At 66.8% G+C, this 56,629-nt stretch carries 48 protein-coding genes and 2 tRNA genes (1 of these 50 cut by a window edge); 26 read left to right on the top strand and 24 right to left on the bottom strand.

The annotated features are described in order from the left end of the window. Window positions 1-1,818, bottom strand: the 5' portion of a protein-coding gene (locus tag ACFFJK_RS19395; RefSeq protein WP_379681313.1) for a TOL_0244 family TonB-dependent receptor. The gene continues 135 nt to the left of window position 1, outside the view; 1,818 of the gene's 1,953 nt are visible here — the first part of the coding sequence; its start codon is at window positions 1,816-1,818; the stop codon falls past the left edge of the window. A gap of 342 nt (window positions 1,819-2,160) precedes the next feature. Here ACFFJK_RS19395 and ACFFJK_RS19390 point away from each other — a divergent pair, with 342 nt between their 5' ends. From ACFFJK_RS19390 to ACFFJK_RS19375, 4 genes are all read left to right on the top strand, one after another. Further along, window positions 2,161-3,003: a response regulator gene (locus ACFFJK_RS19390; RefSeq protein WP_379681311.1), complete on the top strand. Its 843-nt coding sequence runs from the start codon at window positions 2,161-2,163 to the stop codon at window positions 3,001-3,003. Window positions 3,004-3,134: 131 nt separating this feature from the next. Next, window positions 3,135-4,214 (top strand): uroporphyrinogen decarboxylase/cobalamine-independent methonine synthase family protein, encoded by a 1,080-nt coding sequence (locus ACFFJK_RS19385; RefSeq protein ID WP_379681310.1) that lies wholly within the window; start codon window positions 3,135-3,137, stop codon window positions 4,212-4,214. Further along, window positions 4,211-7,306: a hybrid sensor histidine kinase/response regulator gene (locus tag ACFFJK_RS19380; RefSeq protein WP_379681309.1), complete on the top strand. Its 3,096-nt coding sequence runs from the start codon at window positions 4,211-4,213 to the stop codon at window positions 7,304-7,306. Before ACFFJK_RS19385 ends, ACFFJK_RS19380 begins: the two co-directional genes overlap by 4 nt. Before the next feature lie 130 nt (window positions 7,307-7,436). Beyond that, the gene (locus ACFFJK_RS19375) at window positions 7,437-8,432 is read left to right on the top strand and encodes a GGDEF domain-containing response regulator (RefSeq protein ID WP_379681308.1); all 996 of its coding nucleotides are present in this window, start codon (window positions 7,437-7,439) and stop codon (window positions 8,430-8,432) included. Window positions 8,433-8,706: 274 nt separating this feature from the next. Here ACFFJK_RS19375 and ACFFJK_RS19370 read toward each other — a convergent pair whose 3' ends face one another. Further along, on the bottom strand, window positions 8,707-9,156 hold the full coding sequence (locus ACFFJK_RS19370) for a hypothetical protein (RefSeq protein WP_379681306.1): 450 nt from the start codon (window positions 9,154-9,156) through the stop codon (window positions 8,707-8,709). Between the two features lie 260 nt (window positions 9,157-9,416). Here ACFFJK_RS19370 and ACFFJK_RS19365 point away from each other — a divergent pair, with 260 nt between their 5' ends. After that, the gene (locus ACFFJK_RS19365) at window positions 9,417-11,042 is read left to right on the top strand and encodes an ATP-binding response regulator (RefSeq protein WP_379681304.1); all 1,626 of its coding nucleotides are present in this window, start codon (window positions 9,417-9,419) and stop codon (window positions 11,040-11,042) included. Between the two features lie 56 nt (window positions 11,043-11,098). Here the strand turns inward: ACFFJK_RS19365 and ACFFJK_RS19360 are convergent, their stop codons facing one another. Further along, on the bottom strand, window positions 11,099-11,554 hold the full coding sequence (locus tag ACFFJK_RS19360) for a hemerythrin domain-containing protein (RefSeq protein ID WP_379681303.1): 456 nt from the start codon (window positions 11,552-11,554) through the stop codon (window positions 11,099-11,101). A 187-nt stretch (window positions 11,555-11,741) separates the two neighbouring features. Between ACFFJK_RS19360 and ACFFJK_RS19355 the strand changes: the two genes are divergently transcribed. Further along, on the top strand, window positions 11,742-12,479 hold the full coding sequence (locus ACFFJK_RS19355) for a sensor histidine kinase (protein WP_379681302.1): 738 nt from the start codon (window positions 11,742-11,744) through the stop codon (window positions 12,477-12,479). Between the two features lie 31 nt (window positions 12,480-12,510). Here ACFFJK_RS19355 and ACFFJK_RS19350 read toward each other — a convergent pair whose 3' ends face one another. Further along, on the bottom strand, window positions 12,511-13,821 hold the full coding sequence (locus ACFFJK_RS19350; protein WP_379681300.1) for an NAD(P)/FAD-dependent oxidoreductase: 1,311 nt from the start codon (window positions 13,819-13,821) through the stop codon (window positions 12,511-12,513). A 174-nt stretch (window positions 13,822-13,995) separates the two neighbouring features. On the opposite strand from ACFFJK_RS19350, the gene ACFFJK_RS19345 reads away from it, so the two are divergent. After that, the gene (locus ACFFJK_RS19345) at window positions 13,996-14,340 is read left to right on the top strand and encodes a hypothetical protein (protein WP_379681299.1); all 345 of its coding nucleotides are present in this window, start codon (window positions 13,996-13,998) and stop codon (window positions 14,338-14,340) included. A gap of 111 nt (window positions 14,341-14,451) precedes the next feature. Then, complete coding sequence (locus ACFFJK_RS19340) at window positions 14,452-15,435, top strand: aldo/keto reductase (RefSeq protein ID WP_379681298.1); 984 nt, start codon at window positions 14,452-14,454, stop codon at window positions 15,433-15,435. A 35-nt stretch (window positions 15,436-15,470) separates the two neighbouring features. On the opposite strand, the gene ACFFJK_RS19335 is transcribed toward ACFFJK_RS19340, so the two are convergent. From ACFFJK_RS19335 to ACFFJK_RS19325, 3 genes are all read right to left on the bottom strand, one after another. Further along, window positions 15,471-15,944: a hypothetical protein gene (locus ACFFJK_RS19335; protein WP_379681297.1), complete on the bottom strand. Its 474-nt coding sequence runs from the start codon at window positions 15,942-15,944 to the stop codon at window positions 15,471-15,473. A gap of 105 nt (window positions 15,945-16,049) precedes the next feature. Then, a complete protein-coding gene (locus ACFFJK_RS19330; RefSeq protein WP_379681296.1) occupies window positions 16,050-16,841 on the bottom strand; it encodes a LytR/AlgR family response regulator transcription factor in 792 nt (263 codons plus the stop codon). Then, entirely contained in the window at window positions 16,834-18,126 is a 1,293-nt protein-coding gene (locus tag ACFFJK_RS19325; RefSeq protein ID WP_379681294.1) for a sensor histidine kinase, read from the bottom strand. Before ACFFJK_RS19325 ends, ACFFJK_RS19330 begins: the two co-directional genes overlap by 8 nt. A 233-nt stretch (window positions 18,127-18,359) precedes the next feature. Between ACFFJK_RS19325 and ACFFJK_RS19320 the strand changes: the two genes are divergently transcribed. The 3 genes from ACFFJK_RS19320 (at window position 18,360) to ACFFJK_RS19310 (ending at window position 20,643) form a co-directional block, all read left to right on the top strand. Next, the gene (locus ACFFJK_RS19320; RefSeq protein ID WP_379681292.1) at window positions 18,360-19,061 is read left to right on the top strand and encodes a hypothetical protein; all 702 of its coding nucleotides are present in this window, start codon (window positions 18,360-18,362) and stop codon (window positions 19,059-19,061) included. Between the two features lie 84 nt (window positions 19,062-19,145). Continuing rightward, complete coding sequence (locus tag ACFFJK_RS19315; protein WP_379681291.1) at window positions 19,146-19,271, top strand: hypothetical protein; 126 nt, start codon at window positions 19,146-19,148, stop codon at window positions 19,269-19,271. A gap of 124 nt (window positions 19,272-19,395) precedes the next feature. Further along, a complete protein-coding gene (locus tag ACFFJK_RS19310) occupies window positions 19,396-20,643 on the top strand; it encodes a DEAD/DEAH box helicase (protein ID WP_379681290.1) in 1,248 nt (415 codons plus the stop codon). A 142-nt stretch (window positions 20,644-20,785) separates the two neighbouring features. Here the strand turns inward: ACFFJK_RS19310 and ACFFJK_RS19305 are convergent, their stop codons facing one another. Further along, window positions 20,786-23,464: a bifunctional acetate--CoA ligase family protein/GNAT family N-acetyltransferase gene (locus tag ACFFJK_RS19305; protein WP_379681289.1), complete on the bottom strand. Its 2,679-nt coding sequence runs from the start codon at window positions 23,462-23,464 to the stop codon at window positions 20,786-20,788. A 251-nt stretch (window positions 23,465-23,715) separates the two neighbouring features. Between ACFFJK_RS19305 and ACFFJK_RS19300 the strand changes: the two genes are divergently transcribed. From ACFFJK_RS19300 to ACFFJK_RS19285, 4 genes are read left to right on the top strand one after another with little or no spacing between them, the layout of a single operon-like run. Then, window positions 23,716-24,168, top strand: a complete 453-nt coding sequence (locus tag ACFFJK_RS19300) for a hypothetical protein (protein WP_379681288.1) — start codon at window positions 23,716-23,718, stop codon at window positions 24,166-24,168. A gap of 59 nt (window positions 24,169-24,227) precedes the next feature. After that, on the top strand, window positions 24,228-24,641 hold the full coding sequence (locus ACFFJK_RS19295; protein ID WP_379681286.1) for a hypothetical protein: 414 nt from the start codon (window positions 24,228-24,230) through the stop codon (window positions 24,639-24,641). Further along, window positions 24,641-26,110, top strand: a complete 1,470-nt coding sequence (locus tag ACFFJK_RS19290) for a TolC family protein (RefSeq protein WP_379681285.1) — start codon at window positions 24,641-24,643, stop codon at window positions 26,108-26,110. Before ACFFJK_RS19295 ends, ACFFJK_RS19290 begins: the two co-directional genes overlap by 1 nt. Further along, complete coding sequence (locus tag ACFFJK_RS19285; RefSeq protein WP_379681283.1) at window positions 26,107-27,477, top strand: multicopper oxidase family protein; 1,371 nt, start codon at window positions 26,107-26,109, stop codon at window positions 27,475-27,477. The genes ACFFJK_RS19290 and ACFFJK_RS19285 overlap by 4 nt, the downstream gene beginning before the upstream one ends. A gap of 18 nt (window positions 27,478-27,495) precedes the next feature. Here the strand turns inward: ACFFJK_RS19285 and ACFFJK_RS19280 are convergent, their stop codons facing one another. From ACFFJK_RS19280 to ACFFJK_RS19260, 5 genes are all read right to left on the bottom strand, one after another. Further along, the gene (locus ACFFJK_RS19280) at window positions 27,496-30,234 is read right to left on the bottom strand and encodes an ATP-binding protein (protein WP_379681282.1); all 2,739 of its coding nucleotides are present in this window, start codon (window positions 30,232-30,234) and stop codon (window positions 27,496-27,498) included. Between the two features lie 185 nt (window positions 30,235-30,419). Further along, complete coding sequence (locus ACFFJK_RS19275) at window positions 30,420-32,912, bottom strand: heavy metal translocating P-type ATPase (RefSeq protein ID WP_379681280.1); 2,493 nt, start codon at window positions 32,910-32,912, stop codon at window positions 30,420-30,422. Between the two features lie 164 nt (window positions 32,913-33,076). Then, on the bottom strand, window positions 33,077-34,096 hold the full coding sequence (locus tag ACFFJK_RS19270; RefSeq protein ID WP_379681279.1) for a diguanylate cyclase domain-containing protein: 1,020 nt from the start codon (window positions 34,094-34,096) through the stop codon (window positions 33,077-33,079). Between the two features lie 293 nt (window positions 34,097-34,389). Continuing rightward, complete coding sequence (locus ACFFJK_RS19265) at window positions 34,390-34,980, bottom strand: flavin reductase family protein (RefSeq protein ID WP_379681278.1); 591 nt, start codon at window positions 34,978-34,980, stop codon at window positions 34,390-34,392. Between the two features lie 219 nt (window positions 34,981-35,199). Then, window positions 35,200-36,000 carry a hypothetical protein gene (locus ACFFJK_RS19260; protein ID WP_379681277.1) on the bottom strand — a complete coding sequence of 267 codons (801 nt, stop codon included), beginning with the start codon at window positions 35,998-36,000 and terminating at the stop codon, window positions 35,200-35,202. Between the two features lie 214 nt (window positions 36,001-36,214). Here ACFFJK_RS19260 and ACFFJK_RS19255 point away from each other — a divergent pair, with 214 nt between their 5' ends. The 3 genes from ACFFJK_RS19255 to ACFFJK_RS19245 are packed head-to-tail and all read left to right on the top strand — an operon-like array spanning window position 36,215 to window position 38,728. After that, window positions 36,215-37,678 (top strand): pilus assembly protein TadG-related protein, encoded by a 1,464-nt coding sequence (locus ACFFJK_RS19255; protein ID WP_379681276.1) that lies wholly within the window; start codon window positions 36,215-36,217, stop codon window positions 37,676-37,678. Beyond that, complete coding sequence (locus ACFFJK_RS19250) at window positions 37,675-38,157, top strand: TadE/TadG family type IV pilus assembly protein (protein WP_379681275.1); 483 nt, start codon at window positions 37,675-37,677, stop codon at window positions 38,155-38,157. Before ACFFJK_RS19255 ends, ACFFJK_RS19250 begins: the two co-directional genes overlap by 4 nt. Further along, the gene (locus ACFFJK_RS19245; protein ID WP_379681274.1) at window positions 38,090-38,728 is read left to right on the top strand and encodes a TadE/TadG family type IV pilus assembly protein; all 639 of its coding nucleotides are present in this window, start codon (window positions 38,090-38,092) and stop codon (window positions 38,726-38,728) included. The genes ACFFJK_RS19250 and ACFFJK_RS19245 overlap by 68 nt, the downstream gene beginning before the upstream one ends. Before the next feature lie 195 nt (window positions 38,729-38,923). Here ACFFJK_RS19245 and ACFFJK_RS19240 read toward each other — a convergent pair. The 6 genes from ACFFJK_RS19240 to cysS all read right to left on the bottom strand — a co-directional run bounded on the left by ACFFJK_RS19240 (window position 38,924) and on the right by cysS (window position 45,082). Further along, window positions 38,924-39,016: transfer RNA gene (locus ACFFJK_RS19240), tRNA-Ser, on the bottom strand. A 104-nt stretch (window positions 39,017-39,120) separates the two neighbouring features. Continuing rightward, window positions 39,121-40,368: an aspartate kinase gene (locus ACFFJK_RS19235; RefSeq protein WP_379681273.1), complete on the bottom strand. Its 1,248-nt coding sequence runs from the start codon at window positions 40,366-40,368 to the stop codon at window positions 39,121-39,123. A gap of 149 nt (window positions 40,369-40,517) precedes the next feature. After that, window positions 40,518-41,891: a tRNA lysidine(34) synthetase TilS gene (tilS, locus tag ACFFJK_RS19230; protein WP_379681337.1), complete on the bottom strand. Its 1,374-nt coding sequence runs from the start codon at window positions 41,889-41,891 to the stop codon at window positions 40,518-40,520. A 73-nt stretch (window positions 41,892-41,964) separates the two neighbouring features. Then, window positions 41,965-42,942 carry an acetyl-CoA carboxylase carboxyltransferase subunit alpha gene (locus ACFFJK_RS19225; protein WP_379681272.1) on the bottom strand — a complete coding sequence of 326 codons (978 nt, stop codon included), beginning with the start codon at window positions 42,940-42,942 and terminating at the stop codon, window positions 41,965-41,967. Between the two features lie 68 nt (window positions 42,943-43,010). After that, complete coding sequence (locus ACFFJK_RS19220) at window positions 43,011-43,691, bottom strand: DNA-3-methyladenine glycosylase family protein (RefSeq protein WP_379681271.1); 681 nt, start codon at window positions 43,689-43,691, stop codon at window positions 43,011-43,013. Further along, window positions 43,691-45,082: a cysteine--tRNA ligase gene (gene cysS, locus ACFFJK_RS19215; RefSeq protein WP_379681270.1), complete on the bottom strand. Its 1,392-nt coding sequence runs from the start codon at window positions 45,080-45,082 to the stop codon at window positions 43,691-43,693. Before cysS ends, ACFFJK_RS19220 begins: the two co-directional genes overlap by 1 nt. A 238-nt stretch (window positions 45,083-45,320) precedes the next feature. Here cysS and ACFFJK_RS19210 point away from each other — a divergent pair, with 238 nt between their 5' ends. The 3 genes from ACFFJK_RS19210 to ACFFJK_RS19200 are packed head-to-tail and all read left to right on the top strand — an operon-like array spanning window position 45,321 to window position 47,340. Then, window positions 45,321-45,977 (top strand): peptidylprolyl isomerase, encoded by a 657-nt coding sequence (locus ACFFJK_RS19210; RefSeq protein WP_379681269.1) that lies wholly within the window; start codon window positions 45,321-45,323, stop codon window positions 45,975-45,977. Between the two features lie 60 nt (window positions 45,978-46,037). Further along, complete coding sequence (locus tag ACFFJK_RS19205; RefSeq protein ID WP_379681267.1) at window positions 46,038-46,529, top strand: peptidylprolyl isomerase; 492 nt, start codon at window positions 46,038-46,040, stop codon at window positions 46,527-46,529. A 52-nt stretch (window positions 46,530-46,581) separates the two neighbouring features. After that, window positions 46,582-47,340: a UDP-2,3-diacylglucosamine diphosphatase gene (locus ACFFJK_RS19200; RefSeq protein ID WP_379681336.1), complete on the top strand. Its 759-nt coding sequence runs from the start codon at window positions 46,582-46,584 to the stop codon at window positions 47,338-47,340. A gap of 120 nt (window positions 47,341-47,460) precedes the next feature. Here the strand turns inward: ACFFJK_RS19200 and ACFFJK_RS19195 are convergent, their stop codons facing one another. Continuing rightward, window positions 47,461-47,853, bottom strand: coding sequence for a type II TA system antitoxin MqsA family protein (locus ACFFJK_RS19195; RefSeq protein WP_379681265.1), 393 nt, complete (start codon window positions 47,851-47,853; stop codon window positions 47,461-47,463). Window positions 47,854-48,061: 208 nt separating this feature from the next. On the opposite strand from ACFFJK_RS19195, the gene ACFFJK_RS19190 reads away from it, so the two are divergent. From ACFFJK_RS19190 to ACFFJK_RS19175, 4 genes are read left to right on the top strand one after another with little or no spacing between them, the layout of a single operon-like run. Then, the gene (locus ACFFJK_RS19190) at window positions 48,062-48,451 is read left to right on the top strand and encodes a GntR family transcriptional regulator (RefSeq protein WP_379681263.1); all 390 of its coding nucleotides are present in this window, start codon (window positions 48,062-48,064) and stop codon (window positions 48,449-48,451) included. Beyond that, entirely contained in the window at window positions 48,448-49,320 is an 873-nt protein-coding gene (locus tag ACFFJK_RS19185) for an ABC transporter ATP-binding protein (RefSeq protein ID WP_379681262.1), read from the top strand. Before ACFFJK_RS19190 ends, ACFFJK_RS19185 begins: the two co-directional genes overlap by 4 nt. Beyond that, entirely contained in the window at window positions 49,317-50,282 is a 966-nt protein-coding gene (locus ACFFJK_RS19180) for a hypothetical protein (protein ID WP_379681261.1), read from the top strand. Before ACFFJK_RS19185 ends, ACFFJK_RS19180 begins: the two co-directional genes overlap by 4 nt. Before the next feature lie 5 nt (window positions 50,283-50,287). After that, the gene (locus tag ACFFJK_RS19175) at window positions 50,288-51,094 is read left to right on the top strand and encodes a hypothetical protein (RefSeq protein WP_379681260.1); all 807 of its coding nucleotides are present in this window, start codon (window positions 50,288-50,290) and stop codon (window positions 51,092-51,094) included. On the opposite strand, the gene ACFFJK_RS19170 is transcribed toward ACFFJK_RS19175, so the two are convergent. The 4 genes from ACFFJK_RS19170 to rnr all read right to left on the bottom strand — a co-directional run bounded on the left by ACFFJK_RS19170 (window position 51,054) and on the right by rnr (window position 56,099). Further along, entirely contained in the window at window positions 51,054-51,749 is a 696-nt protein-coding gene (locus ACFFJK_RS19170) for a YceH family protein (protein ID WP_379681258.1), read from the bottom strand. The genes ACFFJK_RS19175 and ACFFJK_RS19170 overlap by 41 nt on opposite strands. A gap of 8 nt (window positions 51,750-51,757) precedes the next feature. Further along, on the bottom strand, window positions 51,758-52,507 hold the full coding sequence (cysE, locus tag ACFFJK_RS19165; RefSeq protein WP_379681257.1) for a serine O-acetyltransferase: 750 nt from the start codon (window positions 52,505-52,507) through the stop codon (window positions 51,758-51,760). Window positions 52,508-52,748: 241 nt separating this feature from the next. Beyond that, the gene (gene rlmB, locus ACFFJK_RS19160; RefSeq protein WP_379681256.1) at window positions 52,749-53,492 is read right to left on the bottom strand and encodes a 23S rRNA (guanosine(2251)-2'-O)-methyltransferase RlmB; all 744 of its coding nucleotides are present in this window, start codon (window positions 53,490-53,492) and stop codon (window positions 52,749-52,751) included. Between the two features lie 3 nt (window positions 53,493-53,495). Continuing rightward, complete coding sequence (gene rnr / locus ACFFJK_RS19155; protein WP_379681254.1) at window positions 53,496-56,099, bottom strand: ribonuclease R; 2,604 nt, start codon at window positions 56,097-56,099, stop codon at window positions 53,496-53,498. A 368-nt stretch (window positions 56,100-56,467) separates the two neighbouring features. On the opposite strand from rnr, the gene ACFFJK_RS19150 reads away from it, so the two are divergent. Then, window positions 56,468-56,552: transfer RNA gene (locus tag ACFFJK_RS19150), tRNA-Leu, on the top strand. The last annotated feature ends 77 nt before the right edge of the window (window positions 56,553-56,629 follow it).

Here is a 56,629-nt window from a genome sequence, read left to right as displayed (position 1 = left end):
CCACGCGATCCGCGCGTCAAGCTCATGATAGCCCGGTACCGCCGGCTGCGGCAGCCGGGCGACGCGCCGCAGCAGCAGGTCGGCGTTCAGGCCGGGCAGGATGTCATGCGAAGAGCGCAGCGTCCAGTAGCTGCGCGGATCGTTGGTCGCCAGGCCGGTGCGGGCCGAGAGGTCGGTGCTGGATGGCTCGCTGCCGGTCTCGATATCCTGGACGACCGCCCCGGCCGAGAGGCGCCAGCCGCGCGTGGCCTGCCAGCTGCCCCACAGTTCGACCCCGCGCACGCGGCCCGTGCCCAGGTTGCCGAACGCTGGCGCCCCGGCGGGCTGCAGCTCGAGCGTGCGCAGCCGGGCGTAGTCGCTGTAGAACAAGGTGGCCGAATACGACAGGCCGGCGGCGGCCTGCGCGCGCCAGCCCAGCTCCAGCACGCGCGCGGTCTCCGACTGCATGTCGGGCCCGCCGGCGATCAGCACGCGCCGGCCTGCCTGGCCCGGGCCGGACGCAGGATCGACCAGCAGCAGATCGCGGTCGATGCGTGCCGGGGCACGCACGGTGCGCGACGCGGCGGCCCAGAGCATCGCGCCGGGCGCGGCATCCCAGGCCATGCGCAGGCTGGGCAGCAGTTCCAGCCCGGTGTAGTCGTTGTGCTCCAGGCGCAGGCCGGCGGTCGCGCGCAGCGAAGGCAGGATGCTGAATTCGTCCTGTGCGAACACATTCGTCCAGCGCAGCGTGCGACGGCTCGGCGCGAACTGCAGCACCGGCCCGTTGACGAAGCGGTCGCGCCCATGGCGGTAGCCGCCGCCCCAGGTGAGGTTGTGGCGTTCGCCCAGGCGCTGGCCGACCTGCGCTTCGAGATCGACCGTGTCCAGGGAGTATTTGCCGACGCCGTGCTGCTCGCGCCCGGTATGGTCGACATAGGCCTGCAGGCGCAGGTCGGCGCCGCCGGCGAGTCGTGCGTCGAACCGCGCCAGCAGGTTGCCGCCGGAGAAATCGGTGCGCGGCTCCCGGGAAGCGCGCAAGGCGCCGTCGAGCACGTCGCCGCTGACGGTCAGCGCCCGGTCCCCACCCTCCCAGTCGAGCCGGAAACCGAGCTGGCGCCGGCCGACGCCGCCGCCGCGGCTCTGCGGGCGCTCGCCGGGCGCGCCGTCGGCATCGTCGCGCTTGCCATGGACGCGCAGGTGGGCGCCGTTGGGCAGCCGCGTGCCGTAGCGGACGGTCGCGCCGGCATAGCGGTTGCCGGCATGGACGAGCGCCAGGCCGCCCTGCGTGTCGGCAGCGCTGCGCGTGATGATGTTGATGACGCCGTTGACGGCATTGGTGCCCCAGATCGTGCCGCCGGGGCCGCTGATCACCTCGATGCGCTCGATGTCGGCCAGCGCCACGTCCTGCGCTTCCCAGTACACACCGGAAAACAGCGGAGAGTACACACTGCGGCCGTCGACCAGCACCAGTAGCTTGTTGGCCAGCTGCGAGGAAAATCCGCGCGCGCTCACCGCGTACTCCTGGGCGCCGGCCAGGGCTACCTGGAGGTTGGGCGCCAGCCGCAGGGCTTCGGGGATCGTGGTGGCGCCGGCGCGCACGATCTCGGCGCCGCTGATCACATACAGCGATGCCGGCGCGCTGCCGAGGCGGCCCGGCTGGCGCGATACGGAAGTGACCACGATATCGGACAACTGCTCGAGCGAATAATCCGCGAGCGAAGGATCCGCCACTGCCGCTTCGGCGGACGAAGCGGCGGCGCGCACGGCGGCCTGCCCCGGACCGGCTGGCAGCAAACTCAGTGCCGCACAGACGCAGGCAAGCAGGGAAGGTTTTGACATAGTTGCCATCCTAGAACATTTCCTGCGCAGCACCAAGCGTGCGCGAGTCGCGTGCGCTTCTCGTCGCGGGAATGCGACGCCGACTTGACAAGGCGCGCCATTAATATTCTTGATAACGGACATTGGAAATATAAATTGGACGAATTTGACGCGTTGCAGCATCATGCTTCCTGTCTCCTCTATTCTCCTCCAAGGAAATAGATTCAGCCCGCTTCCCACGAAGCGGGCTTTTTTTTGCCTGCGCTCCACTGTGGCATGGCCGGGCGCACGGATCGAAATACCGAAAGAACGCCGTTTGGTGTAGGATTGCCGGCATGTTTTCGTTCCTACAACACTTCGCCCATGCCTGACCACGTCTTGTCCCCGCGCTCCGTCGCCGCCTATGATTGGTCCACCAGCGCACTGGGCGAGCCGGCGCGCTGGCCTGCCCCGCTGCGCACGGCCGCCGACCTGCTGCTCAATTCTCCCCTGCCCGGACTGCTGGTCTGGGGGCGCGAAACCATCCTCGTCTTTAACGAAGCCTACGCCGGCATGGCCGGCCTCGGCGCCGGCCGCGTGCCCGGCGGCTCGGTGCCGTCGGTGCTGCCGCCGCCGCTGTCGGCGGCCGGCGCCGCGCTGCAGCAGGCCTGGGCCGGGCAGCCGGGCCGGGTCGCGGAAGCAGCGCTCACGTTCCGCCGCGCCGACGGGCCGCTGGAACACCGTTGCGACCTCTGGCTCACCCCGGTGACAGACGGGGGCGGTGGCGTGGGCGGCGTCCACGTCCTGCTGGCGCCGCCGGCCCCGGCCGCCGCCGCGGCGGAACCGGACGCCGGCGACGGCAGCCTGCGCATCCTGGTGGTCGAGGACAACATCGATTCCCAGTACCTGGTGTGCGAGATGCTCAAGGCCTTCGGCCATGAGGCCGACGGCGTGGCCCACCCGAACGACGCGCTCGACCTGCTGGGCCGCCAGCGCTACGACGTGCTGTTCTCGGACGTCAGCCTGCCGGGCATGTCGGGCGTCGACCTGGCGCGCCAGGCGGTCGGCGCCAATCCGGCGCTGAAGGTGATCTTCGCCTCCGGCTACGGCGACACGCTGCTGCGCCACCTCGATTTCCCTTACCTCTCGCTGCAGAAGCCCTACGAGCTGGACCAGCTCCAGGACGCCCTGGCGAAAGTGGCGCGCCAGCCGGCGCCGCGCGGGTGAGCGCTCCGGTGCGTGGTCCGGACCACCCGCGGCGCCTGCCCGCCCTGCCGGCTCGTCCGGGCTGCGCTACAATGGACCGCATTGGACGAGGTGCGCCCGCGCGGCCCTGAGCGTCCGGAACCTGGCCTTCGATGATGATTCCAACTGAACCGATCGGCAGCATTCCCCGCCCGCCCGAGCTGATCGCAGCCGTGCGCGCCGCTGCGTCGAACCCCGGCGGGGGCGAGCTCGCGCCGCTGCTCGACGAAGCGGTACGTGCCACCGTGGCCGCGTTCGAGGCCACCGGTTCTGCCGTCATCAGCGATGGCGAACAGGGCAAGCTGGATAATTTCTGGAGCTATCCGGTCCACGGGGCCGCCAACACGGTGCCCGACGGCTTCCGGATCCCGGTGGGCATGCCGGACGCCGGCGGCGCCTGCCACCGGATGCCGCGCCTGACCCACGGCCCTTTCCGTTACCAGCGTTATGCCGACGGCTTCCTGCGCGCGGCCCGCCGCCACGCCACGCTGCCGCTCAAGCAGGCCATCATCTCGCCTTCGGCGCTGTCGCTGCTCTACCCGCCCGACGGCATCGAAGGCTATCCGCGCGAGCAATTCCTCGACGACCTCGTGCGCGAGCACGAGACCGAGATCCGCCGCTGCCTGGAGGCCGGCGCCTGCAAGGTGCAGATCGACTTCGCCGAAGGGCCGCTGGCGATGCGCCTCGACCCGAGCGGCGCCCTCCTGGCGAGCTTCGTCCACCTCAACAACCTGGCGCTGCGCCGCTTTTCGGCAACCGAACGCGCGCAGATCGGCGTACATGTCTCGCCCTTCGACGTGCACGGCACCGGCGCAGCGCAGGTCGACTATGCGGAACTGCTGCCCGCCCTGTTCGAAATCCGCGCCGGCAGCTTCTATGTCGCAATGGCCGGGCAGCCCGACCCCGGGCGCGTACTGCGCATCGTGCGCGACTATGCGCACCCGGACCAGCGCGTGTTCGTCGGCGTGACCGACCCGTACGCGCCCGCCATCGAGACGGCGGACGAGGTTCGCGACCGGGTGCTGCTGGCGGCAAGCTACCTGGGGCCGGCGCGCCTCGGCACCACCGACGATGCCGGCTTTGCGCCCTTCTACGACGATACCAGCATCAGCCGCGCCGCCGCGTTCGCCAAGATCCGCGCCCGCGTCGACGGCACGCGGCTGGCGGCGGGCATCCTGGAGCGGGCGGCATGAGCGACGAGCACGAACTCGAGATGATGCGCTCGGCCGCGCTGCGCAACGCGCAGAGCGTGCTGGCCGCGCGCCAGCGCGCCGAGGAAGAACTGCTGGCGGCCCAGGACGCGCTGCGCCGCGCCAGCGAGCGCATGGAAAACATGCTCGAAAGCCTCTCGGACGGCTTCTGCGCGGTCGACCGCGACTGGCGCATCACCTATATCAACGGACGCGCGCTCGCGATGATCGCGCCGCTCGACAAGAGCCGCGCCGGCCTGCTGGGGCGCAGCCTGTGGGATGAGTTCGAGGACCTGCACGGTACCTCGGTGGCGCAGGACTGCCGGCGCGCCATGGACCAGCGCGAAACCGTGGTGCGCGAGTTCTATTACGAGCGCCTGCAGTGCTGGCTGGAGATGCGCCTGCACCCGTCGCCGGACGGGCTGACGCTCTACTTCCAGGACATCACCCGGCGCAAGCTGGACCAGCAGGCGATGGCCGAGAACAACAACCGGCTGCAGGTGGCGCTGGCCGCCGGCCGCCTGGGCGACTGGCGCTGGGATGCCGGGCTCGACCGGGTGCTGCTCGGCCCGCGCGCGGCCGGCATCCTCGGGCTGCCCGCCGATACCCCGCTGCCGTGGCCGCAGTTGCGCGGGCGCCTGCACCCGGAGCACCGCATCCAGGTGCGGCGCGCCGTGCTCAAGGCATTCGAGGCGCGCGCCGACCTGAACATCGAATGCCGGGTCGGCACCGGCGACGGCGGCGACGGCGGCGCGCGCTGGGTCGCCATGGTCGGCCGTCCCGACTATGCCGAGCGCAAGGGCCAGGAAACCCTGGTCGGGATGACCGGCGTGGTGCAGGACATCACCAGCAGGAAAAGCGCCGAGGATACCCTGCGCCAGAGCGAGGAACTGCTGCGCGCGCTGGCCAACACCATTCCGCAGCTGGCCTGGATGGCCGGCACCGACGGCGCCATCCTCTGGTTCAACGACCGCTGGTATGCCTACACCGGCCGCACGCCGGAGGACAGCGTGGGCTACGCCTGGCAGGACGTGGTCGAACCCGGTTCGCTGCAGGAAGTGAGCGCGCGCTGGGGCGAGTGCATCCGCAGCGGCGAGCCGTTCGAGATGGAATTCCCGCTGCGCGGCGCCGACGGGCGCTTCCGCTGGCACCTGACGCGCGTGAGCGCGGTGCGCGACGGCGCGGGCCGCGTGGTGCGCTGGTTCGGCACCAATACCGACGTCGACCAGGTCAAGCGCACGGAACAGGCGCTGCGCGAAGAGTCGTACGTGCTGGAGCTGCTCAACAACAGCGGCAACGTCCTGGCCTCGACGCGCGACCTGCGCTCGCTGCTGCACGCCGCCACCCAGGCCGCCACCGGCGTGAGCGGCGCGCGCTTCGGCGCCTTCTACCATGTCGGCCAGGGCGAGCACGGTGACGGCGACGGTACGCTGTTCTCGATGACCACGTCGCCGGGCGGCGCCTCGGCCGACTTCGAGCGCATCGATGCAGCGCGCGCCGCCGAGCTGTTCGGCCCGGCATTGCGCGCATCCACCCTGGTGCGGCTGGACGATATCGCACAGGACCCGCGCCACGCCGCCACGCCGCGCTTCGGCGTGGCCGGCCCGGCCACGGGCGTGCCCGCGCTGCGCAGCTACATGGCGGTGCCGGTGGTGGCACGCGCCGGCGAGCTGCTGGGCACCATGTTCTTCGGCCATCCCGAGCCCGGGGTCTTTACCGAGCGCAGCGAACGCATCGTCCGCGGCATCGCCTCCCAGGCGGCCATCGCCCTCGACAATATCCGCCTGTACGAAGCCAGCAGCCGCGCCGCCGAGGAACGCAAGCTGCTGCTCGAGAACGAGCGCGCCGCGCGCGCCGAAGCCGAGCGCAGCAGCCAGATGAAGGACGAGTTCCTCGCTACCCTGTCGCACGAGCTGCGCACCCCGCTGTCGGCCATCCTCGGATGGTCGCAGGTGCTGCGCCGCGGCAGCCGCGACGGCGCCGACCTCCATCGCGGCCTGCAGACGATCGAACGCAATGCGCGCGCCCAGGCACAGCTGATCGAGGACCTGCTCGACATGAGCCGCATCACCTCGGGCAAGGTGCTGCTCGACATGCAGGTGGTCTCCCCCGCCTCCTTCATCGATGCCGCGGTCGAGACCGTGCGCCCGGCCGCGGATGCCAAGCATATCGCGATAGAGAAACACTACGGCGAGCCGGGCCTGCTCGTGGCCGGCGACCCCGGCCGCCTGCAGCAGGTGATCTGGAACCTGCTGTCGAACGCGATCAAGTTCACGCCGCGCGACGGCACCGTGGCAGTCGACGTGGCGCAGCGCGACACGGCCGCCGGCCGCACCGTGGCGATCACGGTGCGCGACAACGGCGCCGGCATCCGCCCTGAATTCATCACCCACGTCTTCGAGCGCTTCCGCCAGGAAGACGCATCGATGACACGCCGCCACGGCGGCCTCGGGCTCGGCCTGTCGATCGTCAAGCACCTGGTCGAGCAGCACGGCGGGACGGTGCGCGCCGAGAGCCCGGGCGAAGGCCTGGGCGCCAGCTTCACCATCGAACTGCCGCTGGCCGAGGCGCCCGCGGGCAGTGTCCGGCCCGGCCGTGCCGTGTCGACGGCGGCGCCGGCTCCGGTCCCGCGGCCGTCGCATGGTCCCGATGCGCCCGAGATCGCCGTACGCGACCTGGGCGGACTGACGGTACTGGTGGTGGACGACGACCGCGACGCGCGCGAGCTGATCGCCCGCATCCTGACCGATTGCCATGCCCGGGTGCGCATCGCCGCCAGCGCGCGCGAAGCCTTCGATGCCCTGCGCGAGAACCGTCCCGACATCCTGATCAGCGACCTCGGCATGCCTGAGGTGGACGGTTTCGAGCTGATCGGCTGGGTACGGGCGTTGCCGCGCGAGGCCGGCGGACAGGTGCCGGCCATCGCACTGACCGCGTTTGCCCGGTCGGAAGACCGCCTGAAGGCGCTGGAAGCCGGATTTTCAGCCCATATCTCGAAGCCGGTCGAGCCGAGCGAACTGATCGCCAGCGTGGCGTCGGTGACGGCGCCGGCCACGCCCTTGACGACTGGAAGTGTGCGCGGGCATGGTCGTTGATGCTCCTACCCGGACACGCGGCGCTGTCCTACAAGAAATTTTGTAGGCTTTGCTAGACTATGAAGAGATGGGATGTGTCCATTCCAAATGGAAATGGAACGGCGTCCCGACTGAGTAGAAGAGAACAAGCATGCCGAGCAGACAAGACATTTTGAACGCGAAGATTCTGGTGGTGGACGACTCGCCCGACAATATCGAACTCATGGAAGAGATATTGCGCGAGGAAGGCTACACCTGCGTCAGTTCGACGATGCTGCCGGAACAGGTCTGCCCGCTGCACCGCGAGCACAACTACGACCTGATCCTGCTCGACCTGCAGATGCCGGGCTTGAACGGCTTCCAGGTCATGAAAGGCCTGAAGGAAATCGAACAGGGCGGCTACCTGCCGGTGCTGGCGCTCACGGCCCAGCCGAGCTTCAAGATCGCGGCGCTGGAAGCGGGTGCGCGCGACTTCATCAGCAAACCGTTCGACCTGCTGGAAGTGCACAAGCGCATCCATAACATGCTCGAAGTGCGCCTGCTCTACAAGGAGCTGGCCCAGTACAGCCGCGCCCAGCAGGAACTGGCGCTGCACGACGCCCTCACCGGCCTGCCGAACCGCCGCCTGCTGGAAGACCGCATCGAAACGGCCCTGCAGCACGCCAACCGCAGCCATTCCAAGGCTGCCATCATGTACCTGGACCTGGACGGCTTCAAGGCGATCAACGACACCTACGGCCACGCCTACGGCGACGATATCCTCAAGATGGTCTCGCAACGCCTGCTCGCGAGCTCGCGCAAGGAAGACACGGTGGCGCGCCTGGGCGGCGACAAGTTCATGGTCGTGCTGGGGGATATCCACTGCCTGGCCGACGCCCAGGGCCCCGCCGCCAAGCTGGTGGAAGCGCTCTCCGAACCCTACTTCATCAACGACCTCACGCTGCGCCTGTCGACCTCGATCGGCATCAGCATCTACCCGGACGACGCCGAGACGGTGGACGCCCTGATCAATATCGCCGACTACGCCCTGTACGAAGCCAAGCGCGCGGGCAAGAACCGCTTCTGCTCGCCGGCGGCCAACCGCCAGGCCTCGGGCAAGATGCCGGCCGTGGCTGCGCCAGCGGTGGAAATGGCGCCGCACCGCTGATCTGCGTGCTGCACAGCGCCCCGATTCCGGCCTTTGCCCAGAATCGTGTTGCGTCACTGCGCATCGCCGTTCCGACGTGCTGCAAACGCCGTTATTCCGGACAGAAGCAGAGTTTCGCCGCTGCGCCAGGTCTGTCTGACTGCGTGTAAAGCGGCTGCAAGTTCATCTGGATCGAGGCTTTATCAGACGGCGCCGAACCTGCCCCTCAAGCAAATCAGGCCACAAGCAGCTCGCGCCGCCCGTGGCCTGACTTCAGGAAGAGAAAACCTGCTCCTCAGCGGTTCCCGCCGTCGTCTTTCTGCAGATACCCAGTGCCCAGCGCGGCGTTCCCGAGCACTTCCCGGTTGTGCTCCTCGATGGCCTGGGCGTGCTGGTGGTCGCGCCTTGCGTCGACCTTGTCCGGCGCCACTTCGATGCGGGTAATGCTGGACTGGACGGCGACCGGGTCGCTGGCCGGGAAAGTCATCTCCACGCCCTCGTCGAGCAGGGTTTCCTCGGCCTCTTCCTTGCTCGAGCTGCCTTCGCAGCCGGCGAGCGCCTTGATGGCCATGGCATAGTTCACCACTTTCAGGTTGGCCAGGTCGCCGATGGTCTGCACGCCCAGCGAAGCGAAGGCAGCCGCTTCCTTGTCGCCGATACCGCTCAGGGCGGTCAGCGGTGCGTTCACCAGCTCGCCGAACGACTTGCCGTGGAATTGTTGATTTACGATGGTGTCGATATTCATTGTGCGTCCTTTCATGTAGGCAGCCCCGTCCTCCATGGATACGGTTGAACTGGACGGTTCCACTATCGCACATGCCCCTGTCCGGCGTATGTGCGGCACCGTACATCGTAGATGCACACAATTGATTTTTGCTTCTTTGCACTTAATTGGCCCGTGATATCATTCCGCGTTATTACAGTGATTTTCTTCAACGTAACAATTGGCTCCGGTCTCTTCGCTTCCGTAGACGCGTCCTCTTGGCGATGACACCGCACAACATCGTGGCACACACTGACAAACCGAAGATTCTGGTCGTTAACGACGATGCTGCCAGCTTGCTAGCGCTGACGAGCTTGCTCGACCAATGGGCGGACGAAAGCAACTACACCGTGCACTCGGCCCGCTCGGGGCAGGAAGCCCTGCGCCAGGTGCTGCTGCACGATTTCGCAGTGATCCTGCTCGACGTCAACATGCCCGGCATGGACGGCTTCGAGACCGCCGAAGCGATCCACCAGCGCGCGCGCTCGGCCGACATCCCGATCATCTTTGTCACCGCCTTCCTGGCCGACGAGATCGACCGCCTGAAGGCTTACCAGCGCGGCGCCGCCGACTTCCTGTTCACCCCGGTGATTCCGCAGATCCTGCACGCCAAGGTGTCCGTGTTCGTGGCGCTGGCGATGAAGAACAAACAGCTCAAGCGCCAGGCCGAAAAGCTGTCGCAGCGCACCACCGAGCTGACCGCCACCAACCGCCGCCTGGTGCGCGAGATGGAAGAACGCCGCGATGCCGAGCGCAAGAGCCACGCCAAGGACGAATTCCTCGCCATGCTCGGGCACGAACTGCGTAATCCGCTGTCGGCCATCAGCAGCGCGTCGTCGCTGATCGGCCTGCCGGGCGCGAACGGCGACACCATCGGCCGCGCCAAGCAGATCATCCAGCGCCAGAGCCAGCACTTGTCGCGCATCGTCGACGACCTGCTCGACCTGTCGCGTGCGATGTCCGGCAAGATCCTGTTGGCACGCAAGCCGATCGACCTGGCCAACCTGGTGTCCGGTTGCCTGGAAACCTTCCGCGCCACCGGCCGCACCGCGGGCTACCGCTTCAGCGTCGACCTTTCCCCGGGGTGGGTGGACGGCGATCCGACCCGCCTCGAGCAGATCACCTCGAACCTGCTCGACAATGCGATCAAGTACACCCCGGCGGGGGGCAACATCGACATCAACCTGTCCCACGCCGGCGACGACGTGGTGCTGACCATACGTGATACCGGCGTCGGCATCCCGGCCGAGCTGCTGCCGCACGTATTCGATGTGTTCGTCCAGGGCGCGATTTCGATCGACCGTTCGCAGGGCGGCCTCGGCATCGGCCTGTCGCTGGTGCGCCGCCTGGTGGAACTGCATGGCGGCAGCGTCAGCGCCCACAGCGACGGCAGCGGCAGCGGCAGTACCTTCACGATCCGCCTGCCGCGTACCGAAGCGCTGACCCCGCCCCAGCCGGCGCAGGAAACGCACGGCGACAACACCGGCAAGCCGTCGGTGCTGCTCATCGAAGACAATGAGGACGGCCGCGAGATGATGGCCACGATGCTGGCGGCCTACGGCTTCCCTGTCGCGCAGGCGGCCGACGGGCTGCAGGGCGTCGCCGCGGCACTGGCCGGCCGGCCGGCTGCCGCACTGGTGGACATCGGCCTGCCGGGGATCGACGGCTACGAGGTGGCGCGCCGCCTGCGCCGCGATCCGGCGACCAGCGGCATCCGCCTGATCGCCCTCACCGGCTACGGGCTGGCAGAAGACCAGCGCCGCGTGCTGGAAGCGGGCTTCGACCAGCACCTGGTCAAGCCGGTCAGCATGGAACAGCTGCTGGAGGCGCTGGCGCCGGCCAGCATGCAGCGGGCCGACGTCGCCTAGGACAACAGCCCGGGCCTTGGACCGGGCTGCGTGGTGTCGCCTATCCGTTCACCGCATTACTGCAGCTCCGCCGCCCGCGCAGCCAGCTCCTGCCCCAGCGCTTCCAGGTCGAGCTTGAGCTCGCGCATCTTCGGGAACATTTCTTTCTCTTCTTCCTCGACGTGGTGCTCGACCATTTCACCGAGCACCTTGACCTTGGCGTCGTACAGGTCGTCGCCCGGGTCCATTTCCTGGATCTGGGCGATCAGGTCCTTGGCCGATGCGTGCTCCACGACGGCCTCGTCCACCAGCTCTTCGGTCTCCTTGGTGGCCTCGCGGATCGCCGGATACAGGATTTCTTCCTCGATGGTCGTGTGCATGATCAGCGCGTTGCAGATCTTGTCGGCGAGCTTCTTCTTGCTGACCTTGGCGCGGTCGGTCATGTTCTCGAATTGCTCGAACATGGCGCGTGCTTCCTCGTGCTGCGCGGTCAGCAGCGTGATGGCGTCCTGCGGTGCGGTTGCTGTCGTCATTTGGTATACCCCCGTTGTGTTAGTAAAGTGGCAGTGCTCCACCCCTCCAGCTTGGCCTGATTCAGCGCGACAGTATGTTCGGGAGCGCACGTTGGCCGCTGCCGGCGTTCCGAAGGTTTCTCGTGTCTGCGCGCCGCCAGGCGACGGAGTGTTGTATTATTTTGGGAAACATTTTGACGAGCCTACGATGACCGAACCGGCCCTTCCGCAATCCGCCGTGGCGAACGCATCACACGATGCACTCGTCGCGCAGCGTACCGCCGACCTGACCGAGATGCTGGGATACCTCGCCGCCTGCTGGGACGAGGAGCGCCGGCTGCTCGCACGCCAGCTGCACGACAGCCTGGGCTCCTCGATGACGGCGCTGACCATGCACCTGGCCCTGCTGAGCCAGCACATCCCTGCCGACAACCAAGCGATGCGCGACCGCAGCGCCCAGATGAAGCAGCTGCTCACGAACATCATCGAGACCAATCGCAAGATGCAGCTCGAGCTGTGGAACGACAAGCTCGAGTTCCTGGGCCTGAAGGCGGCGCTGTCGGAACTGGTCCAGGGCTACGGCTCCGCGCACGGCATCAAGGCGCGCGCCAGCCTGCCGGACGAAGACGGCAACTACAGCCGCACCCAGGGCGTGGTGCTGCTGCGCTGCGTGGAAGAAGGCTTGCGCAACGTCGCCACCCACGCGCGCGCCACCGAGGTGGACGTGATCCTGGACGACGATGGCGAGCAGGTCATGCTGACCGTGCGCGACAACGGCGCCGGCCTGCCGCCGGGCGCGAGGATGCTGGAATCGACCAGCTGCCACGGCCTGCGCCTGCTGCGCGAACGCGCCCGCTTCCTGGGCGGCACGCTCGAACTGAAGAATGGCGAAGGCGGCGGCGCCGTGCTGCGCATCACCCTGCCGAGACAGGCGCCCGCCTGCTGAACGACGGCCCCCGCACCGGGGCCGGCGGCACTCAGTGCAGCTTGACCAGCGGCGTCGCGCGCCGCACCAGGAAACGCGCCAGCGCCAGCACGCCGGTGCGCATCGTGCCGAGCACGGCGCGGTGGTGCATCAAGTGCAGGCTGGTGTACATCAGGCGCGCCATCGTCCCTTGCACGAACCAGCTGGCGCCGCGCAAGGAGCCCATCAAGCTGCCCACGCTGGTATCGCGGCCGACCGACACCAGGGAGCCATAGTCGCGGTATTCATACGGCCGGTCCTGCGGCGCATGGCCCTTGGACTTGCGGATAAATGTCGTGACGAGGTAGTCGGCCTGCTGGTGCGCGGCCTGGGCGCGCGGCGGCACCGCATTGCCGTTGCCGTCCACGCAGGCGGCGCAGTCGCCCAACGCATAGATGTCGCTCGCTCCTTTCACGCGCAGGTGCGCATCGACCTCGACCTGGCCGCCCTTCGCGGTGGGCAGGCCGAGCGAGGCCAGCAAGTCGGGGGCCTTGATGCCGGCCGCCCACACGCACAGGCTGGACGGATACACGTTGCCGTCCTTGTCCACCACCCGGTCCTTGTCGATCTGCGTCACCCGGCAATTGGTCACGACGCGGATCCCGCGCTTGTTCAGCAGGTCGGCCGCCGCCGCCGAGACTTTTTCCGGCAGCGGCGCCAGCACGCGCGGCGCGCCCTCGAGGATGGTGATGCGCACGTCGCGCTTGCCGTCGAGCTGGTCGAATCCGTAGTTGACGTAGGCGCTCGAGGCTTCGCGCAGCTCGGCCGCGAGCTCCACGCCGGTGGCGCCGCCACCGATGATGACCACGTCCAGGCCCGCGCCGCCCGCCCCGTTGCTCTCCTCGTGCTCCTGCTCGGCCGCCAGCATCAGGCGCAGCATGCGCAGGCGAAAGCGCTCGGCGTCTTCGGTGGCATTCAGGGAAATGGTGTGTTCGCGCGCCCCGGGGACGCCGAAGTAGTTCGAGGTGCTGCCGACCGCCAGCACCAGGGAGCCGTAGGTGATGCGCCGCTCGGGCAGCACCTCGTCGTTGTCGCTGGCGGAGAGGATCGCGCCGACCGTGATGGTCTTGCTTGCCGCATCCAGCGCCGTCATCGGCCCGAACACGAAATTGAAGCCGTTGTCGTGCGCCAGCATCTGGTACGACAGGCCTTCCTGGTGGATGTCCAGGGTGCCGGCCGCGACCTCGTGCAGCGAGGGCTTCCAGATATGGTAGAGCCGGCTGTCCACCAGCGTCACCTTCGACGGGCCGAGTTTGCGGCCCAGTTTGCAGGCCAGCTCCAGTCCGCCGGCGCCGCCTCCCACGATCACGATTTCGCTACGCAAGCTCACCTCCATCATGGCGCCCGTCCGGCAATGCCAGCACATGGGCGATGTGGCAATATTACTACGTTATCCCAGGCAGTGTTGGGCGGGACAGGAAAGCCGGTGTGGGAATGCGTGAGCTTATGGCAAGAGCCAATTGCTATATTCTTGCTCTCGATAACAATCAGGGCCCACATGAACATCGCGTATCCCCTGCTGTCCGCATTCACCGTGCTGGCAGCCATCTTTGCTGCTTCCCCAGCGTTCGCCCAGGTCGCCACGCCTGCCGCAAGCACGGCCCCGATAACGCATCGCTGCGACAGCAGCCCGGCCGGCCAGTGCTGGTATGTGCTGTACACCTCCGCGTGCCGCGAAGGCCCCGCGAAGAACGGCCGTCCGTCCCTGGTTTGCACCAAGGAATTCCTGACCGAGTTTTCGCTGAAGGTGGGCGAATCAAAGACGCTCGCGCATGCGCCGGCGGGCACCCGCCACTGTCCCGTGGGACGGGACAAGCCGGTGTTTCCGGACTGTGCCCACTAGGCGCCGTGCAGCACGCTTGCGGATCGCGCGCGTGGCCTTCAAGGCCGCCGGTGTAGCATGGCCCGGCGGGCTGTCCAGCCCATCGACCACCCCACACGAAAGGAATCCCGAGTGAACCAGCGCTACCGACCGATCACGCACCTGGGCCTGGGCGGCACCGGGCTGGGCGACATGTACCACGTCACGGGCGACGAGGCCGCGCGGGCAACCGTCGACGCCGCCTGGGATGCCGGCATCCGCCACTTCGACACCGCGCCGCACTACGGCACCGGCTTGTCCGAGCACCGCTTCGGGCACGCCCTGCGCTCTCGTCCGCGCGAGCAGTACACGCTGTCGACCAAGGTCGGGCGCCTGCTGGTGCCGGATCCGGCCGGCCACGTCCAGAGCCCCTTCGTCTCGTCGCTGCCCTACCGCCGCGTCTACGACTATAGCGCCGACGGCGCGCGCCGCTCGGTCGAGGACAGCCTGCAGCGCATGGCCCTCGGCCATGTCGACATCGTCTATGTGCACGACCTGTCGCCGGACCATTTCGGCGACCGCTTCGAGCATTACTTCCGGATCGCGGCCGGCCCCGGCGGCGCCTTCGAAGGCCTGGTACGGATGCGCGAGGAAGGCCTGATCAAGGCCTGGGGACTGGGCGTGAACACGGTCGAGCCCTGCCTGCGCGCGCTGCAGCAGTCCGACCCCGACATTTTCCTGCTGGCCGGGCGTTATACGCTGATGGAAACCACGCCGCTCGAGGCCCTGTTCCCGCTGTGCGCCGAGCGCGGCGCCGGCGTGGTGCTGGGCGGCCCTTTCAACTCCGGCTTCCTGGCCGGCGGCGAGCATTACGACTACCAGCCCGCCAGCCGCGAGCAGCACCTGCGGCGCGAGCGCCTGCGCGCGGTCGCGGCGCGCCACGGCGTCGACCTGCCGGCGGCGGCGCTGCAGTTCGGGATGGCCCACCCGGTGGTGGTGGCGACGATTCCCGGCGCCAGCAGTTCGCGCCACCTGCTGCGCAATGCAGCGCTGATGGCGCAGGCGATCCCGGCCGCCTTCTGGCAGGAGCTGGTGGAGGAAGGGCTGCTGCCCGGGGATGCACCGCTGCCGAGCTAGCGGCGGCGCCTGCGGCGAGGCGCCGGGCTGGCGGCTCAGTCGTGGCCGCGGCCGTGGCCCCTGCCGTGACCATGCCCCTTGTCGTGGCCCCGGCCGTGTCCGCGGTCGTCATGACGGTCGTCGTAACGGTCGTGGCGATCGCGTTCGTGGCGCACATGGTACACATGGCGCTCGCGGTAGCGCGGCACATACACGTCCGAATACCAGCGGTCCTGCACGAACATCACCGGCTGGCCGCAGGCGCCGTACTTGCGGCAGTGCTTCTTCCAGTTCTTGCGGTGGCCCGGCGGCACGCGCAGGTAGACCGGCTCGGCACGGTAGTGATGGTGGCGCTCGATGATCACCGGTTCGCGCACATAGACCGGCGGCGGCCCGAAGTCGCCGATGTCGATCCGGCCATAGAAGCCGGGCTGGCCGACACTGATGCTGACGTTGGTCTGGGCCAGGGCCGGGAAGGAGGCGGCGGCGAGCGAGGCAGCGAGGGCCGCGCCGAGGATCAAGGCTTTCATGGGTGTCTCTGAAGTTGACTAATGGCAGGACTTTACCATCCGCAACGAGCTCGGCAGTGTACGATGGACCACATTCTTACATTCCGAGCAGCCTTTCACACCTGGTTACATATTCCGGAACAAGGCCATGAAGGGCTGGCTGACCGCCAGCGTCTCCGGCCGGTTCTTCAGGCGCAGCGTGCCGCGTCCGCTCTCGTCGCGCGTCACGCCGGCCACCGCACGCAGGTTGACGATGGTCGAGCGGTGGACCTGCTTGAACATCGACGGGTCGAGCACCTCCAGCAGGTCGCGGATGGGCTTGCGCAGCAGCGCCTCGCCGTCCGCCGTCATGACGACCGTGTACTTGCTGTCGGACTGGAAATAGGCCACGTCGTCGACCAGGATCAGGCGCGTCTCCTGGCCGCGGCTGGCGGTCAGCCACACCAGCGGCGGCGCCTTCGGCTGCGACGGCGCCACCGTGGCCAGCTGTTGCAGCAGCGCCTGCAGTTGCGCCCGCAGCTGCCCCCCATCCTGGCCACCGCGCTGCAGGCGCTGGCGCACCCGTTCCACCGTTGCCGCCAGCCGCTCGCGCGCCACGGGTTTCAGCAGGTAGTCCACCGCGCCGCGCTCGAAGGCGGCAATCGCGTACTGGTCGTAGGCGGTGACGAAGACGATGTCGGTCTTCACGCCAGCCTCGAGCAAGCCGGAAGCGACTTCCAGCCCGCTCAGGCCGGGCATCCGGATGTCGAGGAAGGCGACGTTCGGCTGGTGGGCGGCGATGGCCTCCAGCGCACTGCCGCCATCCTCGCAGACCGCGACGATCTCCAGTTCCGGCCACACCTGCCCCAGCATCTGCACCAGCGATTCGCGCAGCAGGGCTTCGTCTTCCGCAACCACGCAGCGAACGGTATCAGCCATGATGGACTCCTCCTGCCTGGAGGGCATGCGGTACGGTGATGGTGGCCGCCACGCCGCTCGGGAAGTTGGCGACGATCGAGAACGCGGCCGCGCTGCCGTAGGCCAGGCGCAGGCGTTCGCGCACGTTGCGCAGCCCGACGCCGGTGCCGCCGCCTTCCAGGGTGAAGCCGCGGCCGTCGTCGGCCACCGTCACCGAGACTGCGCTCGTTTCCCCCATCTGGACCTGGCGCGCCAGGATCCATACCGTGCCACCGCCCGGCTTCGGTTCCAGCCCGTGCTTGATCGCGTTCTCCACCAGCGTCTGCAGCATCATGGTCGGGAACATCACCCCGCGCAGCGCGTCGGGAACGTCGACCTGCAGGTTCAGGCGCGGACCCATGCGGATCTTCAGGATGTCGAGGTAGGCGCGGGCGCGTTCCAGTTCCTCGCCGATGGTCGACGGCGCGTCCTCGGTGCGCGGCAGCGAATGGCGCAGGTACTGGATCAGGTTGCCCAGCATCTCGTCGGCGCGCGCCGGATCGCTGCGCGTCAGCACCTGGGCGCTGGCCAGGGTGTTGTACAGGAAGTGCGGCTCGACCTGGGCGTGCAGCAGGTTCAGCTTGGCCACCGTGAGTTCCTTCTCGGTGGCGGTCTGCCGTACCTGCGCCGACTCGAGGCGGCGGCGCTCGGCCACGCGGCGCGTGATGGCGCGTCCGATCGCTTCCGCGTTCTCGAGGTTGGTGCCGTGGTCGACCAGGAACAGGTCGGTCCAGGCCGCGCCTTCCGGTTCGCAGATCAGGGTGACGCTGCCGGCGGCGTCGCCGTTCGGCGTGACCGTGGCCAGGATCTGGTTGCGGCGCTCGCCGAAGGGGATGAAGGCCCAGCTGGCGGCCGGCGCCTGGCCGTCGTCGTTCATGCCGTAGGGGTTGATGCGCTTGACCTTGGCGCGCACTTGCAGGCTGTCGCGTGCGCTTTCCACGATCACCGCGCCGGGCAGTTCGCGAATCGCGGCATCGATCAGGTCGAAGGCCTCGCCGGCCTCGAACGGAATCTCGATCTGGCGCCGCTGGCGGTTGGACAGGGTGCCGCTGTTGACGGAACCGGCGACCAGGCGCACCCGGCGGATGTGCGAGAACACGCCGGACAGCACCCACACGGCCAGGCCGAACCCGAGCAGCGCGAAGTAGCCGCCGGGGTCGCGCTGGGCGTGCTGCAAGAAGGTCTCGTTGACGAAAATGGTAAAGACCAGGTAGCAGGCCATCCAGGCCGTCAGCAGCCTGCCAAGGTGGAACGTGCTTGAAATCATGATGTGCTTTCAGTAGTCAGGGCAGCGCCAGATTAGTCCCGGTCTTCATTGCCGGGTGACATTATGCGACGGAGCCGGGATGGCGGCGACGAAACCAGAGGCGCCGGGAACGAAAAAATGCGTTGCGCATGTGCCGCACCCGACGCGTCGCTTGCGCGAACGCGTTCGTGGCGGCACCCACCGCGACTACAAGCCGGGCTCGATACCACTTCCCGACACCGAAAGGTTTTCCCATGGGCCAGAAACGCATCCAGCACCCGCCTACCGCACTCGCCACGCTTGCCGTCCTCGCCGCCTGCTTCGCCAGTGCATCCGCGCACGCCCAGGCCGGCGTTGCCGTCAGCGCCGACCTCGGCACCACCGGTGCCGGCCTGCACCTGACCGTGCCGGTGGCGCCTGCGCTCAACGCCCGTATCGGCCTCAACTACCTCGGCTACGACTTCGCCCAGCGCTCCGGCCTGGTCGACTATGACCTGTCCGGCAAGCTGCACACCTACGACCTGCTGGCTGACTGGTACGTCCGTCCGGGGAGCAATTTCCGCCTGACCGCCGGCCTCATCTATAACGGCACCCGCTTCGATGCACGGGGCCAACCGGCCGGCGGGCGCTTCACCTTCAACGGCAATACCTACTCGGCCGCGGAGGTCGGTACGCTCAACGGCAGCGTGCGCTTCCGCCGCGCCGCGCCCTACTTCGGGATCGGCTGGGGTAATGCCCTCAGCCCGGACAAGCGCTGGCAGTTCAATGCCGACATCGGCGCCTTCTACCAGGGCAAGGCCCGGGTCAGGCTGGCCGCACTCGGCTGCACGGTCTCGAGTGCGGCGTGCGACGCCCTGGCGCGCGACCTGGCCGTCGAAGAGCTGCGACTGCAGGACGACGTGTCGGACTACAGGCTCTTTCCGGTACTGCGCGCCAGCCTGTCGTACAGTTTCTGAGGTGCCGGCGCCGTGCCCGGCATCTAGCGTATGCAGCGATGCCGCGGACCGGAGTATGATGAAGACTCTCGTGGAGGACGCATCATGCAAGCACGCCGCATCCTGATTCCCGCGCTCGCGCTCGCCTGCCTGCTGGCCGGCGGCTGCAAGGACCAGCGCGAACCGGCCAAGCCCATCGTCGACCTGTCCAACAGCGTCGCCGTCGGCTGAGATGGTCAGCAGATTCATCGGCTGGTTCGTCGGCTGGTTCGTTGTTCTGCCGCGCTGGCCGGCTGCGGCAGGCGCCTTGATATGAGAAACTACGGCCTGTTTATTTTTTCGCCGTAAGGTTTCCATGTCGTTTGCCTCCCTCGGACTGATCGACCAGATCGTCCAGACCCTCGCTTCGCTCGACTACACCACCCCGACCGCCGTCCAGCAACAGGCGATTCCTGCCGTGCTGGCCGGAAAGGACGTCATGGCCGCGGCCCAGACCGGCACCGGCAAGACGGCCGGCTTCGCCCTGCCGATCCTGCAGCGCCTGGCCAGGAAGAGCGCTCCGGCCACGAGCAATACCGCGCGGGCGCTGGTGCTGGTGCCGACGCGCGAGCTGGCCGAGCAGGTCCACGAAAGCTTCCGCGCCTACGGCGCCGGGTTGACGCTGCGCACCATGGTGGCCTACGGCGGGGTCAGCATCAATCCGCAGATGATGAACCTGCGCAAGGGCGTCGACGTGCTGGTCGCCACGCCGGGCCGCCTGCTCGACCTGCACCGCCAGAACGCGGTGCGCTTCAGCGACGTCCAGACCCTGGTGCTCGACGAGGCCGACCGCATGCTCGACCTCGGCTTCTCGAAGGAACTCGACCAGGTGTTCGCGGCGTTGCCCAAGAAACGCCAGACCCTGCTGTTCTCGGCCACCTTCTCCGACCAGATCCGCGCCATGGCCAACCGCCTGCTGCGCGAGCCGGTGCGCATCGAGGCCACGCCGCGCAACACGACCGCCGCCGCCATCAAGCAATGGCTGGTGCCGGTGGACAAGAAACGCAAGTCCGAGCTGTTCCTGCACCTGCTCAAGAAGCACGCCTGGCCCCAGGTGCTGGCCTTCGCCAGGACGCGCAAGGGCGTGGACGAACTGGTCGGCCTGCTCGAGGCCAGGCGCATCGCGGCCGACTCGATCCACGGCGACAAGCCGCAGCCGGCACGCCTGCGCGCGCTGGAGCGCTTCAAGGCCGGCGACGTGCGGGTGCTGGTGGCGACCGACGTCGCCGCGCGCGGGCTGGACATCGACGACCTGCCGGTGGTGGTGAACATCGACCTGCCGATCGTGGCCGAGGACTACGTGCATCGCACTGGGCGTACCGGGCGCGCCGGAGCGTCGGGCGAAGCGGTGTCGCTGGTGGCCGCCGACGAGGTCGAGCAGCTCGCCGCCATCGAGGCGCTCACCCGCCAGACGCTCGAGCGCGTCGAGGAGGGCGGCTTCGAGCCGGACCACCGCGTGCCGGAGACCGGCCCGGGCGGGCAGATCGTCAAGAAGCCGAAGAAGCCCAAGAAACCGAAGGCGGATGCGAAGGTGGTGCAGGAGGATGTGCGCTTCCGCAAGTGAAATATTATTTCATTTATGAAGAAAACATGAAATATTCTTTCACGGCTAGGCGGCTTGCGGACTGGGCGTCCGACTCACGGTACTGCTGCCCGCGCGGCGGTGGCAATACCGGTTGAACGCGCGGCCGGCGTAGGCGACCACCCTACAGTATCAAGCGCATCTCGCGCATGCCTTCCAGGCCGGTGGATTTCACGGTAAATCCGAGCTTCTTGACCATATTGGTCATGCGCGAATTCTGCGGCAGCGCCTCGCCCACGATCTCGCGGGTGCCGCGCGAACGGCAGTAGTCGATCAGCTTCTGCATCATGATCCTCCCCAGGCCCATGCCTTTCAGGTCCGAGCGCACCGTCACCGCAAACTCGGCCGTGATGTTGTCCGGGTCGGCCACCACCCGCCCCACCGCCAGGGTCTCGGGCACGCCGTCGGCATTCGGGCGCGTGGCGATGAAGGCCATCTCGCGGTCGTAGTCGATCTGGGTGAAGCGCGCCAGCTGCGAGGGCTGCAGTTCGCGGATGCGCACGAACATCCGGTAGCGCACGTCGTCCGGCGTGAGCGCATCGAAGAAGGCCAGGTGTGCCGGGCCGTCCTCGGGCCGGATCGGGCGCAGCAGCAACGGGCCGCCGTTCCAGTCGATGGTTTCCTCCAGTTCGCGCGGATAGGGGCGGATTGCCAGCCGGTCGAGCGTGCTGCCGGAACGGTCGGCCAGGGCCAGGCGCATGCGCGCGTCCAGCACCACGGTGCCGCGGCTGTCGGCCAGCAGCGGGTTCAGGTCCAGCTCCACGATCTCGGGAATGTCCGACACCATGCGCGAGACCTGCACCAGCGATGCCAGCACCGCGTCCATGTTCACCGCCGGCCGGTTGCGGTAGCCCGCCAGCAGCTTCGCCACCCGGGTACGGTCGACCAGGTCGCGCGCCAGCACCAGGTTCAGCGGCGGCAGGCCCACCGAGTGGTCCTGCGTCACCTCCACCGTCACCCCGCCCTGCCCGAACACGATCACCGGCCCGAATACCGGGTCGGTGGCGGCGCCCGCGATCAGCTCGTGCGCATTGCTGCGCCGGACCATGGCCTGCACCGAATAGCCTTCGAAGCGCGCCTGCGGGAACAGCTCGCCCATGCGCCGCCGCATGCGCGCCGCCGCCGCACGCACGGCCTCCTCGCTGTCGAGGTCCAGCGTCACGCCGCCGAAGTCGGACTTGTGCATCACGTCCGGCGTCAGGATCTTGACCGCGACCGGATAGCCGATGTGCTGGGCCGCCAGCACCGCTTCGTCGACGGTTTTCGCGGCGCGCGTCTCGACCACGGCCATGCCGTAGGTACGCAGGATGGCCTTGGTTTCGGGGTCGGACAGCAGGTAACGCCCGCCCGCGATGGCTTCGCGCACCAGGGCGCGCGCCGCCGCCCGGTCCGGCGCCACCGTGCCCGCCATCGAGGGCGGCACCTCCATCAGGAGGTTCTGGTTGCGCCGGTACTGCACCAGCTGCAGGAAGCCGGCCACCGCGTCCTCGGGCGTGCGGTATGCCGGCAGGCGCGCGCCGGAGGCGATCGCGCGCGCCTCCGATACCGCCGCCCCGCCCAGCCAGCACGACAGGATGGTCTTCGAGGCCGTGCGCACCAGCGGCGCGATGGCATTGGCCACGTCGCGGCTGGCCACCGTGGCGGTGGGCGACTGGATCACCAGCACCGCGTCGACCTGCGGGTCGTGCAGCAGGATCTCCAGCACCTGGCGGTACAGCTCGGGCGCGGCGCGTCCCTGCAGGTTGACGACGTTCCCGCGCCGCCAGCCCGGCGCCAGCAGCCCGTCGAGCTGCTCGCGCGACGCCTGCGCGAACTGCGCCTCGACGCCGCCGCCATAGGCCAGCGCGTCGCGCGCCAGCACGCCGGGCCCGGCGCCGTTGCTGACGATGGCCAGCCGCTCGCCGTGCAAGGGTCGTGCGTAGGCCAGGGTCTCGGCCGCCGAGAACAGCTGGTCGGTGGTGTATACCCGCAGCATGCCGGCGCGCCGGATGGCGGCGTCGAACACGTCGTCGGCGCCGGCCAGCGCCCCGCTCTCGCTTGCCGCCGCCGGGGCGGCTTCCTCCTCCCGCCCGGCCTTCAGGACCAGTACCGGCTTGCTGCGCGCGGCGGCGCGCGCGGCCGACATGAACTTGCGCGCATAACGCAGGTCCTGCACGTACAGCAGGATGGCCCCGGTCCCGCCGTCGCTCGCCAGGTAATCGAGCGTGTCGCCGAGGTCGACGTCGGCGCCGTCGCCCAGGGCGATGAAGTGCGAGAAACCGATGCCGCGCGTGCGCGCCCAGTCGAGCACCCCGGCCATCAGCGCGCCCGACTGCGACACGAAGGCGATCCTCCCGGGCAGCGCGCCGCTTGCCGCGATGCTGGCATTCAGGCCCAGGCCGGGCGCCAGCAGCCCGGCGCTGTTCGGCCCGAGCAGGCGCAGCAGGTAGGGGTGGGCGGCGTCGAGCATGGCCTGGCGCAGGCTGCGCCCGCGCAGGTTGCGCGCCTCCGACAGGCCGGACGACAATACCACCGCCGCCCGCGTACCGCGCTCGCCCAGCTGGCGCACGATGGCGGGCACCGTGGATGGCGGCGTGCAGATCACCGCCAGCGCCGGCGCCTGCGGCAGGTCCGCCACGGCGGCGTAGCAGCGCCGTCCGGCCAGCGCCTCGTACTTGGGATTGACGGGCCAGACCTCGCCCTTGAAGCCGCCCGCGAGCAGGTTGTGCAGCAGGGTCGCGCCCAGGCTGCCGGGCCGCTCCGATGCGCCGATCAGCGCCACCGACCGCGGGGCGAAGAGGTGTTCGAGGTTGCGCACGCTCATGCCATGCTCCCGGTACAAAGCAATGCGGAACTGGCAGGCGGCATCCTCATGTCCACTCCTCGAAAGTCGGCGTCAGGCAAGGATAGCGCCGCTTCGCAAGCCGGCGCGCACCGGACCGCCCACGGCTGCCTGGCTGCCCGGCTTGCCGCCGCGCGACGGAAGGGGCGGACGGGTAATCGCCTGGGCGCCTGCAGGCGGCGGACGGACGACACCGGCAGCCGATCGCAAACTTTGCAATTTGCCAAGCACCCGTGCTTGTCAATAAGGCGGCGAAAAGCCATGCTAGAATCGCCCCCGTGAAAACGCTCGCCCGTACCCTCCTCGTCTGGCTCGTGCTGCTGGCCATCCCGTTCCAGGGATTCGCCTCGGCGGCGATGCTGGCGTGCGCGCACGGCGAAGCGAAGGCCGCAGCCAGGACGGCGGATCACCATGCGCATGCGACCACGCCGCCCTGCCACGAATCATCCGGGCAGGCCGAGCACGCCCAAGCGGCCGCGAGCCAGGACGACGGCGGGCAGCATGGCCAGCACGGCTCCTGCGGCAACTGCGCCGCCTGTTCGGTCGGCGCCACGATGGCGCCTGCCCCGCACACACCGTTGAAACCCTGTTGTCCGTGCAGCTGCTGCCCCGCGACCGCGCCTGCCAGCGTGGCGGCTTTCGACCCCGACCTGCCCGACCGCCCTCCGCGCACCGCTCTCGCCTGATTCGCCCGGCCGCCCGTCCCGTCACGCGCGGCTGCCCCGACTTCAACCGAGAGGACCCCATGTTCCATGTATTCCTGATGGCAGGCGCCGCCGCATCGGCGCTTGCCGCCGCGCCAGCGGCGGCTGCCGCCCCTGCCGCGCCTGCGGCTTCCGCCCCTGCCGCCCTGCAGCGGGCTGACGACGCCAACGCCGCCGTCCCCGAGACGCAGTACCGCGGCGCCGTTCCCTACCACCCGGCAGAACGGCCGGCCACCACGCCTGACCGTCACTGGGCCGATGCCAACCGCACCGTCGCCGGCTACAACTCGATGATGCTGACCATGCCGGAGCACCCGGCGCCGCGGCCGGACGGTGCGCCGGCATCGCACGGCGCGCATGGTTCACACGGCGCGCACGGCGCGCCCCAACCGCAGCCCGCCCCGGTGCACGACCACGCAGGGCACGCGGGACACGACGGGAAAGGACACCACTGATGCGTACCATTTCCTTGGCCGGCGCCGCCTTGCTGGCGCTGGCAGGCTGCGCCAGCGTCGGGCCCGAGCAAGGCGCGGCCGATGTCGCCCGGCTGGTGCAGGAGCGCACCGGCGCGACGCCGCGGCTGGCGCCCGCCGGTAGCGACGGCCAGGCACTGGCGCAGGAGATCGACGCCCTGCTCGCGCAGCCGGTCTCGATGGACGGCGCGGTGCGCATCGCGCTGCTGAACCACCCCGGCCTGCAGGCCACCTACTGGGAAGTCGGTGTCGCCCAGGCTGACCTGGCGCAGGCGGCGCGCCTGCGCAACCCGTCGTTCGGCTTCTCGCGCCTGTCGGGCGGCGGCGAACGCGAACTGGAGCGCTCGGTCGGACTGGACCTGGCGGGCCTGCTGACCATGCCGCTGCGCCAGCGCATGGAAGCGCGCCGCTTCGACGCGGCCAGGCTGGCCGTGGCCGGCGCGATCGAACGCCACGCACTGGAAACACGCAAGGCCTGGGTCGAGGCCGTGGCCGCGCAGCAAAGCCTGGCCTATGCGCGCCAGGTCAACGCGTCAGCCGAGGCGGCTGCCGAGCTGATGGGGCGGATGACGAAAGCCGGCAATGCGAGCCAGCTCGACCTCGCGCGCGAGCGCGCCGCCTATGCCGAGACCAGCGCGGCCGTGCTGCGGGCCACCCGCAGCTTCGAGGGCGCGCGCGAAAACCTGACACGCCACCTCGGCCTGTGGGGTGCGCGGGCGGCTTACGCCCTGCCCGAGCGCCTGCCCGAGCTGCCGGCTGCCCCGCATGAACTGGCGCGCATCGAACAGGCGGCGCTGGAGCGCCGGCTCGACGTCCAGGCCGCGCGCCTCTCCGCCGGGCACCTTGCGTCCGACCTGGGCCTGACGCGCACCACGCGCTTCGTGAACGTGCTCGACATCGGCTGGCACGACAAGCGCGAGCGCGGCGAAGACGGCGGCAGCGCGCGCGCCGACGGCTATGAAGTCAGCCTCGAACTGCCGCTGTTCGACTGGGGCGGCGCCCGTGTCGCCCGTGCCGAAGCGGTGTACATGCAGGCCGTGCAGCGTGTCGCCGACACCGCCGTCACGGCCCGCAGCGAAGCGCGCGAGCGCTACCTCGGCTACCGCGCCAGCTACGACCTGGCCCGCCATTACCGCGACGAAGTCGTCCCGCTGCGCAAGAAGATCGCCGACGAGACCCTGCTGCGCTACAACGGCATGCTGGCCAGCCCGTTCGAGCTGCTGCTCGACGCGCGCGAGCAGGCGCAGGCCGTCTCGGCCTATATCGAGGCGCTCAAGGAATTCTGGCTTGCCGATACGGCGCTGGAAGGCGCATTGGGCGGCCGCATCGAGGCATCAAAGGTACCGGCAGATTCGCAGCAGGCGCACCGGCACCAGGAACACCAACACCACCGACACCACGAACACCGGCAACACCAGGAACAGAAAGAAGCAAAGGAACATCGGCCATGACCAACCGCAGAAACTTCCTCACCGGCGCCGGCGTCACCATGCTGGGCGCCTCGCTGGTCAGCCGGGCCGGCGCCGCGACGCTGCCCGATACCCCGAGCGCGTCTTCCGCCGCCACCGCTGCCCCGCTGGCGCCGCCCAACGGCCGCCCCTACAACCCGGTCGTCACCCTCAACGGCTGGACCCTGCCCTGGCGCATGAAGGATGGCGTCAAGGAGTTCCACCTGGTCGCCGAGCCGGTGGTGCGCGAGTTCGCACCCGGCATGCAGGCCAACCTGTGGGGCTACAACGGCCAGAGTCCGGGCCCGACCATCGAGGTGGTCGAGGGCGATCGCGTGCGCATTTTCGTGACCAACAAGCTGCCCGAGCACACCAGCGTGCACTGGCACGGCCAGCTGCTGCCCTGCGGGATGGACGGCGTCACCGGCCTCACCCAGCCCGGCATCCCGCCCGGTAAAACCTTCGTGTACGAATTCGTGGCGCGCCATGCCGGCACCTTCATGTACCACCCGCACGCCGACGAGATGCAGCAGATGGCGATGGGCATGATGGGCTTCTGGGTCACCCACCCGAAAAACCCGCGCCAGCACGCGGTGGACCGCGATTACGTGTTCCTGCTATCGAGCTACGACATCGAGCCGGGCAGCTACACGCCGCGCACCAACACCATGCTCGACTTTAACCTGTGGGCCATGAACAGCCGCGTCTTCCCCGGCATCGACCCGATGGTGGCGGGGCTGAACGAGAAGGTGCGCATCCGCTTCGGCAACCTGACCATGACCAACCACCCGATCCACCTGCACGGCCACCGCTTCGAAGTGGCCGGCACCGACGGCGGCTGGGTGCCGCCATCGCGCCGCTGGCCGGAGGTGACGACCGACGTCGCGGTGGGCCAGATGCGCGCCATCGAGTTCGTGGCCGACAATCCGGGCGACTGGGCCTTCCATTGCCACAAGTCGCATCACACGATGAACGCGATGGGCCACGACGTGCCGAACCTGATCGGCGTGGACCACCGCGGCGTGGCGCGCAAGATCAACAGCCTGGTGCCGGGCTACATGGTGATGGGCGACAAGGGCGGCTCGATGGGCGACATGCGCATGCGCCTGCCGGAGAACACGCTGCCGATGATGGACGGCAAAGGCCCGTTCGGGAACATGGAGATGGGCGGGATGTTCACGGTGCTCAAGGTGCGCGAGGGGCTCAAGCGCGGAGATTACCGCGACCCGGGCTGGTACAGGCATCCGGCGGGAACCGTGGCGCACGAGTGGACGGGAGACGTGCCGGCGGCGCCGAGCGCGCCACAGGCGGCGGGCGCACCGAAGGACGCGTCGCTGCACGTCCGCAAGCCGCGCAATCACAAGCATTGAACGGGTGGGCGGGAACCGCTATACGTGCTTGAGCAGCGCGATCAGCTCCTGCGGCGCCACCGGCTTGGTGAGGTGTTCGTCGAAGCCCGCCGCCAGCGAGGCGGCGCGGTCTTCCTTGCGCCCGCGCCCGGTCACGGCCACCATGTAGGGGCGCGGGACGCGGTGCCTGAGCGACGCGGCCACCTCCAGCCCGTCCATTTCCGGCATGCCGAGGTCGAGCACCGCGATGTCGGCCGGTCGCTCGTCGTACAGGCGCAGGGCGGCGGCGCCGTCGTGCACCACTTCCACCGTCGCCCCTTCGGAGCGCAGCAGCCAGGCCAGCGACTCGGCCGCATCGACATTGTCGTCGGCGATCAGGACGCTCTTGCGCAACCGGGCTTCCCCGCCGCTGCCCTGCTCGTCCGTGCCAGGTGCTTGCGGCGGCCGGATCGCCGGCAGGCGCACGGTGAAGGCCGAACCGTGGCCGGGCCCGGCGCTATGGGCCTCGATGCGTCCGCCGTGCAGCTCCACCAGGCCCTTGGCCAGCGACAGGCCGATGCCGAGCCCGCCCTGCGCCAGGTGGCTGGCGCTGCTCACCTGCACGAAGGCGTCGAACACCCGCGCCAGCATCGCCGGCTCGATTCCGATGCCGTTGTCGCGCACGCGCACCATGGCCTCGTTCCCGTCCGTACCGCGCTCCTCGTCCAGCGTGATCTCGATCTGGCCGCCCGGCGGCGTGTACTTGGCTGCGTTGTTGATCAGGTTGGCCAGCACCTGGGTCAGGCGCAGCTGGTCGGCCTCGACCCAGACCATGTCCTCGCACAGGTGCAGCGCCACCTGGTGGCGCCCGGCCTCCACCAGCGGCATGCTGGTCTGCAGGGTATCGCGGATCAAGCGCCCAAGCTCCAGCGGCGCGCGGCGCAGCGCGATCTTGCCGCGGCTGATGCGCGAGACGTCCATCAGGTCGTCGAGCAGCCGCGACATCTGCGCGGTCTGGCGCGCCACCATCTGGGCAATCCACTCGATGCGGTCCGGCGCCAGCTGCTTGCTGCGCAGGAGCGAAGCCGCGTTGGCGATCGGCGCCAGCGGGTTGCGCAGTTCGTGCGCGAGGGTGGCGATGTACACGTCCTTGCGGCGGTCGGCCTCCTTCAGCCCTTCCATCGCCTCTTCGCGCTCGCTCACGTCGAGCACCAGCGAGAACACCTTGTCGATGTCGCCCTGGTCGTCGTACAGCACCGAGTTGTACCACTCGCAGCACAGGGTGCGGCCGTCGCGGGTGCGGTTGCGGTTGGTCGACTTGACGTACTTGGTGGCCGAGTCGATCAGGCGTCCCATCGCCATCGCGACCTTGCCGGCATCGTCCTCGTGGACCACCGGCAGCGCATCGACGCGCTGCCCCACCGCCTCGTGCGCGCTCCAGCCAAACAGTTCCTCGGCGCGCCGGTTCCACAGCCGGATGACGAAGTCGCGGTCCCATTCGATGACCGCGAGCGGCGTGTTCTCGATCAGGTAGCGGGTCTGGTCGAGCGCCCGCGCGAGCGCCGCGCTGGCCTCGGTGCGCTCGGTGATGTCGTCGAGGACGATGACGGCCGCCGCCAGCTCGGCCGCCCCGTCGCGCAGCGGCGCCCCGCTGACGGTGAACACGCGACGCCCATTCGAGGCCACGCTTTCGAGCATCGCGTCGCGAAACGGCGTGCCGGCGATCGCGCGCCGCACCGGCTCGCCGATCAGCGACAGCATCGCCGCCGGCCCGCCCCCCGCGTCCTTGCCAGTGCCGGCATGCTCGAATCGCCTGGCCATGTGCTGGGCCTGGTCGTTGGCCATGACGCAGCGGCCATGGCGATCGACGATCAGCACGCCGTCCGGCAACTGGCGCAGCACCGAGCCGAGCAGGCTTTGCCACTGCGCGCGCGCGCGCGTTTCCAGCATCTCGTCGAAGGTGTCGCGCAGGCGCGTGTGCAGGCCGATATTGTCGATGGCGACGGCGCCCAGCACGAACAGCGAAGCGGCCAGGCCGTATACCCGGCCGGCGTAGAAGCCGAGGTCGTAGCGCCCGCTGTTGAGCAGGCAGGACAACAGCACCTCGAACACCCAGGCCGTCATCGCCACCGTCAGCCACACGTCGAGCACCGCGCGCGGCCGCTTCTGCACGATCTTCCACAACGCGTACAGGCTCAGGGCCAGCACCGCGGTACTGATCCAGCGGTACACGGGCTGGAAGCGCTGGTCCTCGACCAGCGTCGGCAGCCAGGGCGCGCCGGAGGTGCAGAGCAGCACCAGGAGGCACACGAACAGCGTCGTCAGGAGCGTACCCAGGCGCATGAAGTGCGGCGGCAACGGACGCCGGTAGTTGCGCGCATAGCCGAGCACGAACAGCGGGAACAGGGCATGCCAGGCGATGTACAGCCACGGCGTGGTCTGGCTGGTCCCGCCGAGCACGCCGCGGAACGAGAACAGGCCAGGGAAGGTCAGCATGTGGGCCAGCGCGATCAGCGCCGTGAACAGGTAGCCCAGCGTGAGGATGCCGAGCGACCACGAGCGGCTGGTGTGCACGTGGCCCAGCAGCAGGATACCGGTGAGCAGGTTGCTGCCGATGAGCATGGACTGGTGCATCGGCACGAATTCCGGCGCCACCGGCATCGGTGTCGCCGCCAGGGGCGCCAGCAGGGCGAACAGCACGGCCAGGACCACGATCACGACCAGGACGTTGCGCAGCTGGTGGCCGGTTGGGGGGTGTTTCGCCAGGTCTGCCGGTTCTGCTAAAACACCATGTCGCATGTGTCATCCCAAGGGAATGCTGGCCGAGAAATCGTGCTGCGTCCGCTGTTGCTCCTACTGTGGCGCCTGCTTTTGCTCCAGTTTTTGTACTGCTATTTGGTTTCGATCAAAATATAGCTCAAAAGTATGTGCCTGGCACAGTTATTTTATTGTCATCGAAAAGAAACAAACGCCGGCCCCGGTATTCAGGCGCCCGCGCGCGCCGTCACCGGATAGCCGGCGGCGTCGATCGCGGCCACGATGCGGTCCAGGTCCGCGCTGCTGTCGATCGTCACCTTCTTCGTCGGCAGGTCCACGTTCACCTTCGCGGCCTCGTCCACGCCCTGCACGGATTTGGTCACGCGGCCCACGCAATGCCCACAGCTCATGCCATCCACGGTCAATTCATACATGGTGCTTCCTCCTTGTTGCGGGGACGCCGTCGTCCCCGTGGTTGATAATGGTTCGGATGCCTGCGCCTGCGGCCGCCAGCCGCGCAGCAGCAACGCATTGGCCACCACGCTCACCGAGCTGAGCGCCATCGCGGCCCCGGCCAGAACCGGGTTGAGCAGGCCGGACGCGGCCAGCGGGATGCCGACCACGTTGTAGACGAAGGCCCAACCGAGGTTCTGGCGAATCTTCGCATAGGTGCGCTGCGAAACGGCGACCGCGTCCGCCACCAGGCCGGGGTCGCCGCGCATCAGGGTAATGCCGGCACTGTGCATGGCGACATCCGTGCCGCCGGCCATCGCGATGCCGACATCGCTCGCGGCCAGCGCCGGCGCGTCGTTGATGCCGTCGCCGACCATCGCGACCTTGCGCCCGGACGCCATCAGTTCCGTGACAACGCGCGCCTTGTCGCCCGGCAGCACGCCGGCATGGAAGCGCTCGATGCCGAGCTGGCGCGCCACCAGGCGCGCCGCGCCTTCGTTGTCGCCGGTAAGCATGACCGGCTCGATGCCCATCGCCCGCAGCCGCGCAACGGCGCCGGCCGCGCCGGGCTTGAGGGCGTCGCCGAAGGCCAGCAGGCCCACCACTTGCGCCAGGCCGTTCCTGCGCTCGGCAAGCCAGGACACGGTGCGCCCGCTGTCCTCGTGCGCGCGGGCCCGTGCCTGCAGCGCGGCCATGTCCACCCCCTGCTCCGCCATCAGGCGCGCATTGCCCAGGTAAAGCGTGGCGCCCCCGGCCTCGGCCTGGACGCCGCGCCCCGGCAGGGCCACCGCCCCGCTCGCTTGCGGCAAGGATAGGCCGCGCGCCTGCGCGGCAGCGGCCACCGCGCCTGCCAGCGGGTGCGCACTGTACTGCTGCACGGCCCAGGCCAGCGCCAGCACGGCCTCCGGCGCCTCCGCCGGCCTGGCCGCTTCGACGGCCACCACCTGCGGCTTGCCCTCGGTCAGCGTGCCGGTCTTGTCGAAGACCACGACGTCGAGCGCATGGGCCGTTTCGAGCGCTTCCGCGTCCTTGATCAGGATGCCGTGCCGCGCCGCGGCGCCGGTGCCGACCATGATCGAGGTCGGCGTGGCCAGCCCCAGCGCGCAGGGACAGGCGATCACCTGCACCGCCACCGCATTGAGCAGCGCCGCCTGCCAGTCGCCCGTCGTCAAGCCCCAGCCGAGCAGCGTCACGAGCGACACCAGCAGCACCGCCGGCACGAACACGGCGCTGACCCGGTCCACCAGGCGCTGCACCGGGGCCTTGACCGCCTGCGCATCCTCGACCATGCGGATGATCCGGGACAGCATGGTCCCGGCGCCGACGGCGGTGGCGCGCACCAGCAGCAGGCCCTCGGCGTTCACCGCGCCGCCGGTGGCACGGTCTCCCGGCTCCCTGGCCACCGGCAGGCTTTCGCCGGTGAGCAGGGATTCGTCCAGGTGGCTGCGCCCCTCCTCGACCACGCCGTCGGCCGGCACCCGCTCGCCGGGACGCACGACCATCAGGTCGCCCACGCGCAGCGCGTCGAGGGCGATGCGCGTGTCGACGCCGTCGCGCCGCACCAGCGCGTCGCCCGGCCGCAGTGCCTGCAGCGCCTCGAGCGCAGCCAGCGTCTGGCGCTTGGCCCTGCCCTCCAGCCATTTACCGAGCAATACCAGGGTGATGACGACCGCCGACGTTTCGAAATACAGGTGGGTGCCGCCGTGGTCGCCCGGTTGACGCGACAGGGGGTTCAGCATCAGATACAGCGACAAGCCGTAGGCCGCGCTGGTGCCGATCGCCACCAGCAGGTCCATGTTGCCGCTGCCGGCGCGCAGCGCCTTCCAGCCGGCACGGTAGAAGCGCGCGCCCAGCCAGAACTGCACCGGGGTGGCCAGCGCCAGCTGCAGCCAGCCCGGCAGCATCGGGTCGATCCCGAACGGGCCGAGGAACATCGGCGCCACCAGGGGCGTGCTCAGCAGTACAGCCGCGGCGACCGGCCACCAGGCCGGCAACGCGGCTTCCCGCTTTCCCGCCTGCCCGGGGACCGGCGCCGATGCATCGTGCGCCTCGTAGCCCGCCGCCTCCACCGCGGCGACCAGCGCAGCCGCATCGGCGCTGCCGCGCACGCTCGCCTTCTCGGTGGCCAGGTTGACGGCGGCCTCCTCGACGCCCGGCACCGCCCGCAAGGCCTTCTCGACCCGCGCAACGCACGAGGCGCAGGTCATGCCCTCGATGCGCAGGACCGCTTCACCGCTCCCCCTTGCCGTGTTTGTCCTGGTGTCCATGTGTCCTCCTTGTCGATGCCTTTACGCCATACCGGAAGCATAGTCCTTCCCACAATGGGAAGGTCAAGCGTCTTTTTCAGGGCAATGGCGGCAGGGCGCCGGAGCGGGCGCTCCGGCAGGCCGGGACAGGCAGGAAAACCGGGAGGGATGAATCCGCAGGGTGATCAGCAGGGATGCTTGGCCGAACACACCTGCCCGCGCCCGGCCTTCTTGGCCCGGTACATGAAGTGGTCGGCTTCCTTCAGCAGTTCCTCCGGCTGGCGCGGGTTGGCCGTGGTATTGAGGGCGATGCCGATGCTGGCGCGTACGCGCACCGCGCGGCCCGGCAGTTCCACCGGCTCGGCAATGCTGGCGCTGAGTTTTTCGGCCACCATGTGGACATCGTCGAAGGTATCGGCCATGTCCTCGAGCAGGACGGTAAATTCGTCGGCGTCCAGGCGGAATACGCTGTCCGTCTTGCGCACGCCGAGGCGCAGGCGCTCGGCGATCACGCCCAGCAGGATGTCCCCCGCTTCATGGCCCTGCGAATCGTTGACGGCCTTGAAGCCGTCGAGGTCGATGTACAGCATGCCGACCGTCTTGCCGCTGCGGCTGGCGCGGGCCTGGGCCAGCGGCAGCGATTCCATGAGCGCGCGCCGGTTCAGCAGGCCGGTGAGCATGTCGTGGCGGCTTTCGAATTCGCGCTTGGCCTGCTCCTGCTTGCGCTCGGTGATGTCGTGCAGGAAGGCGCTGAACATCGTGCGGCCGTCCACCTCCAGGGCGCGGATGCGCGCCTCGACCGTCAGCGCCGTTCCGTCGCGCCGCACGGCCGGCAGCTCGACGCGCTCGCCGGCGCCGCCGGCGGCGGCAGCCAGGCAAGCCTGTACGCCGCCGTGCCCGCCATCCGCCTGGGCAGGAGGAACGATCAGCCGCTCCAGGGACTGGCCGATGGCTTCCGTACGCGGCCAGCCGAAGGTGTGCTCGGCCTGGCGGTTCCAGGCGGTGACGATGCCGGCTTCATCCAGGCCGATATAGGCATCGCTGGCATGTTCGATCACGCTGCCGAGCTCCGCTTCGCGCGCACGCAGTTCGGTTTCAAGCACGCGCTGGCGCGCAATGGCCTCGGCCAGCATGCGCTGCGCTTCCTGCAGTTCGGCAGTGCGTTCGGCGACGCGTCGTTCGAGCTCCGCAAGTGCGTCGGGCATCGATGGACAATCAAGTTCGTCAGGTGGCAATGAGGCGGCAGGCATAAATATTCGTCAGTGATGGCACCGGCACGCATGCCGGAAAAGTAGGAATGTAACAGATACTCTATTGCCGATACAAAATTGAACTGTCTTTCAGACCAACAATGTGTCGCAAAGATGGGAATCCGTGACATTATTGTCATATCGGATGCTTCTTGGCGTTAACAAGCTTCTACGGACGACGGCACGCGCTCCGGCACTAGCATGGTGCGTGGCCCGAGCCGGTGCCCCTGCCCGCCTGACTGCCGTCCCTAAGCCTCTTCCCGAGGGCCGGCGGCACTCACCGGCTCGCCGATGGTATAGAAATGTCCGCCTGCGATGTGGTGGATGCTGCGCCATGCCGGATCGGCGCTTTCGAAATGCCAGTGTCCGTCCCGGAAGACACGCGCATCCGCCCACGCGCCGGTGACTTCGCCGATGAACAGGTCGTAGGCCTGCTGGTTGTGCGGCTCGGGGATCAGCCTGCATGCGAGCCAGGCGGAGCAGCCTTCGACGAAAGGCGCATCGACGCCGTCCATGCGGATCAGGCTCACGCCGGCGCGTTCGAGCTTGTCCGGCTCCGCGTGGAGACTGCGGTTGCCCACTTCGTGCGTCAGCCGCAGCTGGCGCACCGTGGGCAGCTGGATCACGAACTCCCCGCTGCCCTCGACCAGCAGGCGGGTCCGGGTCGACTTGTCGAGGACCACGGTCAGCTTGGGTGGTGCGAAATCGAGGGCGCAGGCCCAGGCCGCGGCCATCACGTTCTCCACGCCTTCGTGGCGGGCGGAGACCAGTACGGTCGGGCCATGGTTGAGGAGCCGGTAGGCCTTTTCCAGGGGGACGGGTTGAATGTGCTCGTTCATGCGGTGTCGGTCCGGGGAAATCCCTAGTGTGCCATGGAAGCGTGGAATGGTGCGCCGTGTGGGGGCGCGGGCGGGGAGTCGCGGCCGCCCGTGCCTGGTCGCCGCGTCAGCAGTCGCCGCCAGTTCATCGTGCGCCCTCGTTTCGCTACGCCCGTCAGCCGGATCGTACAAAAGCTGGATCTGCTTGCCGAATGCACAAACCGCGTCACAGGCCGGGCGCTAGTCCCTTAGCGCGCTCACCGGCGCTTCGGCACCACGTTGGTCAACTGGCACGGATGACTCGGGCCTCCGGCGGCGGCGCAAGATACTCTGCAGCCAGGAACATGCCGCTGCTATCCACAGCATCCACACCGCCACCAGAAAATAAATCAGGTGGGGGACCTGGTCCGTTAGAAGTATTCCGAGGAACGTTGCAATAGTCATCAATGCAAGCGGGCTCAATATACAGGTCCGGCAGAGAGGGATCCTTGACCACGGGAACAGAGACGCGCAGGCGGTGAAAGCAGCAACGAGCAGGAACGATCCGCTTGAAAGGGCGGCGGCACCTGCGTACCCGAAAGTAAGGAGCAGGACGATGGAGGCCGGGTTGAAATGATTCCATGACCCACGACTCGAATGGGAAAACACTGCCATACGCGTTCTTGCGGTCGCTTCCGGGGAGAGGAGAACACGATAAATGATAGCAGCCAGAATGGAGCCAAGCGCCACGATCACGGCATGGGTAAATGGCTTGGCGTTATTACGAATGGCCCAGCCTTCAAGCAGGACAAATCCGAGGGTAGAACAAAGGAGCGTGCTGAAACCGCTGTTGCGGACCGACGATTCCAGCATCGCGTGTTTATCATCCATTGCTATCAGCTCCGGGTATTTAGAAACAAGAAAATGATTCGCAGCCCATATGTAGACCGTCGGCTCTGGCTGCATTGCATCTCCCGGCTCTACTTTGTTGTAGCAGCTCGATCCCAGCAATAGATCATTTCGCCGTACTTGGCGTAAATCAATTAAGTCGTTTTCTTGCACCGAGGTTTTTTCGAAGAAACCTCGGTGGCCCTAGCTTCTTGAACGAGGGCATAGAGAATTCTCGGTTGCATACAACCTGCATTGACGCTAGCAGAAGATGCTCCGCCCGCACCTACGGAGAATTGTTTAAGATCAATTTTTCCTGATCATAGGCGATTAGACTCGTCTTCGATGCTCGCGTTTGGGAGTGCAGGACATTTCAGGGAGAGCTGGCATGGGCAGACTTGAGTATGGGCAGCGCCGACCACTCATGCGCCGCACATCCATGATTCGACCAGGCCGCGAGAGCGGCTCAGTGGCAATCATGACCATAGGGGCGCTGGTGATCATCATCGCTTTTTGTGGTCTCGCGCTCGATCTTTCCCGCGTCTACAACAGGAAAATGGAACTGCAGAACGCTGCAGATGTTGCGGCTCTTGCTGCTGCACGCGAGCTGAATGGAACACGTGCAGGTATTGACAAAGCCATCGAAGAGGCATCGAAGCGGTTCGGTGGTTCGAGCGCCAACTCTGTTACTTTTGGGTACGGCCAACGGATGCAATGGGCTGCTGCCGCGATCGAGTTCGGCCCGACGCCAAACGGGCCTTGGCAATCATCGGTTAGTGCGCAAGGAAATCCAAACGGGCTCCTCTATGCAAGGGCGAATACGACTGGTCTCGACTCGTCGTACGGTGAAGTAGATACCGTCTTCATGCCTTTCTTCTCGCCTGACTTGGCGGCTGTATCGGTCAGCGCTCGCGCCATTGCAGGGCGCTCCGCTATCAAGGCGATGCCGTTGGGGCTGTGCGCCATGAGACCCGAGCAGAGGCGGGATCGTGCAGGAGAGTTGGAGGAGTACGGGTTCCGGCGAGGCGTCAGTTATGACCTGATGCAGCTTAACCCTGAGTCGAAAAACACCGCCCAATCGTTCCTGCTCGATCCTTTTGGAGCGTCAGGGGGAGGCACATCGGCAAGCAGGATTCGCGCGGCCGAGCCTTATGTCTGCACCGGCACTCTCGCCATTGCACGCTTGTCGGGCGATCAAGTCGGTGTTTCTTCCCCATTCCCCTTGGCCAGTCTCGTCAGGCACCTGAACTCACGCTTCGCGTCCGACGCCACAGCATGTGATCCGGAGACTGCACCACCGGATGCAAACGTCAAGAAATATGTGTTCAATACCAGTGTGCCGTGGATGAGCACCGCACCCGATGGCCAGTCTGCAGCGCTGTCCGAGGTGGATAGCAAGCGGTGGACCGTTGCCGGCCCTGACCCGACGCCGGCCGACACGACAGCCGGGATGTACGGACCATTGTGGGCTTATGCCAGAGCCGCCCGTTATGCCAGTACCGAACCGCCAGACGGCGCGTATGCCACGTTCGCCACATCGAACTGGGGCACCCTGTACAACCCGGGAAAGCCCACGGCGGCAACCAGCTACCCCTCCAGCGGCACGCCATATATGCAAACCAGAGGCTCAGCCAACTTCGAGGCCCCGGCCGGGAGTAACAAGGGTGTTCGTCATCGCCGGGTGCTGAACGTGCCCTTGCTTGAATGCCCCGTCACCGGCAACCGGGCAACAGTGCTCGGTATCGGCCGTTTCTTCATGACCGTACCAGCGAACGATACGCACCTGTATGCCGAGTTCGCCGGCCTGGTCCCGGAACCCAGCTTGAGCATCCAGATGAAACTCTATCCATGAAACGACAACAAACATTATTTCGCAGGCGGACCGACAAAGGCAGCATTGCTGTCGAGACGGCGCTATGTCTGCCGCTGCTGATTCTCTTCCTTGCTGTTCCATTCTTCCTGGCTCGGTACTTCTGGTATTACAGCGTTGCCCAGAAGGCAGCGCACGACAGCGCCCGCTTCCTGGCCAGTGCCACCCAGCTCGAAATGGTACTGGCCGACGGGGCTGGTGGCTCTAAGTTGCCCATTGCGTCCGTTGCCGAAGCGATCGTGGACGCCGAGTTAGGTGAGATCAAGCCGGCTCTTACGCGCTACACCATCTCGGTCTTGTGCGATGGCGATACTTGTGGCGGCGAACTGCCACAGACGATCCGCGTTTCCGTCCGCCTCTGGATGCGCGACGACATCTTTGGAGCTCTTACAAATGAATATTTTGGCGAAGACGCGCTTCGCCTCGAAGGCCGTGTCACGATGCGCTATGTGGGCAACTAATCCACCGCTCCCGCGCCTTGCCCGGAGGCGTAAACAGCAGGGCGTAGCGGCCGTCGAGTTTTCACTCATTGCCATTCTTTATTTCACACTTTTTTTCGGAATTATCGAGGTTGCGCGGGCCATGTACATCTGCAACACCTTGCAAGAGGTCACCAGGCGGGCCGCGGCGTTTGCAACGAATACCGACTTCAGTAACGACGATGCGGTACAGGACGTGCGTGAGCGAGCGATCTTTCGGACCAGTCCTGGTTTCTTGTTGTTTGCGGAACCAGTTACCGATGAGCACATCAATATCGACTACATGCGACTTCGGCAGTCCGGCGGTACGCTTACCATGGAGAGGATTCCGGAAAGTTCATTGCCGGCTGATCCAGCGGAAAACCATGTGAATTGCACCAGGAACCGTTATGGCGACAACTGCATCCGCTTGGTGCGCGTACGCGTGTGCCAGGAAGGAAGCGGCGAATCGTGCACACCCGTACCTTACAGGACACTCGTCTCATTCGTTCCACTACCCTTCGGCTTGCCGCGTTCCGTTACGATTGTTAACGCCGAAACCCTTGGCCTGTAGTCGGCGTCAATGAGATAGTTGAAACGCCGGGCGTCCCAGGGGCGCTGACAGTCAGCATTCAAAAGTGCGCATGGCACCAACAAGGCGATTACCTCGGTTCCTATCTACCTTGCTATCGTACTGGAGAATGATCAAGTGAGCTTCCAATAGAGAAAAGAAAAAAGCCACCTAGCGGTGGCTTTTTTCTTTAATACTTGGCGGAGACGGTGGGATTCGAACCCACGATACGGGTATAAGCCGTATGCTTCCTTAGCAGGGAAGTGCCTTCGGCCACTCGGCCACGTCTCCAGTCAGTCCTGACTTACTTGCTTGTCAGTCAGCGCTGAGTGCAGGCATCTTAAGGGCTGGTGTCCGTTGCGTCAAGGACGCACGCCCGAAAATTTTGAAAATTGTTAAGCTTGCTCGAGGTTAAAGGCCTTGTGCAGGGCGCGCACGGCCAGTTCCATGTATTTTTCGTCGATCAGCACCGAGATCTTGATCTCCGAGGTCGAGATCATCATGATGTTGATGCCCTCTTCCGACAGGGTGCGGAACATCTGCGAGGCCACGCCGACGTGGCTGCGCATGCCCACGCCCACCGCCGACACCTTCGACACCTTGGCGTCGCCCAGCACCTTGGCCGCGCCCAGCGCCTCGCGCTGGTTTTCCAGCACGCTCATCGCCTTCACGTAGTCGTTGCGCGATACGGTGAAGGTGAAGTCGGTCTTGCCGTCCACCGACTGGTTCTGGATGATCATGTCCACTTCGACGTTGGCCTCGGCGATCGGGCCGAGGATGTGGAAGGCGACGCCCGGCTTGTCCGGCACGCCCAGGACGGTGATCTTGGCTTCATCGCGATTGAAGGCGATACCGGAGATGACGGCTTGTTCCATATTGCTTTCTTCCTCAAACGAAATCAGGGTGCCGGACTTCGCTTCCTCGTCCAGCGGCATCAGGGGATCGGTCAGCGACGACAGCACGCGCGTCGGGACCTGGTAGTTACCTGCAAATTCGACCGAGCGCGTCTGCAGCACCTTCGAGCCCAGCGATGCGAGCTCGAGCATTTCTTCGAACGTGATCTTGCTCAGGCGGCGCGCCTCGTGCACCACGCGCGGATCGGTCGTGTAGACGCCGTCGACGTCGGTGTAGATCAGGCATTCGTCGGCCTTCAGCGCGGCCGCGATCGCCACTGCGGAGGTATCCGAACCGCCGCGGCCCAGGGTCGAGATGTTGCCATCCTCGTCCATGCCCTGGAAACCCGTGATGATGACGATCTTGCCCGCTTCCAGGTCGCCGCGCACACGGGTGTCGTCGATCGACTGGATGCGTGCCTTGGTGAACGACGAGTCGGTGCGGATGCCCGCCTGCCAGCCGGTGTACGAAACCGCGTCCTTGCCGATCGCCAGCAGCGCCATCGCCAGCAGGCCGACCGAGACCTGCTCGCCGGTCGAGGCTATCATGTCCAGTTCGCGCGGGTCCGGCTGCGGCATGATTTCCTTGGCCAGCGCGATCAGGCGGTTGGTTTCACCAGACATCGCGGATGGCACCACCACGATCTGGTGGCCGGCATCATGCCACTTCGCCACACGGGCCGCGACATTCTTGATACGGTCCGTCGAGCCCATCGACGTCCCGCCATATTTGTGGACAATTAAAGCCATATCAGGAAGGGTTCCAGCTTGTTGAAAGATCAAAAGGGGACCCTTACTCTAGCATGCTGCAGCGCAGTATCACAAGGCTGGCCAGAAAAAAAGCTATACGAAAAGAAAATAAAGTAATACCTTTTTCGTATAGAAACTATCCGGCAAGTCTACGGGTGCGCCGGCACCCAGCGCAGTGCAACACGTGCGCCCTGCCCGTCCACGCCCGCCGGCGCCATCCGGCGGCAATCCATGCCGATGGCGGCAGCGAACAGCAGGTCCGCGCCGGCCCAGACCACCGGCGCGCGCTCGCGCTCCCAGGCCGGCACGCCCAGGGACTGGTAATGGGCTTTCAGGCTGCGCGTCGGGCGGTTCGGCGCAGGCTTGAGGCGCTCTCCCCCCTTGCGAAAGTCGATCGTGAGCGCTTGCGCGCGCAGCCAGGCCGCATCGAAACCCTGCTCCGCCGCGTCGAAATGCAGCACGCCGCCATAGGCCGGAAACGCCAGCGCCGCTTCGCCGCGCCAGGCGAAGGTTTCGCCGTGCTTGTCGAGCACGCCCTCGTCGTCCGGGTCGCGCATGCCCGCCAGGTCGGGCAGGCGCGGCGTGATGTGCAGCCGGCCGCGGTGGCGGCGGATGTGGCAGGCCGGGTGGGTGACCTTGAGCTGCGCGTCCTCGCGCGCGGAGAACAGCTGGGACACCATTTCGCCCAGCCATGCCGTCGACGGCATGGCATAGCCGCGCCGCGCGAACAGGTGGCGCAGCAGGTTGTCGACGCGGTCGCGGCTGAGAAGCTCCAGCCGTGCCAGATCGACGGTGTCGCCGTCGCTGCAGGCCGCCAGGTCCTGCTGCGCCAGCTCGTCGAGCATGCGCTGGGCCGACTGCACGTGGGCAGCGCCGCGCGCCAGGCGTTGCTGGAAACCGGGGAAGGCGGCGGCGAGCGCCGGCATGACCTGGTGGCGCAGCGCATTGCGCGCGTAACGCGGGTCGCTGTTGGATTCGTCCTCGACCCAGGCCAGTCCGACTTCCCGCGCGCAGGCTTCCAGCGCTGCGCGCGACAGCGACAGCAGAGGGCGCGCCATCACCAGGTCCGGGTCGCCCAGCAGGCCGGGCGCCCGGTTGGACGTGTCCATGCCGGAAAGACCGGCCGGGCCCGAGCCGCGCAACAGTTGCAGCAGCACGGTTTCGGCCTGGTCGTCGAGGTGGTGGGCGGTCAGGAGCAAGGGGACGCCGTGGGCGCGGCACATGTCGCCCAGGGCCGCATAGCGCTGCTTGCGGGCCTCGGCCTCGATGCCGGTCTTGCCGGGTTGGACGTCGACGCGGCGATGGTCGAAGCCGATACCCAGGCGGGCGCAGGCTTCACCGACATGCGCCAGCCAGGCGTTGGCATTCGGGCTCAGCCCGTGGTGGACGTGGAAGGCATGCAGGGCGACGCCCTGCCCGGCCGCCCAGGCATGGGCCAGGTGCAGCAGCACCATCGAATCGAGGCCGCCGCTGCAGGCAATCGCAACGGATGTGGGGGGGTGCTGGGTGCGCAGGCCGAGCATGGCCTGCGCGAAGACTGCCGGAAGATGCACGCGCGATGCGGGTCCGGCCTGATGACGACTCAATCTGGGGGGCTCACTCTTCGCGCGGCAGCGTTTCCTTGAACTTGCCGTAGCTCATCAGCTTCGCGTGACGGGCGTCGAGCAGGTCCTTGGTCTTCATGCCCTGGAACTGGCGCAGGGTGTCGGCCAGCGCGCGCTTGAGCAGCTGCGCCATCTGCTTCGGATCGCGGTGCGCGCCGCCCAGCGGCTCGTTGACGATCTTGTCGATCAGGCCCATCGCCTTCAGGCGGTGTGCGGTCAGGCCCAGTGCGTCGGCGGCGTCGCTCGCCCGCTCCGAGGTCTTCCACAGGATCGAGGCGCAGCCTTCCGGCGAAATGACCGAGTAGGTCGAGTATTGCAGCATCAGCACCGCGTCGCCGACGGCGATCGCCAGCGCGCCGCCCGAGCCGCCTTCGCCGATGATGGTGGCGATCAGGGGTACCTTCAGCTCGGCCATGACGTACAGGTTGTGGCCGATCGCTTCGGACTGGCCGCGCTCTTCCGCGTCGATGCCCGGGAAGGCGCCCGGGGTGTCCACGAAGGTGAAGATCGGCAGGCCGAACTTCTCGGCCAGTTTCATCAGGCGCATGGCCTTGCGGTAGCCTTCCGGACGCGGCATGCCGAAGTTGCGCATCGCGCGCTCCTTGGTGTCGCGGCCCTTCTGGTGGCCGATGACCATGCAGGCCTGGCCGTTGAAACGGGCGAGGCCGCCGATGATCGACTGGTCGTCGGCGAAGCTGCGGTCGCCATGCAGCTCGTGGAAGTCGGTGAAGATCGCGTTCACGTAGTCCATGGTGTAGGGACGTTGCGGGTGGCGGGCGATCTGCGACACCTGCCACGGCGTCAGCTTGGCGTAGATGTCCTTGGTGAGCTGCTGGCTCTTCTTGGCCAGGCGGTCGATCTCTTCGGAGATGTCGACGGCGGAGTCGTCCTGCACGAACCGCAGCTCTTCAATCTTGGAATCGAGCTCGGCGATCGGCTGCTCAAAATTGAGGAAAGTTGTTTTAGTCATTGTACCTCCGGATTATTTCGTCGCCGCAGCGTTTCCGTTCGCGCAGCATGCATTCTTTACGTCGGGCGCTATTCTACCGTACCCGGATTGGGTACCGGATCGAGGCTGCGCCATAAATACCAGGTTGCCACCGTCCGCCAGGGCTCCCAGTTGGCCGCCACTTCGCGCGCATCGCTACGAGAAACAGGTTCGCCGGAAAAATAATTCTGGCTGATTCCCTGGATCAGGCCGGGGTCGTCGAGTGGCAACACGTTTGGACGGAGCAGATTAAATATCAAAAACATCTCCGCTGTCCAGCGGCTGATGCCGCGGATCTGGACCAGTTCGGCGATGACGGCCTCGTCGCCCATCTGCGACCACAGGTCCGCATGGACGCGCCTGGCCTTGAAATGGTCGGCCAGATCCAGGATGTATTCGGTCTTGCGCTTGGACAGGCCGCAGCCGGCCAGCTCGACGGCGCCGGCCTTGATCACCTGGCTGGGGGACAGCCTGGGGCAGATGGCCAGCAGCTTGGCCCAGGCCGCGTCGGCCGCCTTGGGCGTGACCTGCTGGCCCACGATCGAGCGCGCCAGCGTGGTGAACGGGTCCGGGTGGCCGCGCAGGTGCAGGTCGCCGAACTGCGGGATGAGCTTGGCCATGATGCGGTCGCGCTCCATGAGCGCGGCCTTCGCCTCCGCCCAGTAGGCGGGAACGGAAAGCTCATCCGCAGGTTCGGCGCCCGAACCCCGCTTGTCCTTGTTGAGGGCCATTATGCGCGGCGCCAGGTCGTCGTTCCGTCCGGCTTGTCTTCCAGGATGATCCCGGCGGCAGTCAGTTCGGCGCGGATGGCGTCCGCTTCGGCAAAATTGCGGGCCTTCTTGGCCGCGGCGCGGCGCGCGATGGCGTCGTTGATTCCTTCATCGGCCCCGGCTGCGGCGCTGCCACCCTGCAGGAAAGCCTGCGGCGCACGCTCGAGCAGGCCCAGCACGCCGGCCAGCGCTTTCAGCTGGCGCGCAGCGGCGAGCGACTTGCTGCGGTTGACTTCGGTGGCCAGGTCGAACAGCTCGGCCACTGCCAGCGGGGTGTTGAAATCGTCGTCCATCGCCTCGCGGAAGCGCACGGCGTGGGCCTCGTCCCAGTCCACGGCCGGGGTCTCGCCATCGATGTCGACACTCGAGAGCGCGGTGTACAGGCGGCTCAGGGCGCCCTTGGCGTCGTCGATGTGGACGTCCGAATAATTCAGCGGGCTGCGGTAGTGCGCGCGCAGGATGAAGAAGCGGATGACTTCGGCGTCGTACTTCTTGAGCACGTCGCGGATGGTGAAGAAGTTGCCCAGCGACTTGGACATCTTCTCGTTATCCACCCGCACGAAGCCGTTGTGGATCCAGTAGTTAACCATGTTGCCGCCGAACGCGCCTTCGGACTGGGCGATCTCGTTCTCGTGGTGCGGGAACTGCAGGTCGGCGCCGCCGCCGTGGATGTCGAAGTGCTGGCCGAGGGTGGCGCAGGACATGGCCGAGCACTCGATGTGCCAGCCCGGGCGACCCTTGCCCCACTTGGAATCCCACTTGGCCTCGAGCGGCTCGGACTCCTTGGCGGCCTTCCACAGCACGAAGTCGAGCGGATCGCGCTTGCTGCTGCTGACGTCGACGCGCTCGCCGGCGCGCAGGTCGTCGAGCGATTTGCCCGACAGCTTGCCGTAGCCTTCGAAGCCGCGCACGGCATAGTTCACGTCGCCGTCTTCGCTGCGGTAGGCCAGGCCCTTGGCTTCCAGCTGCTCGATGATCGACAGCATCTGCGGCACGTATTCGGTGGCGCGCGGCTCCACGGTCGGCGGCAGTATGTTCAGCGCGGCGATGTCTTCGTCCTGGTACTTCAGGTTGCGCGCCACCAGCTGGCCGATGGTCTCGCCGTTCTCGACCGCCCGCCTGATGATCTTGTCGTCGATGTCGGTGATGTTGCGGACGTACTTGACTTCATAGCCCGAGGCCATGAGCCAGCGGTAGATGACGTCGAAAGCCATCATCATCCGCGCGTGCCCGATGTGGCAGTAGTCGTACACGGTCATGCCGCACACGTACATGCCGACCTTGCCGGCTTCCATCGGGACGAATACCTGCTTGTCACGCGCGAGCGTGTTGTAAATCTTCAGTTGGCTCATGGGTGTGTTCTGGTGAGGGTGAGAATCGGGCAATGCGGCCCCCGCATGGGCGGGCACGGCGGGAATTGCGTCGAGACCGTCTGAACCCTCGGTGTTGTTCTTCTTTGATAGAATGGGACGTTCTGCGCAAAGTATAGCATTGTTAAAATCCCGGCTGGCCGCATATGGTTCAGCTTTATTTTTCGGGAAAAGACTTGACACCGTTTTGCGCGGTGTCCACCAGAGGAGAGCCCAGACAATGACCACTTCGTTCCGCCGCTCGCTGCTCAAGGGCATCGCCCTGGGCGCCGGCGCCCTGCTTCTGTCCGGCGCCGCGCTGGCGCAATCCGACGCGCAAGCCGAGGCATCCCTCGATGCGGCGCCCGCCGCGCCCGCAGTCAAGGGCCCGCAGGTGGCGATCAAGACCTCGATGGGCGACATCGTCGTGCAGCTCGACGAGGAACGGGCGCCGAAGACGGTTGCCAATTTCATGCAATACGTCAAGCAAGGCTTCTACAAGGGCACGATCTTCCACCGCGTGATCGACGGCTTCATGATCCAGGCCGGCGGCATGAACGAGAAGTTCGAGGGGCGCAAGACCAACAAGCCGGTCAAGAACGAATCGAACAACGGCCTGTCGAACCAGCCGTACACGATTTCCATGGCGCGCGAGGACCATCCGGACTCGGCCACGTCGCAGTTCTTCATCAACGTCGCCGACAATTCCGGCATCGACTACCCGCACTACAAGGGATCGGGCTACACCGTCTTCGGCAAGGTCGTGAAGGGCCAGGAAGTGGTGGACAAGATCAAGGGCGTGGTGGTGGATGACGTGCGCGGCATGCAGAACGTGCCGGTGACGCCGATCTTCATTAAATCCGTGACCGTCCTCAAGGGCGACAAGCTTGTAAAATAGCGGATGTGCAATCCCGCGCTTTTATAAATACTTTAACAATACCAACGAAGAGGACAGCAAATGACCAGCGTTCGCATGACCACCAACAAGGGCAACATCACCGTCGAACTGGACGCCGAAAAGGCGCCGAAGACCGTTGCCAACTTCCTCGACTACGTCAACAAGGGTCATTTCACCAACACCATTTTCCACCGTGTGATCAAGGACTTCATGATCCAGGGCGGCGGCTTCGAGCCGGGCATGAAGCAAAAGCCGACCGACGCGACCGTCGAGAACGAAGCCAAGAACGGCCTGAAGAACGACAAGTACACCATCGCCATGGCCCGCACTTCGGCGCCGCACTCGGCATCGGCCCAGTTCTTCATCAACACCAAGGACAACGCCTTCCTGAACTACCCGGGCCAGGATGGCTGGGGCTATGCCGTGTTCGGCAAGGTCACCGAAGGCCAGGACATCGTCGACCAGATCAACACCGTGCAGACCAGCCGCAGCGGCATGCACTCGGACGTGCCGGTCGACCCGGTCATCATCGAGAAGGTCGAAGTCGTCTGATGAAGCTGGCGCAAACTGCGGTGTGCCGGGAGTGGCAGTACCCATCGATCCGATGACGACGCCGGCATCCCTGGCGGCCCCGCGCTTTGCGCTGTTCATCTCCGACCTGCATCTGCAGGCGTCGCATCCGCGTACGGCCGAGGCGTTTTTCCGCTTCCTGGCTGAACGCGCGATGCATGCCGAGCGGCTCTACCTGCTCGGCGACATCTTCGAATACTGGGCCGGCGACGACGATCTCGCCGAGCCCTTCCACCAGCAAATCATTGCAGCGCTGCGCGCGGTCAGCGATGCGGGAACGTCCGTGTACTGGCTGGCCGGCAACCGCGACTTCCTCGTGGCCGACGGCTTCGCCGAAGCGGCGGGCTTGAGCCGGCTGGACGAGCCCCATGTCATCACGGCCGGCGGGAAGCGCATCGCCCTCGTGCATGGCGACGCGCAGTGCACGGCCGACCTCAAGTACATGGCCTTCCGCGCCCAGGTACGCGACCGCGCCTGGCAGCAGCAGTTCCTCGGCATGCCGCTGGCGCAGCGCAAGGCGATCATCGCCGGCCTGCGCGAAGGCAGCCGCGAGGCGCAGGCGGGAAAATCCTGCGAGATCATGGACGTGACGCCTTCCGCCGTCGAGGCGCTGTTCGATGAGGCCGATGCCACGATCATCATTCATGGGCATACGCACCGGCCGGCGGTGCACGATACCAACGGCAGGCTGCGCTACGTGCTGCCCGATTGGGAACTCGATGCCGAGCCGCGGCGCGGCGGATGGATCGAACTTGCCCATGACGGCACGCTGACGCGCCGCGATATTTCGTAGGCGTGATCTTGTCCAGCGAGCCGGATTACCCGTTGCCGGCCGCGAACACAACCGGCCCCTGGACTGCCGCCACATCAGCTCGCCCCGTGGTCCAACGCGCGGACGGCGAAGCCGTCCACCCTACCGCACCTCGTCCAGTAGCTCAGGGTGCCTGCCCAGCAGGCGCAGCAGCTTCACCAGCGCCGCTGGCGCATGCGCCTCGCTCGCTTCGTAGCGGGCGAAGTCCCCTTCCCCATCCCCGAACAGCTGGTCGGCCTTGTGCTGGGTCAGGCCCAGCTGCTTGCGCATCGCGCGGATCGTCTTGCCTTCCTCGGCGTCCACCTGCTTCCTGAAAGCCTGGACCAGCGCGCCGTAATGCTCGTGCTCGCCCTGGGCGAACATCACTTCCTTGCAGCCCGCGCAATGCTCGACCACGACATCGGGGATCGTGGTGGTTCTACCCTTGTAGGTATAGACCAACTCGCGCGTGGCATGGGCCAGCGGCGAGATACCGCAGTTCGGACACGTCAGCATTCGCTTCTCCTTCGTTCCGTCCTCCCATCCTACCAAAGCGCCCCGCTTGCCCGCGTCCGGCACTTTTGTTCGATATGCATGTTTACATTTACAAAACCGCTGTTATACTTCACTACAACACCACATCAACAAAGCACCATGTCACATAACGCACACGACGCGGAGGCAGGAATGATCCACAGCGCAGTATCACCAAGGAGGGCTGGACATGACAGTCGGCTGGAATGACAACACCCCGATCTACCGCCAGCTCAAGGAGCGGGTGGTCGGCATGATGCTCGACGGCGTCCTCAAGGCCGGCGACGCCCTGCCCTCGGTACGCCAGGTCGCGGCCGAATACCAACTCAATCCGATCACCGTATCGAAGGCTTACCAGGAACTGGTCGACGAGAACTTAGTGGAAAAGCGAAGGGGAATTGGCATGTATGTCACCGAAGGAGCAAGCGAGAAACTGTTGGCCACCGAGCGCGAGCGCTTCATCCGCGAGGAATGGCCCGCCATGGTCGAGCGCATCCGCCGCCTCGGGCTGAACCTGGAACAGCTGCTGCAGGCGTCCGCCGCGAATGGCGCTGGCCTGGCTCCGGGAGGCGCAGCATGAACGCCGTGCTCTCCGCACGCGGCCTGACCAAGCGTTACGGCAAGCGTACCGCCGTCGACGGCATCGATTTCGACATCCCCGCCGGCCGCATCGTCGGCCTGATCGGCCCCAACGGATCGGGCAAGACCACCACGCTGAAGGCGGCCCTGGGCCTGATTCCCTTCGAGGGCCAGTTGTCCGTGCTCGGCTTCGACCCGCGCACCCAGCGCGACGACCTGATGAAGGAGGTCTGCTTCATCGCCGACGTCGCGATCCTGCCGCGCTGGCTGCGCGTGAAGGACGCGGTCGACTTCGTGGAAGGCGTCCACCCGCGCTTCAACCGGGCCAAGGCCGAGCGCTACATCGCCAACACCAAGCTCAAGCCGGGCATGAAGGTCAAGGAAATGTCGAAAGGCATGATCGTCCAGCTGCACCTGGCGCTGGTGATGGCCATCGACGCCAAGCTGCTCGTGCTCGACGAGCCCACGCTGGGCCTGGATATCATGTATCGCAAGCAGTTCTACCAGAACCTGCTGGAAGACTATTTCGACGAGCAGAAGACCATCGTCATCACGACCCACCAGGTCGAGGAGGTGGAGCACATCCTCACCGACCTGATGTTCATCCGCGACGGCAAGATCGTGCTGGCCGCCTCGATGGAGGAAATCGGCGAGCGCTATATCGAAGTCATGGTCCCGGCCGACAAGGTCCATGCCGCCAGCGCGCTGGCGCCGATCGACCAGCGCACCGTGTTCGGCAAGTCGGTGATGCTGTTCGACGCGGCCGGACCGGGCGGCGTGTGCCGCAAGCAGCTCGCGCAGCTGGGCGAGACCCGCAACCCCAGCGTTGCCGACCTGTTCGTCGCAACCATGAAAGGAACCTACGCATGAAAACGATGAAATGGCTGCTCCGGCGCGAGTTCTGGGAGCACAAGGGCGCCTTCTTCTGGGCGCCGGTCGCGATCGCGGCAGCGATGGTCCTGTTCATCGGCGGCGGCTTCATGTACACCATGGCCTTCGGCGGGCACGGAACCGTCCAGTTCAACGGCCACAATGTCGTCGACATCCAGGGCTTCCCGCCCGCGCTGCGCTACAAGGTCGCCCACATCGTGGCTTCGGGCTACCTGGGCATCGCCGCGCCGCTGTTCCTGGTGATGGCGGTGGTCGTGTTCTTCTACTGCCTGTCGGCGCTGCATGACGACCGCCGCGACCGCAGCATCCTGTTCTGGAAGTCGCTGCCGCTGTCGGACCGCGACACCGTGCTGTCCAAAGCCGTCACCGCCCTGGGCGTGGTGCCCCTGCTCTTCATCGCCATCGCCGTGGTCACCGGGCTGGTGCTGCTGTTGCTGGGCATGATCAGCGCTGCCGGCAAGGGCCTGAACCTGTTCGCCCCGGTACTGACCGAGCCGAACCTGTACCTGGGACCGCTGTACCTGCTGGCCTTCCTGCCGCTGTACATGGTGTGGGCGCTGCCGACCGTGGGCTGGCTCCTGATGGTATCGAGCTGGGCCCGTTCGAAGGTGTTCCTGTGGGCGGTGGGCATCCCGCTGGTGTCGGTCGTGCTGCTCAAATGGTTCAACTTCCTGGTGGGCCAGGTGTCGAATTCGGTCATCAATGTCGACTGGTTCGTCGACCAGGTCGTGATGCGCGGGCTGCTGGGCCTGGTGCCGGGCATCTGGATGTCCGAGGCCAGCATCAATGCCCTCAACGAGCGCCAGGGCCTGGACCCGGCCATGCTGCTCGGCCTCTCCTACGGCACGCTGGCCAGCCCGGGCGTCTGGATTGCCGCGGCGGTCGGCGCGGGCATGATCTACGCCGCGATGCGCCTGCGCCGCTGGCGCGACGAGGGCTGAGCGGGATGCCCGCCTTCTTCGCCGGTTTCGCCTGCCTCCTCGGGAGCCTCCTGCTCTGCGCCGCCGCCGGCGCTGCGCAAGCAGCCGGGGCTGCCACAGAACTGCCCGCGGTCCGCGAGCTCGACCCGGTCCACGTCAATGCGATGCGCAACCCCGAAGTGCGCAGGTACAAGGCGATCCTGGCCGGACTCGACAGCTTCGACGAGCACCGCAAGATGGCGCCGGCGGTGGACAGGCTCTACTTCCGCCTCGAGCCCCGCCGCAAGGACGAGCTGCCGGGGCCGCCGGCGGCACGCCTGGTCGGCGACGGCGGCTTCACGCTGCCGCTGCCGCTCGATGCCGCCGGCCGGTTTGCCGTCCCGCGCAGCGAAGCGGCCAGGGATGCGAACAGCGAACTGGAGCTGAACAAGAAGCGCCGTGTCTACCGCATCATGCCCGACATTCGGACGCCGGGCCTGGGCCCCAACCAGCGCCGGCTCGGCGACCTGCGGCTCGAATGCAAGGTGATGGTGGCGATCGCAAAGGAGGAGGCGCCCTGGTATATCTTGGTGGCGGCCAACGGCGTGCTGCGCACGAGCGACTGGTGCGGCATCTTCACGGCCGACAAGGCGGAATGGGCCGCGCACGTCGGGCAGCCGCTACGCGAAGCGGTCCTGCGCGAAGGCGATCGCTCGGCCGCGCTGAAGGTCAAGGGCGACGCGTTCGAAGTCGCACTCGCCGAACCAGGATGGAGCGACGAGGCGGTGATCGAGCTGAGCTTCGCCGAGCCGCTTACTGGAACTGCTGGCGAAACGCCTCGAACTGCGCCTTGAGTTCGTCCAGCTCGCTGCGCAACGCGGCGACTTCCTGTTCCAGTTGGCCAACCCGGCTGGCGCCGCCTCCACCGAGGCCGGCGCCGGCAGCGGGCGGCTCGTACGCCGCCAGCTCGCCGCCCAGCAGGTGACCGTAGCGCGCTTCCTTGGTGCCCGGCGCGCGGTCCAGCCTGGCCACCAGCGGGGGGTATTTGTCGATCAGGAACTGCAGCACGGTCTCGACCTCCGGCACGCTCCGGAATTCGTGCAGGCGGCCGGTGCGGGTGCGGATTTCGCCCGCGGTCTGCAGGCCGCGCAACATCAGCACGGCCAGCACGGCCACCTTGTCCTGCTCCAGCGTCCACTTGATGCGCATGCGGTGCTCGTACTTCACCACCCGGGCCCCGGCCTGCGAGATGGCGCTGGCCAGCTTTTTCTCGATCAGGCGCTGCAGGGTATCCTGGACCACCTCGTCGGTCAGCTGCATGATCGGGTCGCGGCTCGACAGCTGGTTGCAGCCGTTGACGATCGCGTTCAGCGACATCGGGTAGTTATCGGGCGTCAGCGCCTCCTTCTCGGCCAGCACCGCGAGCACGCGGATTTCCTGCGAGTCCAGCATGGCGGCGCCTGCGCTTTTTTCAGCACCCTCAGGCGCGCCCGTCACTTCATTCGTCATGCAATTCCTCAATCAACCAGTCGGTTCAGTTGTTCCGAATCGAGTTTATCACCCTCCGCCACCTTCGGACAGCACAGGCCGGCCTCGCGCATGGTGTTGGTGAGGCGCTCGATCTGCTCGTCCTGGCGCGCGACGTGGTCGACCAAAGCGCGCAGGGCTTTCGAGAGCGGATCGTCGCCGTTGGGCGTGACGCCATAGGCGGCGAACAACTGGGCGCTGCGCGACTGCTCTTCCTTGCGGATGATGTGGGCGGGGTTGCCGACGGCGGTGGCGCCGCTCGGCACCGGCTTGATGACCACGGCATTGGAGCCGACCTTGGCGTATTCGCCGACCGTGAAGGCGCCCAGCACCTGGGCCCCGGCGCCGACGATCACGCCGCGTTCGAGCGTCGGGTGGCGCTTGGTGCCGGCCACCAGGGTGGTGCCGCCGAGCGTGACGCCCTGGTAGATGGTGCAGTCGTCGCCGACCACGGCGGTTTCACCGATCACCACGCCGAAGCCGTGGTCGATGAAGACCCGGCGGCCGATGGTCGCGCCCGGGTGGATCTCGATGCCGGTGATGATGCGGGCGACGTAGGAGATGAAGCGGCCGACCCACTTCAGGTTGAGCTTCCAGCAGGCGTGGGCCCAACGGTGCAGGATGACGGCATGCAGGCCGGGGTAGCACGTCAGGACCTCCCAGCCGTTGCGGGCGGCGGGGTCGCGCTGGATGATGCTCTGGATATCGCCACGCAGATTGGCAAATAAGTTCGAAAACATGATAAGGATGATCGCAGACCAACGATGATGGTAGCGTATGTTGCGGGGGTTTGCTTGTGGTGATGCAGGGAAAGGATGCGCTGTTGGCCGCACAACGGAATTGGGTTCCCGCCTGCGCGGGAACGACGGTCTTCAGGCAAACAGTGGTTTCGAGGCAAGTAGTTCGTTCAAGCCCGAAAACACACGCACCGTCTGTACGCCGTTCCCGCGCAGGCGGGAACCCAATCTTGATTTCGCTGAGTTAGCCTTCGCGCGCGATGCGCTGGCGGCGCGCCTCGTACAGGCACACGCCCGAGGCCACCGACACGTTCAGGCTCTCGACCGAGCCGAACATCGGGATGCTGACCAGGAGATCGCAGGTCTCGCGCGTCAGGCGGCGCATGCCCTCGCCTTCCGAGCCCATCACCAGTGCGGCGGGGCCGCTGAAGTCGGCTTCGTACAGGCCCTTGTCGGCGTCGTCCGAAGTGCCGATCAGCCAGATGCCGCGGTCCTTCAGGTCGCGCATGGTGCGCGCGAGGTTGGTGACGGTGATGTAGGGGACGCTTTCGGCAGCGCCGCTCGCGACCTTGGCCGCGGTGGCGTTCAGGCCCACCGCACGGTCTTTCGGGACGATCACGGCATGTGCGCCGGCGCCGTCGGCCACGCGCAGGCAGGCGCCCAGGTTGTGCGGGTCGGTGATGCCGTCGAGGATGAGCAGCAGCGGCGGCCCCTCGACCGCGTCGAGCAGCTCGTCCAGGTTGCGCGCCAGCGCCAGCTGGCTGGCAAAGGCGATCACACCCTGGTGGCGGCGGGTGCCGGTGATCTTGTCGAGGCGCGCCGCATCGACCGGCATCACGCGCACCCCTAGCGCCTTGGCATTGGCGACCAGGTCCTGCATGCGGCGGTCCTGGCGCGCCGCGTCGACGAAGATCTCTTCCACCGATTGGGCCTCGTGGCGCAGCCGCGAGGTCACCGCATGGAACCCGAATAGCATTTTATTTTTCATGTATTACTGTTTCTTCCTGCTGGTTTTGGACGCGGGGGTCTTGGCCGCCGCTTTGGTTGTCGGTGCGCTCGTGGTCGCACGCTTGGTAGTTGTCTTGCCCGCGGTCTTGGCGGCGCTCTGGGTAGCCGACTTGGCAGCAGCCTTGGCAGCAGTCTTGGCGGCGGACTTGCGGGCGCTGCGCGGTACGCGCGGCGGCGGCACGAAGACGACGTCCTCGTCTGCGCCTTCCTCGCCTGTTTCGCCTTCATCCCCGGTGCTCGTGTAGCGCGACGGCTCCAGCGGCGCGGGCTCGCCCTTGGCCTTGCGCTTCTTCGGGGCCTTCGGTTCCAGCGCCTCGATGGCGGCCTGGCGGGCACGCTCGAGCGGCGCCGGGATGCTTTCTTGCGCCTCGGCCAGCACCAGGTCGATCTTGCGCGACTCGAGGTCCACGCGCGCGACCTTCACGCTCACCTTGTCGGTCAGCTTGTACGCCTGGCCGCTGCGCTCGCCGCGCAGTTCGTGGCGCGCTTCGTCGTACTGGAAGTAGTCGGTGCCCAGGCCGCTGATGTGCACCAGGCCTTCGACGTAGAGCTGGTCGAGCGTGACGAAGATGCCGAACGGGGTCACGCCGGACACGGTGCCGGTAAAGTCCTCGCCGAGCTTGTCCTGCATGAAGTAGCACTTCAGCCAGTTCTCGACGTCACGCGAGGCTTCGTCGGCACGGCGCTCGTTGGCCGAGCAGTGCACGCCCAGCGCGTCCCAGATCGTCAGGTCCTTTTCGTTCTTCTGCTTGCCCTCAGCCTTGTCCTTGGCGGCTTGCTTCCTCGCCGAATTCGACAGCGTGGTGTTCAGCTTGCCCAGTTCGATGCCCTTCGGCTCGTACTTCCTGCCTTGCAGGATGGCCTTGATGGCGCGGTGCGTCAACAGGTCCGGGTAGCGGCGGATCGGGCTGGTGAAGTGGGCGTAGGCCTCGTAGGCCAGGCCGAAGTGGCCGACGTTGTCCGGGCTGTAGACGGCCTGCTGCATCGAGCGCAGCAGCATGGTCTGCAGCAGGGCCGCGTCCGGGCGCTCCTTGATCCTCTGCATCACCTCCGCATAGTCGCGCGCCGTCGGCTTGCTGCCGCCGCCCAGGTTCAGGCCGACGAGTTTCAGGAAGGTACGCAGCTGGTTCAGCTTTTCCTCGGTGGGCACCGCGTGGATGCGGAAGGTGCCCGGGTGCTTGTGGCGGATCAGGAGGTCGGCCGCGCACACGTTGGCGGCCAGCATGCACTCTTCGATCAGGCGGTGCGCATCGTTACGGGTGCGCGGGATGATCTTCTCGATCTTGCCCACGGCGTTGCAGACGATGTAGGTCTCGGTCGTTTCGAAGTCGATCGCGCCGCGCTCCTGGCGCGCCTTGAGCAGCGCGCGGAACACCTCGTTGAGGTTCAGCAGGTGCGGCACGATGCCCGGGCGGCGCTGCGCTTCCGGACCGTTGGTGTTGCCAAGGATTTCGGCCACTTCGTCATAGGTCAGGCGCGCGGCCGAGTGCATCACGGCCGGGTAGAACTGGTAGGCCTTGACCTCCCCGTCCTGGCTCACGACCATGTCGCAGACCAGGGTGCAGCGGTCCACCGCCGGGTTCAGCGAGCACAGGCCGTTGGACAGCTTTTCGGGCAACATCGGAATCACGCGGCGCGGGAAGTACACCGAGGTGCTGCGCTCGATCGCGTCGGTATCGAGCGCGTCGTTCGGCTTGACGTAGTGGCTGACGTCGGCGATGGCCACCAGCAGGCGATAACCCTTGCTGCGCCCGATCTTGACCGGCTCGCAGTAGACGGCGTCGTCGAAGTCGCGCGCGTCGGCGCCGTCGATGGTCACCAGCGGCACATCGCGCAGGTCGACGCGGTCCGCCAGGTCGGCCTCGACCACTTCGTTCGGCAGGCGGTTGGCCTGTTTCAGCGCGGCGGGCGAGAACACGTGCGGCACGCCGAACTTGCGCACGGCGATTTCGATTTCCATGCCCGGGTCGTCCAGTTCGCCGAGCACCTCGGCGATGCGGCCGGTGGGCTGCTGGAAACGCGACGGCTGTTCGATCAGCTCGACGCTGACGACCTGGCCGGCCTTGGCCTTGCCCGGCCCGCCCGCGACCAGCACGTCCTGGTTGATGCGGTTGTCTTCCGGCGAGACGATCCAGACCCCGCCCTCGTTCATCAGGCGCCCGATGATGTGGGTGTTGGCGCGTTCGACCACTTCGACGATCGTGCCTTCCTGGCGGCCGCGGCGATCAAGGCCGGTGACGCGCGCCATGACGCGGTCGCCGTTGAGCACCTTGTTCATTTCCTTGTCGTTCAGGAAGAGATCGTCGCCGCCCTCGTCCGGAATGACGAAACCGTAGCCGTCGCGGTGCGCGCTGACGCGGCCGGCGACAAAGCCGGACTGGTCCGCCAGCACATAGGTGCCGGTACGATCGGCGCGGATCTGGCCGTCGCGCTCCATCGCGTTCAGGCGGCGGCCGAGCACTTCTTGCGCAGCAGGCTTGACCTTCAGGACGCGCGCCAGTTCTGCCGCATCGAGCGGACCGCGGGCGTCGCGGAAGACGGCGAGGATTTCCTCGCGGCTAGGAATGGTATGAGTAGGTTGCTTCAAATCGTTTTCTTATTTCTCTTAATGATGATGGAGGCCGCCAATATGGCACCAGCCTCGGCGGCAGCCGATTGATTAACACCTTGACAGGCGTAGTGTAAGGGATTGCCAAAGGATTCGCCTAACACATGAGACGAAGCGTGCGGCGCAGCGTCTTCGGGGACGTCGGCGGGCCAATCGTGCAATGCGCTCGATGCGAGGGTCTTTGACTTATGAAATCCTTCCGCTATAATCTCGGTCTCTTCAGCACGCAGCAAGCTGCAGCAGGAGAGAATGCAGTAGCAGGAAGAGCGTTTCCGCAGCGATCGATGAAAAGTTGATCTAGCGAAAAATGACAAAGCCTGCTATTGTAGCAGAGTTAGCAGTTCAGTGCCCACGTGGCGGAATTGGTAGACGCGCATGGTTCAGGTCCATGTGCCGCGAGGTGTGGGGGTTCGAGTCCCTCCGTGGGCACCACTCTACCGGAGCAGTTTTCCGCAAGCAGTTCGTTGTACCGTAGCAAAGAAGTTAGCAGTGCCAGTGCCCACGTGGCG

This window comes from Massilia consociata, from assembly GCF_042432755.1.
In the GTDB taxonomy this organism is placed as follows: Bacteria; Pseudomonadota; Gammaproteobacteria; order Burkholderiales; family Burkholderiaceae_D; genus Telluria; species Telluria consociata.
This window is presented reverse-complemented; position numbering and strand designations above follow the sequence as displayed.

Bases quoted from the DNA above. Each gene is read 5' to 3' on its own strand.
- ACFFJK_RS19390 (WP_379681311.1), top strand. From the start codon at position 2,161: ATGCCTGACCACGTCTTGTCCCCGCGCTCCGTCGCCGCCTATGATTGG.
- ACFFJK_RS19385 (WP_379681310.1), top strand. From the start codon at position 3,135: ATGATGATTCCAACTGAACCGATCGGCAGCATTCCCCGCCCGCCCGAG.
- ACFFJK_RS19380 (WP_379681309.1), top strand. From the start codon at position 4,211: ATGAGCGACGAGCACGAACTCGAGATGATGCGCTCGGCCGCGCTGCGC.
- ACFFJK_RS19375 (WP_379681308.1), top strand. From the start codon at position 7,437: ATGCCGAGCAGACAAGACATTTTGAACGCGAAGATTCTGGTGGTGGAC.
- ACFFJK_RS19370 (WP_379681306.1), bottom strand. From the start codon at position 9,156: ATGAATATCGACACCATCGTAAATCAACAATTCCACGGCAAGTCGTTC.
- ACFFJK_RS19360 (WP_379681303.1), bottom strand. From the start codon at position 11,554: ATGACGACAGCAACCGCACCGCAGGACGCCATCACGCTGCTGACCGCG.
- ACFFJK_RS19355 (WP_379681302.1), top strand. From the start codon at position 11,742: ATGACCGAACCGGCCCTTCCGCAATCCGCCGTGGCGAACGCATCACAC.
- ACFFJK_RS19345 (WP_379681299.1), top strand. From the start codon at position 13,996: ATGAACATCGCGTATCCCCTGCTGTCCGCATTCACCGTGCTGGCAGCC.
- ACFFJK_RS19335 (WP_379681297.1), bottom strand. From the start codon at position 15,944: ATGAAAGCCTTGATCCTCGGCGCGGCCCTCGCTGCCTCGCTCGCCGCC.
- ACFFJK_RS19330 (WP_379681296.1), bottom strand. From the start codon at position 16,841: ATGGCTGATACCGTTCGCTGCGTGGTTGCGGAAGACGAAGCCCTGCTG.
- ACFFJK_RS19325 (WP_379681294.1), bottom strand. From the start codon at position 18,126: ATGATTTCAAGCACGTTCCACCTTGGCAGGCTGCTGACGGCCTGGATG.
- ACFFJK_RS19320 (WP_379681292.1), top strand. From the start codon at position 18,360: ATGGGCCAGAAACGCATCCAGCACCCGCCTACCGCACTCGCCACGCTT.
- ACFFJK_RS19315 (WP_379681291.1), top strand. From the start codon at position 19,146: ATGCAAGCACGCCGCATCCTGATTCCCGCGCTCGCGCTCGCCTGCCTG.
- ACFFJK_RS19310 (WP_379681290.1), top strand. From the start codon at position 19,396: ATGTCGTTTGCCTCCCTCGGACTGATCGACCAGATCGTCCAGACCCTC.
- ACFFJK_RS19305 (WP_379681289.1), bottom strand. From the start codon at position 23,464: ATGAGCGTGCGCAACCTCGAACACCTCTTCGCCCCGCGGTCGGTGGCG.
- ACFFJK_RS19295 (WP_379681286.1), top strand. From the start codon at position 24,228: ATGTTCCATGTATTCCTGATGGCAGGCGCCGCCGCATCGGCGCTTGCC.
- ACFFJK_RS19290 (WP_379681285.1), top strand. From the start codon at position 24,641: ATGCGTACCATTTCCTTGGCCGGCGCCGCCTTGCTGGCGCTGGCAGGC.
- ACFFJK_RS19285 (WP_379681283.1), top strand. From the start codon at position 26,107: ATGACCAACCGCAGAAACTTCCTCACCGGCGCCGGCGTCACCATGCTG.
- ACFFJK_RS19280 (WP_379681282.1), bottom strand. From the start codon at position 30,234: ATGCGACATGGTGTTTTAGCAGAACCGGCAGACCTGGCGAAACACCCC.
- ACFFJK_RS19275 (WP_379681280.1), bottom strand. From the start codon at position 32,912: ATGGACACCAGGACAAACACGGCAAGGGGGAGCGGTGAAGCGGTCCTG.
- ACFFJK_RS19270 (WP_379681279.1), bottom strand. From the start codon at position 34,096: ATGCCCGACGCACTTGCGGAGCTCGAACGACGCGTCGCCGAACGCACT.
- ACFFJK_RS19265 (WP_379681278.1), bottom strand. From the start codon at position 34,980: ATGAACGAGCACATTCAACCCGTCCCCCTGGAAAAGGCCTACCGGCTC.
- ACFFJK_RS19255 (WP_379681276.1), top strand. From the start codon at position 36,215: ATGGGCAGACTTGAGTATGGGCAGCGCCGACCACTCATGCGCCGCACA.
- ACFFJK_RS19250 (WP_379681275.1), top strand. From the start codon at position 37,675: ATGAAACGACAACAAACATTATTTCGCAGGCGGACCGACAAAGGCAGC.
- ACFFJK_RS19245 (WP_379681274.1), top strand. From the start codon at position 38,090: ATGAATATTTTGGCGAAGACGCGCTTCGCCTCGAAGGCCGTGTCACGA.
- ACFFJK_RS19235 (WP_379681273.1), bottom strand. From the start codon at position 40,368: ATGGCTTTAATTGTCCACAAATATGGCGGGACGTCGATGGGCTCGACG.
- tilS (WP_379681337.1), bottom strand. From the start codon at position 41,891: ATGCTCGGCCTGCGCACCCAGCACCCCCCCACATCCGTTGCGATTGCC.
- ACFFJK_RS19225 (WP_379681272.1), bottom strand. From the start codon at position 42,942: ATGACTAAAACAACTTTCCTCAATTTTGAGCAGCCGATCGCCGAGCTC.
- ACFFJK_RS19220 (WP_379681271.1), bottom strand. From the start codon at position 43,691: ATGGCCCTCAACAAGGACAAGCGGGGTTCGGGCGCCGAACCTGCGGAT.
- cysS (WP_379681270.1), bottom strand. From the start codon at position 45,082: ATGAGCCAACTGAAGATTTACAACACGCTCGCGCGTGACAAGCAGGTA.
- ACFFJK_RS19210 (WP_379681269.1), top strand. From the start codon at position 45,321: ATGACCACTTCGTTCCGCCGCTCGCTGCTCAAGGGCATCGCCCTGGGC.
- ACFFJK_RS19205 (WP_379681267.1), top strand. From the start codon at position 46,038: ATGACCAGCGTTCGCATGACCACCAACAAGGGCAACATCACCGTCGAA.
- ACFFJK_RS19200 (WP_379681336.1), top strand. From the start codon at position 46,582: ATGACGACGCCGGCATCCCTGGCGGCCCCGCGCTTTGCGCTGTTCATC.
- ACFFJK_RS19195 (WP_379681265.1), bottom strand. From the start codon at position 47,853: ATGCTGACGTGTCCGAACTGCGGTATCTCGCCGCTGGCCCATGCCACG.
- ACFFJK_RS19190 (WP_379681263.1), top strand. From the start codon at position 48,062: ATGACAGTCGGCTGGAATGACAACACCCCGATCTACCGCCAGCTCAAG.
- ACFFJK_RS19185 (WP_379681262.1), top strand. From the start codon at position 48,448: ATGAACGCCGTGCTCTCCGCACGCGGCCTGACCAAGCGTTACGGCAAG.
- ACFFJK_RS19180 (WP_379681261.1), top strand. From the start codon at position 49,317: ATGAAAACGATGAAATGGCTGCTCCGGCGCGAGTTCTGGGAGCACAAG.
- ACFFJK_RS19175 (WP_379681260.1), top strand. From the start codon at position 50,288: ATGCCCGCCTTCTTCGCCGGTTTCGCCTGCCTCCTCGGGAGCCTCCTG.
- ACFFJK_RS19170 (WP_379681258.1), bottom strand. From the start codon at position 51,749: ATGACGAATGAAGTGACGGGCGCGCCTGAGGGTGCTGAAAAAAGCGCA.
- cysE (WP_379681257.1), bottom strand. From the start codon at position 52,507: ATGTTTTCGAACTTATTTGCCAATCTGCGTGGCGATATCCAGAGCATC.
- rlmB (WP_379681256.1), bottom strand. From the start codon at position 53,492: ATGAAAAATAAAATGCTATTCGGGTTCCATGCGGTGACCTCGCGGCTG.